Here is a 56064-nt window from a genome sequence, read left to right as displayed (position 1 = left end):
ATGAAACTGATGAGAATGAGTCGCATCATCATTATCTCTTCTAAAAACCTTCCCGGGTGAAACCATCTTTAAAGGGCCATCTTTTTCAAAGTCATGCTTTTCCATTGTCCGAGCTTGCACAGGCGAAGTGTGTGTTCTTAATAAAACTTCTTCAGAGATATAAAAGGTATCTTGCATATCCCGAGCAGGATGATTTTTAGGCAAATTCATTTTTTCAAAGTTATAAAAGTCTAACTCTACTTCTGGTCCTTCAATAATTTGATAACCCATCCCTAAGAAAAGATCTTCTAATTCTTCACGCGTTTGAGTTAATAAGTGGCGACTACCAAAGTTCTGCCGTCTTCCAGGCAAGCTAATATCGATTGTTTCACTAGCCAGTTGAGCAGCTAATTCTTTCTGCTTTACTTGCTCTTGTTTTTTCTCAATATGGTCATTAAACGATTGATGGAATTGATTAATTAGCTGACCTAAAATCGGCTTTTCATCTTTTTCTAAATCTTTCATTTGTTTTGAAATTTGCGTCAATTCACCTTTTTTACCGGTATATTTCACGCGAATATCCTGAATCATTTTACTTGATTCCGCTTGCTTGATTTCTTCAATTGCCTTTGCAACTAAACCATCGACTTGTTCTTTAATGACTTGTAATTTATCATTCATCATAATCCTCCTAGCAATTAGCACTTTAATATTCCATCCAACAAAAATAGCCCGTCCCTAAAAGGGACGCGCTACCGTGGTACCACCCTTATTCTTGAAAAATTTCAAGCACTCAAATCATTGTTAACCCCAATGAAGGTATCTTTTTCTAGTTTCAAACTATTTAAGGATCGACTCCTAGGATGAAAATAATTGAAAAGTGACATCATCTGCTCTCAGTCGGTGACAAATTTCCCTGTTTATGTACCTTTCAATTAGGTCCTAATCATAGTCTTTAGTTATCTTTATCAAGTATAGCCTGTAAATAGTTTTTCGTCAATCTTGCTCTTTAGTGAAAAGTCATTTCACCCTCACTATTCGCTAAATCCAATGGTCTGCTCTTTCTTATATAGAGAGGCTTTTAGCCACCTTTTTAAACCTTCTACTAATTCGCATACAGCTGATTGCTTATCCATTAAAGTCACAATTAATGACTCGCCATAGCGTGGGATATCTAAAGTAGCGCCACACATATGTTTTAAAATTATATCTTTTTCTTTGTCTGATAAATCAGTGATTTCTAATGCATTCTTTAAAGCGATACGTGGATGCTCATAATTATGGCCTTTTCCGCCTACGCAATCCTTTGAGCAAGAATCGTAGAAAAACAAATCGTGCAGAAGGGCTGCTCTGGCTGTAGCGATCGCATCGAGCTTAAAACGTTTAGCCCAAAGGTATGAACGATAAGACACTGAAATAGAATGTGCTAAACGATTGGTATATTTATGATGGACAAATTTTTCTAGAGATTGAACTTTTTCATTCTCCAGCAAATCTTTAACAATTGCCACATATTCTTGGTTATCTTGCCAAGCTATTGCCATTTATCCACGTCCCTTCTTTAATCTAACTCTAGTATACTCCGCAAATATGAAATTTATGTAAATTCTATGTAAAAGTTTAATAAAGCTAATATTTATTAACTAATTCGACCATTGTTTCCAGGCAAACATTAAAATACCTGCTGCTATAGATACATTAAGGGATTCTGCTTTTCCTGGCATAGGTATAAAGACTGATTTATCTGCTTTTTCCATCCAAAAAGGCCCAACACCTTGCCCTTCATTGCCCAAAACCAAGACACAGTGGTTAGCGATTAATTTACGATAATCTTCAGCTTCTTGATTGACGGCTGTACAATAAAGAGGAAGTTCACTCGCTTGAATGGCTTTAAATATTTGAGCGTTTGAAGCTTCATAGATAGGCAAGTGCCATAAAGATCCTTGACTCGCTCTTATGACTTTATCATTGTAGAGGTCTACACAACCTTCAGCTAAGAATACACCATCAAAACCTGCTGCATCAGCGGTTCGAATCATGGTTCCTAAATTGCCCGGGTCTTGTACCCCGTCACATAAAAGATAGTGGCTACCATTTATATTTTCTTTAGCTAAATTACTTTCTTTTTTCTTAATGACAGCCATCACTCCTTGGGTATGTTGAGTGAGTGCGACTGTCTTCATCACTTCTTCACTTAAAATCAATACTTCGATTTGAGCTTGTTTGATTTGTTCAATAGTCTGTATATGATTTTCATGATAACTTGGCGTCATTAAAACTACTTCAATGGCTGCTTGATAAGTGATGGCTTCTTCAATAAGATGTTCACCCTCGATTAAATAAGTTTCTGTCTTTTTGCGATTCTTAGCTAAATGCAATTTGCGGTAGTCTTTTATTCTTTGATTTTGCTTTGATTGAATAATTTCCATAATATTTCACCTTTTTTCTTCATGAATTGAAGGTTACTTGAATATATAAAAAAAAGCAAACTTTCTAGCAAATTGGCTAGAAAGTTTGCTTAAATGGTCAATTAGCGTGTTAAGCGATAGATAGATTCTGCATAAATAGCAGTTGCTCTTAATAAGTCATCCATCGCAAGGAACTCATTGGCTTGATGCATAGTATCAATTGAATCTGGGAATAAGACACCAAATGAAACTCCACGCTCCATTAAGCGGCCATAAGTTCCTCCACCAATTGTTTTTTCATAAACTTCATTGCCAGTTTGTTTAGCATATACATCCAGTAAAGTTTTAACCATTGGATCTTCTGGTGAAAGATAATGAGGGTCTTTATTACCATTCATTTCCACTTTCACTGCTAAGTTAGCAACATTTTTGATAATAGCTGATTGAATTTGATCTTTGTCGGTTCCTTTAGGGTATCTAAAGTTAGCATCTACTAATCCACCTTCAGCATCATCAAAATTGATAATACCAATATTCATAGACAAGGCTCCCATAATATCATCGACTATAGCGACACCGATTTTTTCACCTTCAAAATCAAGGTGTAACTTATCGCCTACTAGAGTTAAGAAGTCATTGGCTTCTTTTTTATCAAATGTATACTTACTTAAGAAAGCAGCTAAGTAAGTTCCCGCATTATGGCCTTTTTCTGGAGTAGATCCGTGAGCCGCCTTACCTGTTAGTTCAAAACGTAATTGACCAGACGCTTGGGAAACTTTACCTGATACAGGTTGATCTTCTAAAAAGGCTTGGAAATCAGCTTTTATTTGGTCTGCTTGATCAGTTTTTACACTCGCATAAGCTTCTTGAGGAACCATATTTGCACGAAGACCTGCATGGAAATCAAGCAATTTATGATTAGCTTCCACTGTTTGCTTAGCATCAAATTTAAATTGAGCAGAAACATTTCCTTTTTCACCGTTGATAATCGGGAATTGCGCATCTGGTGAAAAACCATAGTCTGGCATTTTTTCGACTTTAGCATAATGATCCATACACATCCAGCCAGATTCTTCATCTGTTCCAACAATCAGATGAATCTTTTGATTAAACTCTGCGCCTAATTCACGTAATAATTTAATGGCAAAGTAAGCACCAATTGTTGGTCCTTTATCATCAGAAGAACCACGCGCATAAATGCGTCCATCTTTGATTACTGGCTCATAAGGGTCAGTGTCCCAACCAGTTCCTTCAGGAACAACATCCAGGTGACCTAAAATACCTAAGGTTTGATCGCCTTCTCCAATTTCAACACGGCCCACCAAAGGCCCAAATTGCTTCGTTTCAAAACCATCTTCTTGGGCCATTTTTAAGAATTCTTCTAAAGCTTTTTTAGGTCCAGGTCCAACAGGAGCCTCTGCTGTTGCTAAATCATCTTCACGAACTGAACGAATGCGAATCATCCGAAAAAGATCTTCTAATAAGTCTTCTTGACGTTTAGTGACTTCATCTAACCAATTAATATTGTCTAAATTTTCCATCTTTCTACCTCCATAAAATATAGAATTTCAAAATCATTCTGACTTTAATAAACTATTGCCATCAAATGAATCCGTTCCCATTATATCATATAAATTTATCCAACCCTATATCTCTACTTTAAATTTAAGTCTTTTTTTAAATAAGACTTTTTCTCTGAGAATAGCCTTTTTACTATTCATAACCCAATGGCTTTAGAGCTTCTATTTCAGCTTGAGTTAATTGACGATAATCTCCAAGAGCTAAGTCATCTTCAAGCTGGAGAGGTCCCATTGATAAACGGTGAAGTTGAAGAACTTCCATCTGACAAGCTTGAAACATTCTTTTTACTTGGTGAAATTTACCCTCACTAATGGAAACGCGAATTTTAGATAGACTCTTTTCAAAATCTACTTCATCAATCCATAATTGAGCGGGTTTACTTATAAATTCTCCTAAATCCAAGCCTGCTTTAAACGCTGCTACCGTTTCTTTCGTAACATTTCCTTCAATTAAAGCTTGATAGGTTTTATAAACTTGTTTTTTTGGAGAAGTTAACTGATGAGCCATTTGACCATTATTGGTAATTAATAAGAGACCAGTGGTGTCAATATCTAGTCTCCCTACCGGAAAGAGATCAAAACGATAATCATCCGGATGTAGACAATCGATAACCGTATCATGGTGTCCGTCTTCAGTGGCAGAGATAACGCCTTGCGGTTTATTCAAGAGCCAATAGATGAACTTGTGGTAAATAATTTGTTGTCCATCTACTTCTATCAAGTCCTTGTTTTCGTCTACTTGAAAGTTTGCTTTTATAATTTGTTCACCATTGACTCGAACACTTCCTGTTGAAATTAAAGACTTGACTTCTTTTCTAGAGCCGAAATTCATATGACTTAATAATTTATCTAATCTCATCGGTGGATACTCAATTTCTTTTGTAAATCCGCACGGTAATCACCGATAATAATCGGCAACATACCGAATAGGGCCATAGTGCCACTATAGATAAGAATGGCAATCAAAACGACTATAATGATTTGAACTAAAGTTAAGCCTCGTCCTACTGGATCCATCATCAGATTGATTAAACGATTCCAACCGTAAGTACCAATTGCCATAATGGTTGTCGCAATCACAATGCGCACAATATCACCTACAAAATAACGATCACGAATTTTGATTACACGCCAAATCTTCATCCACATTAAAACAGCAGCCACAGCAAAGCCAAAGAAGGTCGCCAGTAAAGCACCGTGAGCTTGGAATAACGCTACCATTGGAAATTGTAGAACAAGCTTAATTGCTAAACCTACCAGTAAATAAGTGATTGCAAACCGACGATAATCCATTGATTGAAGAATGGTTGCAAAAACAGTATATGCTCCTAATACAATAGCTGTAAATGATCCTGTCGTTAATAAACCCGGTCCTGCAGAAATACCTGCTGGATAGAAGAAAGGATAGACATTGTCAGCTATAATCGCCATTCCGATTGAGGCTGGCAGCATGATAAAGGTGAATAAAAGAACAATATTTTTGATTAATTCACTGGTTTTATTAATATTTCCTTCAGCGTACTTACTTGAAACAGCTGGGATTGATGAAGCCGCAATAGCTACAGCAAATGAAACAATAATCATCACTAATTTATTAACATCTAAGCTCATCGCTCCAAATAATTCAGCAATTTCTGAATTTAATAACACACTGGTACGAACAAGGATTTGTTTAAAGGTATAGGTATCAATATTTTGTGCAAAAATTATACCTGAGCCAAGCAAGATGAAAGGAATCGAATCACGTAGCATAATTTTTAGGCTATCCATGAAATCGATATCCATCTTATTTAAGGATGTCTCTTTAATACTTTTCATTTTTCGATTATGAATAATATAAGCACCAACCAAGAAGAGCAAGGCAATTAAGGCTCCAACAAAGGCTGCAAAAGTTGAATGAGCAACCGCGTCTGTAATCGATCCCTCGTAAACCATCATAATCAGGTAAGTAGCACCTAAGATATAAAGAACTCGCATAATTTGTTCCAGAACCTCAGAAAGGGCTAGCGGTATCATTTGACTATAACCTTGGAAATATCCTTTAAATAGGCTTAAAGTAGGTAAAATCAAGAGAGCCGGTGCTAATGAACGAACGACAATGATTGCCGCTTCTTGGTTATCTGTTGGTGAATTAGCTACTAATACAGGTGCGATTAAATAAAAGATTGCAGCAATTAAGATACCTGAGAAGGCCATAATTCCCAGTGAATATTTAAAGAGCTTGTCGACCACTTTAAATTCTTTCTTAGTGCTGTAAAAGGCTATCTGCTTAGCAACCGCCGCAGGAAAACCAGCTACTGCAATTGATAAGAAAAATACGTATGGATTATATCCAACAGCATAAAGAGAGTTTGCTTGAGAATATTCTGCCCCTAGCCAAGCTGCCCATGGAATAATATATAAAGCCCCAATAATTCGGGATAGTATTTGTCCCATTGACAACCAAGCAGCACCAGCAACAAATTTAGATTTATCTTCAGAATGGCCTTGTTCACTCAGTTCTTGCTGAGCTTTTTCTGCTTCAAAAAGATTAGCATCTAAGGTGTCTTCAAGAAGGACATCCGTTAAAATTGGCGCTTCGTAATAAGAAGTTTTTTGCGAAATTTCTTCTGCAATGGACTCTTCTTCAGATAAATTATCCCTATCCTTGGGTTTTTCTTCTTCATTTATTGACTCTTGGTCATCATTATTAATGATTGCAGCTTGTTCATTTTCATCAGACGATTCCTGTTCAAGAATCGCATCTAAAGGCGCTTGTTTTTCAGTTGGTGTCTCTTTTTCTCCTTCAACTTCACTGTCTTTATCATCATGATTTTGAACCGTTTGTAGCATTTGACTGGTTGACTGCTTGGTTTTCTCTAACAGCTTTGTAGAATTAGCTGCAATTTTAGCCCAGGCATTGCGTGAATTGACTTTAACCTTATCTAATAAATTAGATCCTTTTTTAGGAGTTATTTGCTCTTGTTTATAATGATCTTCAGGCAAGATGTCCCATGCTAAAGCTTCTATTTCTTCATCATTATACATTTGAGTTTGCGATGACTTTTGCGATTCTAAATCTTTTTCATCAGAAGAACTTTCATTGGTCTTGGAATTGAAATTGACTTTAGAAAAAGTAGGTTCGACAGAGGAAGAATTCTGCTCTTCTTGAGATTGACGATTGTTACTATCTTGAGTCTTTTCTTGCGATAAAGATTGTGACTCAAACTCCTTATCTTCCCTCCCTTCGTCTATATTTTCAGCTTGTGAACTTTCTGCCGATTCCCCATCAGTCAATGCTTCCTCAAGAGAATTTGAACTACTCTTTAAACTTGAATTAGGAGTTTGAGAGAGACTTTCAGTTTCAGCTTGACTATTATCCTCAATATCTTCAGCTGGATGGCTATTATTAATTACGTCCAATTCGTTAAGAGACTCTTGTTCTAGACTAACTGCTTCCTCTCTCGCTAAAGAATTATCAATCAATGCTTCGTCTGAATCATAGGATTCAACTTCAAAAGTATTGATGTTGAGAGACTCATGCACAACTTCTTCATCTTCTCGTTCTTCAGAAGTAAGGGGTTCAAATTCATCACGCGTTGAAAAAACTATCTGGAAAACTCTTTGAAAGAATCCAGGTCTAACATTAGCAGCCCGCTTATTTCGATGCTCTTTTCTTAGGCTTTCCTCAATCGATCGATACTGGAAGGGGTTCTCATTTTCATTTCCATGACCATCTTGTTTTTCAAAATCATGACGAGTAAAAAGATCTGGTTCTATTTCTAATTCCAGTGTTTCCTTAAGATGATTAGCTGGATCTTTCATAATTTCAACTTTTTGAGTTGACTGTGAGAATTCCCTTTCTTTATCAGTATCCTCAATTGAACTTAGAGAACTAACTTCAATTTGATTGTCTGCGATTTCTTCCTCGGCTTCAATTACTTCCTCTGAATTATCTTCAAATTGCTCAAGTAATTCTCCTGCTTGTTCTTCAGTAGGTTGATTGTTAATGGCTGACTCTTTTTCATTTTCTGTCAATTGATGATCTACTAAATTTTCGATCGGTTGATTTGTATTAGGATCAGCTTTTATCTCTCGGTCAAAATAATCTGAATCCATTGGCCGAGGATTAGGATGTCTCAGTTTTTCGAGATCTTCTTCTGTAAATTCTAGTGTATCAAAACGGTCGTAATCATTTTTAAATCCCTGATTTTTATCATCAAATTGATTATCAGACACTTACTACACCCCTTTTATTGATATTTCGTCTCTAATATAACATGTATCTATATCAAGAACGATTTCTTAGCACTTTAACTAGTTAGCCACTATGTTAACCAAACGGTTAGGAATAGCAATGATTTTACGAACTGTTTTACCATCCAACTCTTTTTTTATGCTTGCTTCTGCAAGAGCTAACTCTTCCATAGCCTCTTTTTCTAAATCCAAAGCTATATCGAGTTTTGCTTTAACTTTACCGTTAATTTGGATGACAATTTCAACAACTTCATCTTTAATGAGTGACTCATCATATTCTGGCCAGCTTGCTTCTGATAATGATTCAGAGTGCCCTAATTTTTGCCACAACTCTTCCATTAAGTGCGGTGCAATTGGAGCTAACAACTGAACAAAGCCTTTGGCATATTTCTTAGGCAATACATCGACGCTTCTAGCTTCATTTAAGAAAATCATTAGTTGAGAAATAGCTGTATTAAAATGTAACTGCTCAAAATCTTCTGTCACTTTTTTGACTGTTTGATGGTAAATCTTAGTCAATTGATCATCTTCAGACTCTTGAATAGCTGAACTTATTTGACCCGTCGTTTCCTCAATAAATAAACGCCATACGCGATCCAAGAAACGTCTTGAACCTTCCAAGCCATTTTCTGACCAAGCGATCGATGCGTCTAAGGGGCCCATGAACATTTCATATACTCTCAATGTATCTGCGCCATATTCATTAACTACATCGTCTGGATTAACCACATTTCCCTTCGATTTAGACATTTTTTCATTGTTTTCACCCAAAATCATTCCTTGATTGTAGAGTTTTTGGAAAGGTTCTTTAGTAGGAACGACCCCCAAATCATAAAGAAACTTATGCCAAAAACGGGCATAAAGAAGATGTAAAACAGCATGTTCCGCTCCACCTATATAGAGATCGACATTTTGCCATTTGTTTAATGCCTTTTCAGAAGCAATCGCTTCAGTATTATTTGGATCCATGTAACGTAAAAAATACCAGGAAGAACCTGCCCATTGTGGCATAGTATTTGTTTCTCTTCGGCCCTTCATGCCTGTTTTGGGATCTTCAACTTCCAGCCAATCTTTAACATTGGCTAATGGAGATTCGCCTGTTCCAGAAGGTTTAATGCGGTCTGTCTTAGGTAAAAGTAAAGGTAGTTCTTCTTCAGCAATCGCTGTGCTTGTACCATCTTCCCAATGTATAACTGGAATAGGCTCTCCCCAATATCTTTGTCTAGAGAAGACCCAGTCTCTTAAGCGGAAGTTAACTTTTCTTTGTCCTTTAGCATTAGCTTCTAACCACTCAATCATTTTTTGATTGGCTGCTTCTATGTTCAAACCATCTAAAAATTCAGAATTAATATGCATTCCATCTTCTACATATGCCTCATTTTGAATTCCTTCTTCGGATTTAATCACTTCATATCTTGGTAAATCATATTTTTGTGAGAACTCATAGTCTCTTTGATCATGAGCTGGGACCGCCATGACCGCACCTGTTCCATAAGAAGCCAATACATAGTCTGCAATCCAAATAGGTATCTCTTTAGCTGTTACAGGATGGATGGCGTATGAGCCAGTGAATACACCCGTTTTATCTTTAGCAAGTTCAGTACGGTCTAAATCCGTTTTAATCGAAGCAGCAGCAATATAGCTTTCTATTTCTGTCTTTTGTTCTGGACTCGTTAAGTCTTTAACGAGCTCGTGCTCTGGTGCTAAAACGATATAAGACAAACCAAACAAAGTGTCTGGACGGGTAGTATAAGTTGTAATGATTGAAGGACTATCTTTTACTTCAAAATCAATTAAAGCTCCCTCAGAGCGGCCTATCCAATTGCGTTGCATCTCTTTAACTGAATCCGGCCAATCCAAATCTTCTAAATCATCAAGTAAACGCTGGGCATAGGCTGTAATTTTTAATACCCATTGCTTCATTGGACGACGGACTACAGGGTAACCGCCACGTTCTGACACACCATCTACAATTTCTTCGTTAGCTAATACTGTTCCTAAAGCTTCACACCAATTAACGGTAACATCCGCTTGATAAGCCAATCCTTTTTCATAAAGTTTGGTAAAAATCCATTGAGTCCATTTGTAATAGGATGGATCGGTAGTAGCAAATTCTCGCTCCCAGTCATAAGAGAAGCCTAGAGATTTGATTTGACGTTTAAAGTTGGCGATGTTTTTTGCTGTAAAATCTGCTGGATCGTTACCAGTATCTAAGGCATATTGTTCAGCTGGTAAACCAAAAGCATCCCACCCCATTGGATGAAGAACATCATAACCTTGTGCTCTTTTCATTCTGGCCATAATATCAGTAGCAGTGTAACCTTCTGGATGACCTACGTGTAGTCCTTGACCTGAAGGGTATGGAAACATGTCTAATACATAATATTTTTCTCGGTCTGCTCTATCCTTAGTTTTAAAAGTTTCATTTTTATCCCAATAATCTTGCCACTTTTTCTCAATTACTCGATGCTGATATGTCATATTCTTTTCCTCCAATTATCTAATCTTTTATACAAAAAAGCCCTATGAAATCATCTCAAAGACAACTTCATAGGGCGCAATCGCGCGGTACCACCTATTATTTCATTAGCTGAGAGCTAATGCTCTATGCTTTAACGCAGCAAACGTCTCAAGTTAACACTTTACGCTTAGCTCGAGCATTAAAAGGAAGAGTTCAAAAGCTTTTCAACACTTACTTTCACCAAATGTAAGTTCTCTTTAGATGATCCACAATTTACTAGGTCCTACATTTTTAAATTTTTAAAAATTAATAATTTGTCCGATATAAATGGTTGTTCCACCATTTTTTTCAATCAGATCATTAACATCTAAGCCATTACGACGTGCAATCGCATATAAAGTATCATTAGCCTTTACAACATAAGAACCCGTTGAAACTACTTCATTAGTGCTTTCATTTGATTCTTCATTAATTGTTTGACTTAAGTTAACCGTTTCAGACTTTAATGGAGTAGAAACAGTTACTGAAGATTCGATTGAAACGTCATCTTGCTTAATAACTTCTACTTTAGTTTCTAACTTCGTTGCTTGACGAGCTAGGGCTTGACTTGATGAAGTTTTAGTGGAAATATTTAATTTTTGGCCTGGAATAATTAGACTGTTAACTTGTAGATTATTTGCTTCTAATAAGTTAGCTAATGTTATTCCATGGCGATTTGCAATGGCCCATAAAGAGTCACCTGCTTTTACTATATAATCCCCACTTGTATTTTGTTTAATTTCTTGAGTTTTATCTGTAACTACTAGATTTTCTTTTGGCGTAGATACTGGCTTTTTATTAACAAGATGAGAAGACGCTTCACCCATATTGCTTCCAGGAATTATCAATTTTTGATTGGGATGGATAACAGTATTTAAGTGAATGCCGTTAGCTAATAATAAGTCGTTAATACGCACACCATGCTTTTTCGCAATAGCATATAAAGAATCGCCCGCTTTAATAGTGTAAAGCCCTTTAGTTGTTGAGCTTACAGTGTTCTTATCAACAGGTTCATTCGTATTTTCAACCGGCTTGCTTGCAGAAGGCTTGCTGATAGATAATTTATTTACTTGACTAGTAACTTGAGTTTGACCAGGTATCCTTAAAACTTGATTGGGATGGATAACTGATTGAATCGTCATTCCATTAACTTTTATTAAGTCATCAACATTTACGCCTAATTTCTTGGCTATTTTATAAAATCCGTCACCCGGCTGGACTTTATAGCTTCCATTGGTTGAAACGATTTCACTTGAAACAGTTTCGTCTACAATGCTTGTTTCTGGTGATGTAGTAGGTTTAATTGTAGTGGACTGATTGGGGCCATCAAATTGATCCAATTGATATTGGCTAATTATTTGGTTTAATTTTCCGCCATAGCGTGTATCTGTTGCATAACGTCCAGTTAAATGTTCTGTTGCCTCTTGATACGAAGTTGTATTGGATTTTAAAGCTCCTTGATAATAGCTTTTTCTCCAAGCAGATCCTTCACCAGTTAATACTCTAGCATAATCCAATAATGAATCAGCATAAGAATCATACTTTCTAAAGTTATCTTTAATTTGATAATAAGATCCTGTCCCATCATCTTCTAGAGTATCCATTTCCACTTTTTTATCCTTTTTTCCTGCCTTGACTCCAAACAGATTATAGTTAGGTGCTTGAGCAAGTGTTGAACTTCCCCAGCCGGACTCTAACGCTGCTTGGGCTATCATAACAGAAGCATATAAATCATTTTTAGCAGCAATTTCTTTCGCAGATTGCCCGATACTATTGATAAATTCTTGTGGAGAGAATTTCTTTTGAGATTTCTGAGCATGAACAATGGCATTTTCAGATTGAACTTGTGTTAACACACTTGTTGACAGTAACATTACACCAACATTAATATTGGTGAAAATTTTCTTAAATAGTTTGCGTCTTTGGATTTTTTCTTGCTGACGCATTCTCCGATTTCGCTGTTGAATCATCCTTCAGCCTCCAAATTAAATAAATTTCCATACGGATACATACTGTATTATATGCCATCTCTAATAAAAAATGTTCCTTTATCGTTACTTTTATTGGATTTTTAACATAAGTAACATAAATGAAATATATCAATATTGGTTTGACTACTTTTAATTGAATACATTAGCGAGTATAGTATGAATAAATGGCCACAATATAGAGGAGCGATTTTTTTGAAGTCCTATTTAAAACATATACTCATCCTTTCATTTGTTCTTCTGTCAGGATGTTCTTTCTTAAATGAAAAAAAACTTGAAAATCACTGTTGGCAAGTTACTTTAAATGATTCACTTATTTATCAAGTAGATTTTCAAGATGAGCTTGTTCACTTTCAACTGAATGAAGATAATTTCCTAGAACAAGCCGAACAAGAGTTGGATTTATCTCTACAAGAAACAAGGGATTTGCTGATTGATAAAAAAGAGGAGTTAAATTTTACAGCGCGTTATTATTTAGAAGGAAACTATTTAAATCTTATTCAATCAGCGCACCAAGCAAAGCAATATGAAATAAAGTTTAAGGGTACGACTACCATACTCACTTCCTCAGATGGCAGTCAACTTTTATTAGAAAGAGTGGAATAATGAAGAATGCCTTACAGTCTAGTCATGATGCTTTAGGAAAATTAATTGAAAGATTCCCTGCTGGAAATTATATTGACGCTACTCTCGGAAAAGGAAATGACAGTTTTTTTATATTAAGCCACCCGGCTTTTTCTGGAAAACTTTTTGCTTTCGATATTCAAGTTCAAGCACTGGAAATAGCTCAACAAAAGCTAAAAATCTTTTCATCCGATTCTTTCCAACTTTTTAACAATGGACACCAGCATTTTGATCAAGTTCTCAGTTTTTCAACCTTAGCTAAAGTTCATGGAGCTATTTTTAATTTAGGCTATTTACCTGGAGCCAGCCATCAAATCACTACTAAAGCTTCCACAACCTTACAAGCACTCAATCAAATTGCTCAGCGCTTAGTTTCAAAAGGGAAAATATTTATTGTTGTTTATTCAGGACATAAAGAGGGAGCGATTGAAAAAGAAGAATTAATAAAACAATTAACGCTATGGTCGCAAGATCAGTTTACAATCTCTATTCTTGATTTTTTAAATCAAAGGAATCACCCTCCTCTTTTAATTACTATCGAAAAGAAATAAAGAAGCAATCATGAATGACTGCTTCTTTGTTTTATCTTTATTAGTTTAATTTCAATTTAAGCTTATAATCTATCTGCTCTTAATGGCTTCAATAAACCGTTCGATACTCTCTTTGACTATTTCCTTAGGTAGGGCTAAATGAATACGAATAAAACCTTCACCACAAGAGCCAAACATCACACCATTATTGATATAAACATGATGTGCTTCTAACAGCTTAATAATTTCCTCACATTCCATATTTAATGGAGTTAAATCCAACCATAATAAATAGGAAGCCTCCATTGGTGTTACTACAATTTCAGGCAGCTGATCTTCAATCATCGCTTTTGCCATTTGATAATTTTCTTCGATTAATTCTACTAATGCTTCTTTCCAATCTAAACAATCATTATAGGCATGTTTACAGGCATAAAGACCTAAGACTGGAACAGAAAGCAAATTCATTTTTTCAGCTGTTTCGATATATCGTTGACGCCATTCAGGATTCACGATGAAGATATTTGATGTCTGTAAACCCGCTAAGTTAAACGTTTTAGAAGGCGCAGTGGCCACGACTACACGCTGTGCAATATCGTCAGATAAATTAGCAAAGACATTATGTTTGAAATTTTTATGGGCTAGATCAAAATGAATTTCGTCTGAAAATAGATATAGGTCATTTTCCTTACAAATTTTAGCAACTTTTTCCAGTTCTTCTTTCTTCCATACACGCCCGACTGGATTGTGAGGGCTACAGAAAATCATTGCTTTAGCCTCTTTTGCTGCTGCTTCTAATGCTTCAAAATCTATGGTATAGTATCCTTCATTATTAATTAACTCAACATTAATCTTCTTACGCTCATTATTTTCAATAGCTGCCGTAAAAGGTCCATAAACAGGCTCTAAAATAATGATACCATCGCCTTTTTGTGTAAAAGCATTAACGAAAACATTAATTGCTGGAACAACTCCAGGTGCGGTAACCATCCACTCTTCTTTAACATCCCATTGGTGCTGGTCTTTCATCCATTTCTTAACGGCTTCATAATAGGCTTGATTCGGTACGGTGTAGCCTAAGACAAGTTCGTCCAAATCTTTTTTTAAGCCTTCAATGATACCGGGTGCCATTGGGAAGTCTAAATCTGCTACTGAAAGCGGAGCGATCCCCTCAGGAATATTCTTATTAGACTCTCTCATTAATAACCATTTTTTAGAACCTTGCTGTGTGCGATCGACACACGTTTTAAAATCATAAGCCATATGATTGCCTCCTAGATATACTAAATTTCAATCTCTGTACTCCTATCTTACACAAATTAAACGCTTTCTTCAACGGCTTCTTAAATTATAAGAGAAATATTAAAGAAATTTAATTTAAAATAAAAACTAGCCCATTTTAGCATGGACTAGTTTTTTTAATGATTATTAGAACAGTAATTTATCTGCTCCCCCAACAGTATTACCTAAGGCTTCAATCGCTAAGACATTTAAATAATGCCATGGACGGTCATAGTTAGGTTGGAAGAAGAAGTCTAACAACGCTAGTTGCTCAAGCGTATATTTGGCATTAATGACTGTTGAAAGCACATTAATTGAATCGGCTACATCAAATTTAGAAACTAGCTGTCCACCTAAAATGATATGGCTATCTTCATCATAGAAAATCATCATATGAACAGTGCCTGGTTTACGCATGAAATCAGGATAAACTTTTTCTTCTACATATTTCCAAGCTACTTTACCTTCATATAAATCTTTATTGACCATTGATAAGCCAGTTGAAGCAATCGTATAGTCAAAATATCTCAAGGCAGAAGTTCCAGATACACTAGGCATCTTGAATTGAGTTCCTGAGGCGTTAAGAGCGGCTACGATTCCTTGTCTTCTCGCTAAGGTAGCAAGACCAATATTTGTCTTATCAGCCGTTGGTGCAAAAGGAATATAAGTTGCATCTCCACCAGCGTATACGTCTTTTGCGGATGTTTCTAGGTATTCGTTTGTTTGAATAAAGCCATGATCATCCATTTCAAGAGTGCCTTTCAACCAGTCAGTTGCTGGCTTAACACCTACAGCTACTACAACTGTATCAGCAGGATATTCACCCTTATCGGTCACAACAGCTTTGACTTTATTGCCTTCTCCTAATAGTTTTTTAACAGCTTCTCCACCCTTAAAGTGTAAGCCTTTATCAGCACCGTGCGCTTCTAGTAATTTTGAAATGTTCTCATCTAAATAAGCAGGCAAAATACGATCTTCCATATCAATAACTGTAACATCTATACCCGCTTCTGCATATGCCGTTGCCACTTCCACTCCGATATAACCAGAACCAATCACTACTAAGTGGTTAGTTTCTTTCATACGATCGTATACTACTTGCGTATCTTCTGGTCCTCTAAAAGTGTGAACATTTTCTAAATCATATCCTTCAAACTGAGGAAGTGGTGCAAACCCACCTGGACTCAATAGTAACTTATCATAAGACTCTTGATGCTCTCCTTCTTCTGTCTTAACCGTTACTGTTTTTTCTTCTGGGTTGACTCCTATTACTTGGCTGGCAGGATGCATGATAATACCTTGTTCACTATAGGAGGCGTTATTGGCAAAATGTAACTCTGACAACTCTTTAGATATACCTTCCAGGTATGATTGAGAACCTCACCCCATAAAGGATGACTCTTCTCCCGCCTCAAATAAATGAATTTCAGCGTCTGGGTCACGCTTTAATAAAGTCTGAACCGACTCATAACCAAAGTGTGATGTTCCAACTACAACATACTTCATTCTAATCCCTCCGAATTGTTATTTATAATTATTCTAACTAAGCATATATTACTAAAAATAATAGATAAGTACAACCTAATAGCTTACATTAGTAAAGACTTTAGTTCTTCAACCTTATCTGTACGTTCCCAAGTGAATCCAACTTCTTCTCTGCCAAAATGGCCATAGGCTGCTGTTTTGGCGAAAACTGGCTTCCTCAAATCCAACATATCAATAATTCCCTTAGGTGTAAGTTTAAAAACCTGACGAATGGCCCGAACAATTTCAGCATCTGAATGATCGGAGCTTTCAAAGGTATTCACACTAACAGATACTGGTTGAGCCACTCCAATCGCATAAGCAATTTGAATTTCTATTTTTTTTGCAATTCCTGCAGCCACTATATTCTTAGCAATATAGCGTGCAGCATAGGAGGCTGATCGGTCCACTTTGGTTGCGTCCTTTCCTGAAAATGCGCCTCCTCCATGACGAGCATACCCTCCATATGTATCCACTATAATTTTGCGTCCGGTGAGGCCTGCATCTCCTTTTGGACCGCCTATAATGAAACGTCCTGTGGGGTTAATATAAATCTTAGTTTCTTCATCCAATAATTCGTTTGGAATAGTTGGTTTAATAACAAGGTCTAAAATAGCTCCTCTAAGCTCTTCTAATGACACTTCCTCGCTATGCTGAGTTGAAACGACTATTGCCTCTAATCTAACGGGTTGATCTTGTTCGTCGTATTCTACAGTTACCTGAGCCTTACCGTCCGGTCTTAAATAGTCCAACTGTCCAGATTTTCTTACTTCAGTCAGTCTACGTGTTAATTTGTGCGCCAAAGAAATCGGTAAAGGCATCAATTCTGGCGTCTCATCACAAGCATAACCAAACATCAATCCCTGGTCACCCGCTCCTATTTCTTGTACATTTTCTTGGTTTTCTCTTGTTTCAATAGCTGAATCAACCCCCATAGCTATATCAGCTGATTGTTCATCTAAAGAAACAATAATGGCTAAGTTTTCGGCGTCGAAACCAAATTTGCCACGATTATAACCAATTTCATCAACCTTCTGTCTAACAATTTTTTGAATATCCACATAGGCACTCGTAGTAACTTCTCCTAACACCATAACTAAGCCAGTGTTAACAGCTGTTTCACAGGCTACTCTGGCCATCGGATCCTGTTTCAAGATGGCATCCAAAATTGAATCAGAAATTTGATCTGCAATCTTGTCTGGATGTCCCTCTGTAACTGACTCTGATGTAAATAATCTTTTCTCTAAAGCTTTCATTTATCTTCCCCCATTTTTTATATTGGTTACAAGGCAAATTCACAATCGATGAATCGTGAACCCTATCGGGAACTTTTGGTTGTAACGTTGTAAATTATATCATTCAAAACATACACAAGTAAACATGCGTTTATATCAAGCTTTATTTAAGTTCTCTTTCGCTTAAAAACATACAAAAATATACACTACTATATACTTTTTGCCCCTTTTTTGCCCCTTTTTATCTCATAAAATTTTTAAAATAATTACAACTTTTATTGTAAAAAGTATTGACTTTATACAATTTAAACTGTATAATAAATTCAGAAAGAGAGGTGAAAAATGTTGGATAATGAATTGTTAAAAGCCATAGGGGTTTTAACAGGTGGCTTAGGTGCTTTAATCGGAAGTATTGCAAAGCTGATTGAAGTACTAAAACAAAAAGAAAAGCAACCTTCTAAACGCCGACCAAGACGATATAGATAAGTTGCTAAGGATATAGGGGGAGCTAGCCCTCCCCTACCTATCCTTATTATATCCAACATTGAATTTAATGACAATAGAAGTAATATTTGTAGCTCTATGTTGCATCTTTGTTTTCTCTTTATTTAACAGAAGGGGTAATAATGATGATCATTGATACGAATAAAATTAAAAAACTGTTAGAAAGTGATATCACTAGCTACCAAATTAGTAAATCCACAGGTATCTCTACTCAAGCATTAGACAATTATCGGCTTTATGATAGTAAGATAGACAATATGAGAATAAGTATTGCAGCGAAGCTATGTAGATTTTGGGATGAATTTCAGGAGGGAAAAAATGAAAAATAATAATAACTTTAATTTAATCGATTTGTTTTGGAAAGCTTTGTTTATATATAATGTTTATAAGACAATTAAAAGCTGGATGAAGTAACTGTTTATATTAAACAACAAAAATAACCCCACCACCGATTAAGGTAGTGGGGAGTTTTTCTTTTGATAATCTTTTGAATTTAATTTATTAGAGTCTTGAAAGCTACATAAAGTCCTATAACCGTTATGATGAAACCTATCAACCCTTTAAGCTTTTTTGATTTCATACAATACACCGTCTAGATAGAATTGACCGTCCTTCACTTCATAGAACTCCTTATCAACATTCTTATCGATTTCAGGTTCGATACGGTCATCTTTATTGACTTCAGTATCTTCCACTTTGACCCAATCAGATTTAGCTTCTTTAATATGCTCTTCAAGAATCCAAGAATTAAAATTCTCAAGTAGATAAGCTACTTTTGAATGAGAAACGTCTTTAATGTCCTTGACTTGCTTAATCTTGGCTTGCTTCCCAGTAATACTTATAGACGGTTTCATCTCAACCTCTTTTTGTGGATCGTACCATTTGCCGCCATTTTCAATGGTTACCATGTCACCTACTTTTAACTCTTTAAATGGCAATTTAGGGCTTGTATAGCCTTTGACTTCAAAGGTATCTAATCCTTTAGGGTTGTATTTAGATGTACCACGTAAGGTATTAATGTGGTTAACAATCATCGATAAGTAAACAGACCAATTAATACCTTCTTTACCTGCTCTAATTTGTGCTGGGCAGTTCTTTTTATTAGGGGCATAATCATAATGTTGTTTAATCATCAATAAGGGATCCCAATTCTTTAAATAGCAGTAGATAGCTGATAACTTAGCCATGTTGTCCATCGCTTTTTTATAATTTCCTCCACGATTGATACAGCCCTCAAAAGCAATAGTTCTCATGTTTCCAGGACCCTTGCCGTCTGAGGCGTGCCAACATGAAACATCGTCTTCAAACGATTGGATAGCTTCTTTGTCGTCCACTTGCCAATGCCACGAAGCACCGTATACTCTTGATTGTAAGTTAGCGTGCATTTGAGCAGTAGCCCGAGGGTCAACATTGCCAGTGTTGTGAGTTGTTATACCATATTTATTATCATTCATTCGTCCAAAACAGTTTACTCTAGGTTTAACTGGGGCTAGTTGTTTCTTGATTTTAAGCCCTAGGATATCGGCACATTGTTGAAAAGTTAGCATCTTTTTATCCTCCTTATCATACTGCTTCAAATCATATTCATTGATTAAATTAATTAGTTTTGCTCCATAAGTTGAATCTGTCGCATACGTACCCGTTAAAGCTCTTGCCTGCTGTTCGGGTGTCTTGGCACTTAAAACATCTTTGTATGCGACGTTTTTGCGATAGTCTGTAGATGTAAAGAAGCTTGCATGATCTTTAACAGACAACTCCCACGAAGCATACTTCCTGAAATCCCCCGGAACTTTAATTAGTTTTCCAGTAACTTCTTCTTTGGTAATCTTTGTGTATAATTCTCCCACCCAAGGATAACTTGCCTTAATTCCAAATAAATTTTTGCCATTTTTAGCTAAGTCAGATTGACCGTAATTAGACTCTAAACACGCTTGCGCAATTCTAACGGAATTAAAAATAGGACTGGAATATTTATCCACCAGTCCTGCGATTTTCTCTATAAATTGTTCTCTATTCATCATTTTTACCTTTTACTTTCGGATTTCTATAAGCGTCATCAAGTGTCATAGTTACCTTACTCATATCAATCTCTGTATTCTCACGGTTTAATTTATCAAAATATTGTGAAACAAAATTAGGCAAAGGGACCCCTGCTTGTCCTAAATTTTCGATTACAGAAATACCATAAGTTGCTATATAAAAGACGACAAAACTAGTGGCAATTGATTTAAAACCGAGTACAGATAAGACTGGATAGACTGATAAAACAAGTGACACAACTAGCAAGTGTTTAATTAGCCCTTGCAGCCCTTTTGTAGAGTTGGCCACTTCACCTAAAAAGCTTTTTGCGTATCCCGTTACAAAATCTGCCACTACAAACCAAGCAAAAATAATAATATAAACATTGTGACTAATTACTTGATATTGTTCAATTAATTTCTCTAATTCGAATTGTAATTCCATCTTACTCCTTCTTTCTGATTATTTTTACTATGCAAAAAGAGCCAGTTATCAAAAAACTAGCTCTTTTATCAATTAATATTTCTTTTGTTCTATCCCACTTGTTCGGACGTTTGATCTTTCGTCTTGTCCTCTCCTCCTTCATCAGAAATCGGTTCTGACTCATCGTCTGCTTCAATTATTCCTAACTCAATACATTTCTGACGAACGGGATCTCTCCATAGTCCTGGCACTCTTTCGATAGTCCAACCGGTTCTATCGCTATGTCTTATTAAATTCACGAACATATTGACCATTACTGCATACCTCCTATTAAACTTTCGGTTAATTCTCCGATAATCATCTGCATTTCAAGTTTTTCATCTTCAACCTGTTTTGTCATTTCAGCTTTTGCCTTTTTAGTTTCTTCGTCAATTTGATGTTTCGCTTCGATTAATTCTTCTTGAAGTCTCTTAATTGCATTCTCAGGATTTAAGCGATCTCGTAATATCTGTTTACACATTTCAATTACTTCTCGCTCATCTTGATTAGTGTAATCTCCAGTCAACTCCATAGTATGGAAAGAAGAATCACTTCCTTCTTTATACTCTAAGTGAACGATAGTCTTACCGTTCGGTACTAATATTGACTCTACAATTTTATACATAAATATCTCCTCCTAATTATATTGATACTCCTAAACCTCGGATCGCTTGCTTTATTTTTTCGATTTCCTCGAACACATCTTCGGGGGACGGGCTCCAATCTGAACTTATTCGACCTATCTCTACTTTAATATTTTTAATAGTGGCATTTCCTTCTGGTTTTACTTTTCGAATAGTTAAAGTGTCATATAAAGCTACATCATCGACTTTAGGAATGGTAAAATGAAACCTTTGCCATTTATCGGTAAATCTTTTTCCGTTCTTTTCATAAACGAACGGGATGCGTGCCCCAGAATTCGTACGGTAATAAATGTGAGGGACGTAATCACCTTCTAAAAATTCATCCATTTTTGCATCAAAAGATACGCTTACTATTTCGCCAGATAGTTTATCTTTGAATTCCTGACTCATTGGTAAACTTATAGTAAAACTTGAAAGCGTTACTTCTCTGTTAGAATTTCTAAAAAGATTTGTTCCCCCTATTGTTTCTTTTGTAATAATTGATAAATCAGACAATTCGTCAAATTTACGTATTTTATCCCAAATGGTAACATCGTAATCAATCTTAACTTCATCATTTAACCAGTCTATAACCCCGTTTTCGATATAAGTGTCCATTTCTTCTTTTGTGGGTTCGTTTCCTGCTCCGAATTCTTTGGTTAAATCAACAATTATAATATTATCGAATTCTGTAAAATTACTACTTGAGGATACGTTAAAATTAGAAGTTATCGTAAACCTTGCCTTTCCCGTTGTCGAAGGAAAGTCTAAAATAACAGAGTTATCTAATAAATCTTTTTCTGATTTTCCTGTAGAATCATAGAATTCAATATTTATTGACCTAGTATTCGTTCTATTTGAATTAAGATAGATATAAATCTTATTATTTAACACAGATTGAGTATTGTTTTGTATCAATCTTGTAATTACATATTGACCATTACTTTGTAATTTTATTTTACCGTCAACAATAGAAATGTTTCCTAATTCACTCCCCCAGTGCGAAGTCCCTTGGTCAAAGTTTCCATTCCTAGCCAAATTATGAATAACCCGAGCTTGCTTAAAATCTTTCCCACTCTTGCTAACCATATCTTCTGGCGCAGGGGTCCAGTCGGTTGCAATTGAGCCTCTCTGCATTTTTGGCAACCCAAAAGACAATGCATAATTCCCTGAATTTCCTTCAGTTAAAATCTTTATAACGTGGTTTCTAACTGTAGCTTTTCTTGTAAAAGTATATTTCATAACTTTTGTTTCGTTTGGAAGAATTATCATAAACTTGTTACTATTTTCATCGTTGTTTACAGTGACCCCTGCAAAGCGAGCATTTAATGCAACTTGATTTGAATTGTGAACGGGAACCGATAATGTATAAGTTTCTCCTTTTATGGCCTCAACAGGGAATGAGAAATGCCAATTATATCCGTAATCATAGTATTTTTGATCATTTACAATTCTTTCAACTCCTATTCTAGTTATTTTTTCAGAGTCTATTAGTAAATTTCGGTCACTTATAAATGTTTCATTCGTTAAATACTCCCCAAGTGGTTGATAGTGACTATCGGTTTCTGCTTTAGTTAAATACTCACCTTTCGGTTGGTATCCAAACTGAGCCTGTTGTTTTGTGAGATAGTCTCTTTGAATATCTTGTTTTAATTGAGTGTCGTCATAAACCGGTCCTTGTGGTCCCTGTGGTCCTCTCGGTCCAATCGGGCCTCTTGCCTCAACACCTGTACTTTTTCCATCAACTACCCACGTTCCATTTGAACCGACAGTCGGTATAACGCTTGGTTTAACAATATTTGCAACTTCTTCTGCAGATGCTTTTTCTACTTTGGGGACAACTTCTGCTATTAATTGGTCTTTACCATAAGCAATAATCACATTGACATCACCAACTGTTGCTGATCTTGTCACCGTCAATTGAGCATCTATGTCTTTATCGCATGACGGGAATTTAAATTTACCATCAACAATAATTTCGATAACATACTTTCCGGCTGGAAACGCACCTATCGTAAAATTAACGATATTATTCGCTAATACTGTGGTTGATGTTTTATATACTTGGTCAATCATATTAGGACGCATGATATAAATATTGGCCGATTTTCCAGTTAAATTTAGATCATCATCCGGATCGTAAAGCTGGTATTTAAGAGTGGTTTTATCGTCTTGTCGGATGATATCACCACGGTTTAAATCTCTTATCTTTAATATCGAAGCCATTTAGCACGCTCCTTTCTAATTTTCTTCTTCGATTGGGGTTTTTAATTCTTCAATTTCTTCTTTCAAAATTTTTATTTCTTTTTCTAAGATTTTGCATTTAATTTCCAGCTGGACAAGTTCGTTGCTTTTGTCTAAGTATAATTCTTTAAAAACCTGTTCCATCTTGGTCACCTGTCTCCATATAATCTTCTATTTCAACAACTTCTTCTACAATTGGCTTAGATACTTCGATTGATTCATCAATTTTATCAATTAATATATCAATTTTTTGAAGCAATTGATTGATTAATTCTTCGTTCATTTATTTGCCCTCCTATAATTTTGTGGCTTGTGTTCCTATGATTTTCCACAACCCGCTACTACCAAGACCAATACTGACATTTGTCTGCTCATTGGTCCATGCGATAACTTGCTCTCCACCGCCTAAAATTATATTGCTAATCCTAAAGCCAAGATTATTTTTGCCGCCTTTGATCGATCCTAAAAGTACCGGCGATTGAATTAGTACGGCATCTTGTTCTACCTTTAATTTCATAGCACTTGGCGAAATTCTATCACCGTTAGAGTATCCAATGCCCCAAGCGTATCCTGAATTAATCGGCATGTCGTTAACAACACCGTAATTTGATCCGTTATGGTACCATGAACTTGTTCCACCTGTTCTAACACCACTTGAGTTAAAATACTCTATTTTACCATCGTGGATATTCACCTGTTCGTTAGATCCACGTGTATAAATACCTCCGGCATCAATGTAGACACTACTACTAATTCTATTCCATGTCGATTTAATAAAATTAGTTTTATTAGCAGAAATATTATCAGCATCTATATTAATTACCCGAATCCTGCTAGCGTCAATGGTCCCTGATACAATTTTATCCGCATTAATATCGTATGCTAATAACCGGTTGGTAATTATCCCACTGTCAAAAGTAGCTTCTCCCGTAACATGTAACTTTTTACCATCAATTAAAACACCTTCAGTGGATAAATTAATTTGAGTAATTATTTCCCCCTTAGACACTTTAAGATTGATATTGTCCGACATTTGAGCCACCGCAGAACTGGCATGAGCTATGTCATGAGCATTAGACCCCCACTCTGACATATATGCGCCATTTTGTGTGACTGTCACAAAATTGATTAAAACACCAGGTGTTTTTTTGATTGTGATACTTTTTAAATTCCTACCTTTAGGAGTGATAGTAACTTTATATATTGCCTTGCCATCCGCTGATCTCTCTTTGTTTAACGTGTTTCTGCTTAACGTAGAGTCAATCCAATTGTAATTAATTTCTAATCGATCGGGCGCTGTTTCAGGTTCAGCTGATATGTATATGTATACTTTAGTGTCTTTATCAAAATCGTTCACATGTATTGTCAGATTTTCTTTGCTCATATTATAAGGTGGGTAAAAATTGCTTGCCACCGCAAGATTAGGGCTATTTTTTGAGACTATTTCTTTAATTTCCTGCAAAATTAAATCGCTTGTTTGGATAGTATTGCTAATATATTGATCATCAATTACGGAATCTTTTATATACTTAGCAGTCTGTTCATTAATTGATAAAGAACCGTCTGGATTATAGACCAGCGATCTAAAACTACTCTCTAATTCTTCTTTGGTTGCCAGGCTTACATCGCCAATAGCATCCTTAAGGCTCGCATATCCGCCCTTTATGATGATTGTTTCAAATTCGTTAGCTAGCGTTGCGCCTGCTCCAGATTGATCGATGGCTAATTGGGCTTTTACTTCAGCATCAGAAACTTGTTTAAGTAATTTTTGTTTTTCTTGTTCTATTCTTTCGAATTTAGCCTTTATTTCTTCACTGGTTATATCTCTTCTAACCCACGTTGGTGATCCATCTACCATGCTATAAATCATCATATGTGTCTCTGAGCCAACTTCTTTAAACCACAAATCGTTTATGTCTGGATTAGTAGGTTCGTCAGGACCTCTATATATAGTGTTTTTTCCATCAGCTGATGCAAGAGCCAAATTAATTGTGCCGTCAAGTTCATTGAAACGCGATGCAATCGCTGTAGCGTTGCTAAGTTGGTTGCTTGTATACCTTTCTTGATGATTGCCTAAAGTTATACTGATGTATTTTTTATTAAGCAAATCATACTCTACACCCACTACTTTTGCTGTGATGTTAAATCCGTAATCTGATTCAAATATTTGCAAGGTATCGCCTAAAGAAACAGTTTCTAATGCTTTATAGTCTTTGTATTCGACCGTTTTTCTTAAGTCGACAAAAGTCACTTTATAAGTCGCTTTAGGCTTGTCAGCGCCATCTTCGAATTCTTTCTTTGCCATCTGTCGCATCTGCTCATAGATGGCATTCTTTTCTTCTTCTGATAAATCTTCAAATTGACCTTCAATTTCGATTGTATATTGTCGCTCTTTGATGATTGGGTTCGGGTAGTTACCAATCAAAGGACTATCAACATATAATTCAGGCAATCTTATTCCGTTACCAATTGTCGGCTTAATACGTGTAACAACACTTGATACATCAACTTCACGATCAAATCCGGTTAGATTTTTACGCGATCTGATAGCGTTATCTAATACTTTACCAATTGTTTTATCCATTGAAATGTTATATCTTAAGCGTTTCATTTCTCCGCCTAACCGGTTCACAAATGTGTTATCTTCTGTACCGATTAATGCATTGATCGGATTTTTAGCAACCATTCTGATATTAGCTGTTCGATCTATGTTACTGAATCCTTTAAATAAGTGTTGAAATTGCGTATTTCCCAAAATTCTATTTATTGCGCTTTGCCCATCAGAATTAAAAATGAAAATATCTTCTATATGATTATCAATTAAATCATAGGAAATGTGTTCGCATTTCAAGGTTGTTGTGCGTAAGGTGTTATTGATCTTCCTAACTCTGAAATAATCTTCTTCACCATTCATATCGACAATCTTAATCAATTCAAATTCTGATGGAATTTTACTACGGTCAACCTCCTTAGCGCGGTGAGGAATGACTAGCTTAATATATTTCTCACCGTTTAATGATTCGTGGTAAGTAGCTGTACTAAGCCAGTTATCCATAACGGGATTGCCGACACCTTCAAATTTGGTCTCATATTTCCCAAAAACTGAAATCATAAGTATCTCTCCTTAAATTCCACGCTTAATTTAGTGACCGCCCCACTAGCAGTTATCTTATTTACTCCAGTTTTCATAACAGGAAATTCTTGAGTAAATATTTTAAACGATCGTTTATTTGGCGTTAATTCGTCATAAAACTCTAACTTTTCACAATCGATTACTGCTTGACCGTTTAAATCTTTGATCGTCATTATTTGACCATTAATATTAAGAATTATTTGACCTGTACCAGTTAATTTAATAATTGGTAAAGCGAAGTATGTTCCATGGTTTCTAATCTCAATGGAATTAGTACCTGTAGCTGTTGATGGGAATTTATAGTATTCAAACGGATCTAAAACAACAGGTATGTTGAATTCACCCTTTAATAAATGTTCGTTCTTGATATTACTTAAATCGAATCCCTTGACGATATAATAAAAATTAGGATCATCAGAAAAAGAGAGCGTGAAGGACTGCTTCATCAACAACATTCCTCTAAACTCTCTCAACTTCGGCTTTAAACCTTCTTCTAAAATATTAATTAATAAATCAATTTGTCTGTTTTTCCAAGCTCCATACTCAGTTAATGCACCGTCATATTGATCGATATTAGCGTGATAAATAATTTCACGTTCGGCACCAGGGATGTCGGGGCGTTCTGCCAAGCATAAATTGTAATGACTAAGTTGTTCGAATTTATCAATAGTTATATCTAACATTAAGCATCCCCTTTCCCTCTACCAAAATCATTCGCCTTATCTGATAATCCTTTATCGATCTTGTCAATCATTCGATCAACGTCGTAATCACTAGCTATTTCTGCATAAACGTTAATCGTATTGCTACCATAATTATTGCTTGTTTGAAAACTTTTACTTGCTCTAAATATCTGGTCTCCGATGGTACCTAAAACTTTAGAAGTCAATGGAAGGATAGCTTCTGGCCCTGCTTCTCCACCAACATGGAAATTCTTCCCATCAAATCCGAACGGGAATGCACCGGTCATCAAACCACCGTCTTTATACCAACTGATACCAAACGATGGGACACTTGGAGGATTTAAACTGAATCTACCATTAATTGTAAAGTGCGGCAATTTCAATTGAGGTAAGGACCAACTGAAGTTAAAGAAGCTTTTGATGCGATCAATACCATTTCTAACTGCATCTCTTGCTCCATTGATTTTATCTGTTATTGCTTGTTTGATATTGTTAAATATTTCCACAGTTTTATTCTTTGCGCTATTAAATCCGTTTATCATAAAGTTTTTTACAGAATCGACAGATTGTTTGGTATTGGATATGATTCTGCTAAACGTATTAAAAACTGTTTGTTTCATTGTTTCCCAAAAGCCAGACCAATCACCATTGATAGCTTGCATGACAGCTTTGATGATTCCTAATATAAAGTCCATTGCTATTCTAATTGTTTCTTGAATGATAGGCCAAACCGTTTGAGTTACTCCTTGAATCAAGCCCCAAACTAATGTTACTTTAGCGAGTACTTGTTCTAATATGATTACTATGAAAGATTGAATCCAACTCCAAACAGTATTAATTGTCTGTTTGATTAATTCGTTGTTCTCATTCCACCAACTTGTCAATGCACTCCATATTTCCATTACAAAATCGCTGATAGATTGGATGATTGGTTGCAAAAACTCTTTTATAGCATTCCAAGTGTTTATAACAGCTTCTCTGAATTGGTCATTGGTTTCCCATAAGTGTTTTATTGCTAAACCTAAGCCTACTATTGCAGCTACCACTAATGCAATTGGAGCGATAACAGTTGTAATCGTTGTCCCCAAAAATGTAAATGCAGCTATGATTCCAGCTATAATTGGAGCCAATATACCTAATGCCGTTACTATTATTCCCATTACAACTATAAATTCTTTTATCGGATTTGGCAGATTAGAAAACCATTCAAATACTTTTTTTAACAAATTTACTAATGTTTTTAATATTGGAGCCAAAACTTTTGAGATTTCTTCTCCAATATCACTCATCACTAATTTTAATGCATTCTGTGTCTTCTCAAATTCCTTTATAGGATCAAGAGTATCTTCATAAGTAGATTTAACCTTACCTGCTGCTTCTTCCGACGCTTTGGATAATTCTTCCATGCTAAAGGTTCCACGTTTTATCGCGTCAACCATACGCACAGCGCCTTTAGTGCCGAATACTTCTTGAGCTATGTTCAACGCTTCTGTTTCATCTTTAGCGTTCATAATTGCATCTATTGTGCCTTCAAGGCCTTCTTTTAGTGATTTCCCATCTTTCGCATAAACAACAGCTGCTTTACTCAAACTACTTAATGCTTGACTGGAGTCTACCCCTGCTTGTTCGAATTGCCCCATCAGAGCCACACCTTCACCAAATTCAAGTCCTAGAGCTTTAATTTGTGGCGCACCTTCAATCGTCTTTTGCATTAAATCGTCTACTGATTGGCCAGTTCCTTGTGCCACCATTGTGGTTGAATCTAATACGTCGCCTAACCAATCGGCAGATAACCCATAAGCTTCTAACGCTTGTTTGGCCATAATGGAAGTATCAGTAACATCTGCCCCATTTATTTCTGAATAGCGAATAATATCTTTAGAAGTTTCCTTCAAGGCATCGCCAGTTAAACCAAATTGCGTGTTTACTTCTCCAACTGCATTACCAATCGTCTCAAAGTCAGCGGGTATTTCAGTAGCAATTTCTTTAGCTTGTTGCTTCATTTCCTCTAAAGGTTTGCCAGTTGCACCTGTTTTAGTAGTGATGATATCCATACCAGCATCTACTTCTCTAAACGCTTCTATCGCTGACCTGCCGAGCTCGATAAGTTTATCACTAACATTTTGTAAACGATCGCCAAACTCCATGAGTAAATCGGCTTTCATGGTATTATTTAACTTATCCATTCCGTCTTGGGCATCACCAGATGCATTTTTTAAATCGCGCATCTCGTTCTCAACTTGGTTGAATGCTGTCTTAGATTCATTCAATGCCGTTTCCAATTGCATGACTTCGCGTGAGTTCTCGCCATATTCTTTCTTGGCTAATTCAAGTTGTTTTTCTAAGTTTTGCACTTGTCTTCCGACTAGTTCAGATTGTTGAGCTAAACCTTTTTCGGCCATCTCTAATTTTTCTGCATCGGTTGCTGTTTCAGACATGGACGATTGTTGAAGTTTTAATTCGCTGTTTAACTTCTTACTTTCATCAGCTAATTTTGCTTGTTCATCTTGTAAATCTGCAATAGCTTGTTTATTCCGTTCGCTTTCTTGAGCAGACTCGCTCATTGAACTTTTAGACTTGTCGAGCGCTTGGGTCGTTTCGGTAATAGAGTTCTTTAATCGTTCTTCGTTACGCTGCGCATCTAATAGTTTGTTGCCCCATAGTTGCGCTTCTTTTGAATTCTCACCCATCATCTGCTTAGCCTGTTCGAATGCTTGAGCAGTCAGCTCTGTCTTTTGTTTAGCAAGATCATACTCTTTTGATAATTTATTTAAGCTCGCTTCGAGTTTGTCTGTTTCAGAACCGGTCAATTTCATCTCTTCTTTTTGAAGTCTGAATTCTTTATTCAATGTAGTTAAACTTGAATTGATGTCTTTGATACCACTGTTAAATTCTGAATTTAGAACTTTATAACGAACTTTTACTTCTTTTTCAGCCATTTATTTCCTCCTTTCCGTATTTATTCACTGTGTTTATACGCTTCTAAAATTGCTTTATTATATGCCAATTCTTCCAATTCGACAAAAGGGATTGTTAAAACGGTTTCCAAATTTATATCAAATAAAAAAGCGTAATAACTGATCAATTCCATGATTGTTATTACGCTATAATCAATACGTGGCGTTTTTTTATTGGAACCGCCTTTTACTTTTTTGTTGCTTTTGTTATTGTATCTTTAAACTGTGATTTTTGTCCTGCTTTTCCTCCCATAATCATGTTTACAAAGATCATAGCCAACATATCCATATCAAGTGGACATTCGTCTTCAAATTCTTTGAATGACATTTTTCCACCAGCATTTTTATAGGACATAAATGCCACGCCTAACAAATCTTCAATTTTTAGATTCTGGGCATCTACATTGTTTGTTAGCATCTTGTTGATAAAATCTTTGGGAATGATTTCATCTTCTTGATATTTTTTAATCATTCCTAAAGAAACTTTTGTTTTAACTGGAACAATTTCGCCGTTGCTTAACTCAATTTCTTTAATCTCTCTGATGTTCACGATGTCATTCCTCCTTTATTTTAAACTGATTGTGCTTTGACTAAATCTTCATCGAATTGTTCGTTCCATTTTTTAACCGTCTCTTGGTCAGATGAATCATCCACAATCATTTCATAATAACAATAGCCGTTTTTATCCATTAATGCGGAAAATCCGATTTCTACTTCTGCGATTTCATCCTCGCCATTCGTGAAGACGCGATTCAATCCGCCTGTCCACAACATATTAGGTAGTGCAATTAATTTGCGGTTTTCTCGTGCGATGTCGTAAACGTCCCACGTTGCTGACCCTGAGCCACCGTATGAATTACGTCCGTATCCTTTTACTCCTTCTTTTAACCCTTCGCCAGATAAGCCAAAAACAACTTCTGCCATACCAAGTGTTAAGTGTCCTATAAAAGTCCCTGTAAGCTTTTCGATAATTGTTACTTCTTTAACAACTTTTCCTTCGCATCGTTTAGTGATTGTTCTGGTTTCTGGTTCGATTGAAACCGAACCTGTACAGCCAATAGGCATAGCTTTTAATAAAAGACCTTCTGAAGCTTTACGAAACATTCCATTTGTAATTTCAAAATGATCAAATTGTTCTGTTACTAACATATTTTATATTCCTCCTGTTTTATAATTCTGCCGCTTTAAGCAGCGCATCTGTTAATTGTTTAATTAATGGTCCTTCTACTTGTTTTAAACCTAATTGAAAAAACATTTGCTCTTTTAGGTTTTTGTTCCCAATGCCATCATTGGGGAAAACTAAATAATTGAATTTTTTCTTTGGTAATATTTCAAATCCCAGATTTTCCATTTTCTTTTGTAATGATGAACTTTCCTTTGCGTGTTGTTTATTTACACGACTGATTGGCATTAAACCAATAATTGCCCTCATTGTTTCAGGAGCGCCTTTTGATTCTAGAAAATCGTTCGTTACTTTTTCTGCTTTATTTGGGATTTGCTTAAACGCCTCTAACAATTCTTTATTATCTTCGAACTCGATATTAAATTTAACCATTATCGACACAACCTAAAAATCTGAGTGAAATTCAATGTGATGACCAATGCCGTCTGATCTGTTCCTTTGAATTTTGCTTCATCTCTAGTTGAATCTACAAAGATAAGACCGTATCTTATTAATTTATCAATAAGTGTAATTTCATCAATATCATCGTGTACTTTCGAAATATACATAACGGTAAATTCCATTTTGTATTGGTTGGCACCTTCAACGCGTGAAATATTTCCTTTGTCGTTATAAACGAAGAAAGAGTCACGGTTATTAATCTCATCTTTGTTTAAATCAATAGCAAAAACGGGATGACCTAATTCTTCCATTGCTTTTATAATGTGGTCTAATTTAATTCGACTCGATGTGGTCATTTGCATCTAATTCACCCACCTTCTTTAAAAATAAATAAATATATTTCCGGTCTATGTCGGGATCCATTGTTAAAATTTCATACATCACATTTTCAATTTCTACTTTGTGTGACTTATGGATATCTTTCGTAAAGTAAACTTTTACTTTCAGTGATACTTCTGATAAATGGCCGACGTGGTATTCATCAAAACGTTGATTGATAGAAACGTAATTAAAAAAAAGGTTGCCTGTTCGGACAAACCTCTTTCCAGTTACTTTTCGATGTGCATCACGTTCTGTTTTAATTTCTCCAAAGAATAGTCTACCGTCTAGAAGTAAATCTTCCATTTTATTTGCCATTTCGTCTCACTCCGTTTTCTATTTGAAGTTTTAATAGATCGTGACGATAGTCGTATTCAAAAGTGCTAGGCAAAGCGCTATTTGCATACCTAACATGAGCTTTAAGCAACTTCATAGCTAATGAACCATACTTATATTCAGAAGGCCCACAGATTGAATTTATGACAGTTTTAGCTTCTTCTATTAATTCAAGGAGTTCATCGTCCATGTACGAAAACGTGATCTTTAAGTGTCGCTTTACGATGGGTAAGATTTCTTCATTCGGCATAATTAAAAGACCCCCTTATACAAGAAGGTCTATTAATTCAGCTTTTGTCATTTTCGCATCATGCGAGATATCCTTATCCTCAAGTAAAGCAATCAGTTCCTTTTTTGTCTTGGTCTCCAATTCTTTAACAATTGACCCTTCGATAAACCCTAATTTAACTAGTTTTTCAATGCGTTCTTCTGTTGGCTTTAATCCATTACGAGGGTATTGATCACTTTTATTATATAAGTATTCATTGTCCTCTGCGTCGTGAAAATTCTTGATTACTTTATACATGTAATTCACTCCTATACTGAAGGGGTTTCTTCTTTAGGACTAATAGAATCTTGCTTTACAATTTCAGCTTTTGGATCAGCTTCGACTGGAGTGATACCTGTCACACCCGCTAAATCTAACACTACAAAGGCATTGGCGTTTTTAGCGACACCGTTTGTGAACATCTTGCCGATATAAAGGTCCATATCTTCAATAGCAAGTGTTTCTTCATACTTACGAATATCTAACTGTCCCGCAACTGCTAATAAATAGTTTTTAGGCACACCATATATCGCTTTATCAACCGGAACAGCATAAGAAGGAATAATTGTTTCGCCATAAGGCAATCCAACTTGTTTCCATGATCCATCGTTTTTGTTTTGGAAGAACAATTTAGGGTCAATCTTAGTAGCAATAGTTTCTGGATTCGCAATTAAAGCAACTTGACCATTTAAAGTCTTTTCTTTGGATAGCAACGCACGCGCCCCACCTAATGAATCTGGTGTGAATTCTGTGATAGACACCGCGGTTTTTTCTGGATAAACACCATCTGTTGAACCAGATAATTTACGCATCATACCGATTGGTTTTAATTTACCATCACCAGTAACTACACCAGTTTCTAAAGTAGCAGTCATAACTTCACGTAAACTTGTAGTCACAAAGTTAGCTAACCAAGATGGACCTAATTGGAAATAACCTTTAGGTAAAGCAATGAAGCCATGTAATTTTACTACGGTCATTTCTAAACTCTTGAAAGTTCGTAATAAAATTTGCTTTATATCAGCTGGAATTTCAGACCAGTACGCTGTTACTTCGGTTGGGTCAGAATAGATATACTTGATAACCGCTTCGGTATAACGTGTATCGATTGCCGATAACAGAGGGTGCTCCTTAGTAATATCTTTAAGCACATCTTCGATAACTGTTGTTGGAAAAGCAGCTTCTAATCCATCTAATTTTTGCTTTTTAACTGCTTCATTAAAGTATTTCATTTCTTTTGAAGTGATTGGTTTGCGTACTCCACGAGCAACTAAAATTTGTTCATCCTGAATTGCTGAATATAATTCGCTGGATTTATTTTCAGCTCTTGCTTTCGCTTGTTCAGCCATACTATCAAACAAAGCACTAAATGCTTCTTTCGTTTCTTCTTCGTTACCTTGCGCCATTGCTTCATAAGCATTTTTCTTTAATGCTTCAAAATCGATTGTTTTTTCTTCAAAATTTTTCATTAATTAATTCCTCCTAAAAAGTTTTTAAGTAAGTTGTTTTGTGGTTTTGGTTCTTGTTGTTCTTCTTTTAACTGCTCTTTTACTTTTGCAGTTATCTGTTTAACCATGCCATCTAAATTTATTGAATTGCTAATAATTTTGATTCCATTATCATTGATTTCTATCGAATCACCAGAATCCTTACCCGTTTCTTTTTCACTTTCAAAGTTTCCTATTTCATCTGCAAAGCCCTTTTCCACAGCTTCTTGAGCAGTAAACCAAGTTTCAGCAATTAAAAAATCATTGATTGTCTGTTCATCGAGACCTGTTTTAGTCTGATAAATAGAAATCAATGATTTATCGATAGTTTCTAACGCGTTCAACGTCTTTTGAATGTCTTGTTTATTGCCCCATGCGATTGTAGAAGCTTCATGCACCATCATGCTAGACCCTTTGTCCATAATCACTTTGTCTGCACCCATAGCTATAATTGATGCAGCGCTAGCAGCCAGTGCAGTAACTTCAATTGTAACGTGATTATCCAAAGATTTTAAAAAGTTACAAATTGAAATGCCTTCAAAAACATCTCCACCTTGAGAGTTCAATCGAATGTGGATATCGCCATCAACTCCAGATAACGCATTTTCGATTAATTTCTCATTGATAGTATCTGTTTCATCCTCCCACGGATACGGTTTGCCGACCACTCCCGATAAAGTCAACACAGTTTTATCGTTTACTACCTCATTTTTGAACTGAAAAGGTATATTTTTTAACTTAGGCATTCGCGTCCTCCTTTCTTAGTTGATGGAAAAGTTTAATGTCATATTCAGGACAAAATAAAAAGACCGCCATTGGACCGTCAAAATAATTTTTATTTGGTTAAGCTCTTTGCTAGTCAAGATACATTAGGATCGCTACTCCTTATCTTCGCTAGACTCCAGTTGTTCATAGTTTTTAGTTACTTTTATTTCGTCCATCTTATCCTGTTCCATTCGCTCCCATTCTAATGCCTCACGCATTTCATTTGGAGTTGCGATACTCGCTGCGATTAATTTATCTGCAGCAGCAGCAAACGATACTACGTTGTAAGTTTGGATAGTTCCTGTAACTAATTTGATTTTAGAACCGTTAGTCAGACCTTCTTTCTTATAAAGTTTGCGGTTTAATTCAGTCTCTATTTCTTTTGCAAGTGGTCGAATAGTAAAGGTTACAAAGTTATCTGTCATAGCTTCTACATCTGCTACGTCTCCTTTGAGAAGACCTCTCGGAATTCCAAAAGCATCAGCAGTAAAATTGATGATCGAATCAAACAAGTTATGTATTTCTGATTGTTGTTTTTCGTTTCCTTTTCCTTCAAACAACTTCTCAATACTTAAACCTTCTTCTAAAGGAGTTAGCGTGTCACCGCCCTTAAAAAAATTTTTAAAACGGTTTTTCATTAATTCATCCACTGGGTCAATTTCCTCAATTTCTCCATCTTCGTTTTCAACTTCGATCGGTTGTTGATTAAACATTGACCCGATATTAAGAATCAACTTCAACGAACGATCCCTTATATAAGCTTCTGACGCAACTGATAAGAAACGACCATACTCACGATATAAATGATCTACAATCGCCTTAACTTTTTTATTCGGCAATTGAAATCTAAGAACATCAGACTCTTTATAAAATTCTTTCAATTCTAATCCACCGTACAAATGGATATTCTTATAAATATTTCCAACAAAACTACCTTCTATAACTTCATAACTCTCTGCCACTACAAAATCGCCTTCCGAATTTTGAATGACTAAAGCGCCACGTTCGTCGTATACCATTTCATGCACTAATTGATACAAAAAATCATGCATATTCATGTTCTTATTCGGTTCAAAGTTAAACTTCCACCAATAATGCTCCTCAATCTTTTCATATTCTTGATAGGTTTCAAATTTACAAAGACTTAACGCGCTAGCTAACTTATTGACGCACAATTGAATAGCATATTTTTGAAAATGAATGTTATTCGAAGTTGTTTGAATAAGTGTTTCTAATTGTTTTCTGGATAAGCTAGTTCTAACTTGCGGATTGCTATGTGAACCGCTCCGCCCAAAAATGTCAAATATTCCCATGTTCCACCCCTCTTTCTAGTAAGTATATGTTTTGAGACTCTTTCTAATTTTCACAACTGGGACATTAAGTTTATCTCTATGCTGCAAAGCGTGAAGCAAAGCCATGAATCCATCTGTTTTTCTTAACTTAGGTTCAATCTTTTCATAAGTCATATTTCCTTTGCCGTCTCGATGTTTATAAGTGTTCCACGTGTACCAATTCATCATGAAATCTTTTCCCCACTTAATACGGTTAAAAGCGAATATCTCATTCACAAATGGCTCCAATTCTGTGTGAGTTCTCGACCCGCTTCGAGATAACGTTAGCTTATTAAACCCATTCTTTTCGAATTCGTCAGACAAATAACTAATGCGATACATATCCGTGCAAATATCTTTGATACGATACTTCTTAGACTGCTTTATAAACCAACCCGATACATGGCTAGGCGATATAATATCATCGTGAATAATTGTTATTCTTCCTTCTTTAACACCTACATCAATCGGCACCTTATAATTACGTCCTTGTAAAGCTCGATGGCAGATAAATGTGTGTGACTTCCAATAATAGATGTCTTCAACCTTAAACAGCAAGCCCACAACAACAAAGTCTGTTGTATCTGCATAATCAATACCTCCAATACAATTCATTCCATTTAAATTAATAAGTTCTTCGTTGGCTTCTAAGATATTCTCCCACGTTGTTACTGATTCGTGACTATCGTTCATTGGTATATTCATTCGTTTTGTCATAAACTCAACCATTGATGATCCTCTATCTTCTAGTTTTTCGTATTCGTCCATCATTTCCTGTCTTAATGCTGGAAAATAATTTAGAGATGGATTAGCTTTCTCCCACTTAGAATGATCATGAACTTCTTCGGCATCATCTAATTTGCAAATAAATGGAAAAGTCTTTCGATTTGGTCGGTCTCCATTTAGAATTAAAACCGATTCATCTTTTAGCATATCTAGGAAACCGCCACGATTATAACCATCAGTTGTGAAATAAAAACGCCTAGGGTTATCCTTCTTCCCTAGACCTGATATAAACACTTTGATTGATTCTTCATCATCGTAGGCATGTATTTCATCAAAAATAACAGCTCCTTGACGACCACCGTCTTTTGTCTTGGCATTATTCGTCCGATACCTTACACGACTACGCGTTTTCTTAAATATGTACTGTTCTTTCGTGAAATAGAAGTACTTTCTAAATTTCTTTCCTTGATTGTTTTGTTTATCATCGTCGAGTATTTCCCAGAATTCGTCAAAAGATTCTCGCGATTGATCTTCTGACGTAGCTACAATATCAACATGATACTTTTTTACTGGTTCAGTGGTCACTAAAGCCATTTCTATACGTGACATGAAACCAGTCTTTCCACCACCCCTGCCCATCATGATTAAGAACTCATTAAACATAATCGTATCGTCTTGATCGTACACGCCAAAAACGAATGCTGTTATGAATTCTTGCCAAGGCATTAATTCACCATCAAAATACTGGTTCATTCTACGGATAGCTTTATCAATCAAATCACTTTTTATAACTGCATCTTTCAGTTTTGTTTGAAGGTATTTCATTAAGAGTTTTTGCTCTTTACACGATTCGATTTCACCGGACTCGACCATACTCATGTATTTATCTATTGATGGATGATATCTAGAATTCGTCGTCATCTTCATCACCGCCTAGCATTCGCAACGTTTCCGATGTGATGCCAAGTTGCTTGAGGATGTTCATCATTTGACTATTTACTTTGTTGTATTCTCCAACCGACTCATTTTTCTTAACACCTTTTGAGGTTTCAGAGTTCTGCCATTCAACTGCAACCCCTCGCTCTTGAATATCCTTCCACAACATTTCCTTAATCTCATACAACCTACAGTAGTCATCTACAAGATTAAAAAAGTGCTCGCCATATATCCCCGCATCTTCAAGGTATTGAATTAAATCTTCTCTGATTTTAGTCACTGTTTTCTTTTTTGCCATTTTAGCCCCCCTCTCACGCGCGCGCGTATATTTTTTCGGAGTCTTCCCCCCTCCCCGTTGTCTGGTTCCCCGAATAGACTTCATTTGAAATCGACCCGGGGGTTATTTTGAAGGTGGTTGATTCATCGCAATACTATTTATACGTTCAATCAATCTATTAGATAGATATTCATTCATTCCTTTCCATTTATTTGTTGCAATTACATATGTAATAGCTTCTGCATAACTGTTAGAAGCGTTTATATATGAATCAGCTAGCTCAGATACAATTATTTCTGTTTGCTTATTAAGGTGTTTAGCTGCATTACCAAACTCGTTCTCTAGTTGTTTACATTTATCTACATTCAAATCTTTATACATAATTACCACCTCTCCTCATTTGTAAACTTCTTTTTATTCAACAATAATTTTTCTGGGTGCTCTTTATTGTGACATGCATTTCATAAACTCAATAAATTTTCTAAAGATAATGCAAGCATCGGATTGTCTCTCACATGCACTACGTGATGGACCATCTCTGCTGGCGTGTGTTTACCTTCTGCTTTACATACTTGACACTCATTGTTATCTATCTTCATACGCATGGCTCTGACCTTACGCCACTGTGATGAATGATAGAATCTTATTAGATTATCCTCTGCAATCCATCTGTTTAGTTTAGCTAGGAATTTTTTGTTCATGTGCTTCCACCCTTAACTTATAAATATAATAAAACCACCCCAATAAACGAGGTGGAAAAGAAAGAAATGATTTGGTTGTTCGAGTCTGCGGACCAATCACAATCCGCGATGCAATCGGCAAGGAATCGAACCTTGCTCGTGCCAATCGATTGCTGAAAGTCCTTTTTGTCTATATTTTTAGAACACAATACATAGACTTTGTTTATATACTCACCTTTCGGCGACCAGTCTGTTAATTTTCCAAACGCTCGAAGCGAACTGCATCAACTGGGATTGTTTTTGAGCTATTGCTCATTATAACAATATCATCTATTCCAAGTGACATTCCATGACATCTTGAAAATCTTTTAATGCTTGACCGTGCAATCTATAAATATGCCTTACTTCATAGTCCATTAGCTTTGCTACATTCTCCCAATCGTAACCTATGGTGTAGCGGTATCTTAATAATGTTTGACTTGTCTTATTTTCGACTTTATCAATGAGTTCTGATATTTTAATTTTTAAAGCCGTTAGTTCGTCTGATTTATCAGCTATTTTGATAGCATAATCGGACAGTTGTGCAAACACATCATCTGGTCTACCTCCTCGTGAGGATTGGACTTTCATATCAGTTATGCTTGCCCTTCTAAGAGTTAAATTAAATATTGTCTCTCTTTCCATGGACAAAGCTTTTATCTCGTCATCAATCCAAAACAACTGCGACAAATAATCTTTTGCCCTCATTCGTCACCTCCGAATATTTTCTGTAGTCGTTCTTTGCTAATGATAAAATTGTTTTTATCTAGAACTAAAAAAATAATGTCGAGAGCTTCTTCTACTGTATATACTGCCTTTTTGAAGATATAAGATACTATTTCATAGACAGACAAAGAGTTAAAATATTCTTTTTCTTTGCGCTTTAGTGATACTTCCATTTTATGTTTTGCTCTCGCTACCGCTCTGTGTCTGTTGTTAGTCATTATTTCTCGCCTCATACATATCCTTAGGTTTCCACACAAACGTCTCACCACCCACTTCAATAACGGTAGCTTTACCCTTTTTTATTTTCTTAATAGTGACAATGGGTCGGTAGCGATCTCCTACTTTTCGTTCTTTCAATCAAACTCGTCCTTTCTGTATATTGATGACATGATAAGTACGGTTAAAAGTATTGTTATTAGTAGTGGCATTTAGTCACCTCTTTATTTTGTTTTCTCCTTTTGATTTCTTGGTCAGTGATATATTTTGCATAATTTACCGATTTGGATAACATGTTTAATTCTCTCTCTGATAAATTCTCAGTCGATAAATCAAATAAATCAGCACATAAGTTTTTAAACTTTAATTGATTCATATTCATCTACTCTACCTCCAACAAATCTCTAATCTTAGTCGGATCTTCGTCTTCCCATTTGATAAAGGAGAATAAATTTTTATTTAATTTTATATAGTCATCGATATTATTATTTACTTTCCAGCCGTAAGAGTCTTTAGTCGGCTTGTCTTTGTAAGCGTATAGATTATTATCCCTATCTCTAGCAATGTAATTAATACCTTCAACATTTTCTAAAATAGCTCTTTCGATATCCGACAACCTATCTTCTCGTTTTTCAATCGGCGTTGACGCGTATTCAACGCATAATTTAAAAAGTTTTTCTTTATCTGTTTCGCTCATTTCATAAAAATTTCCATATCTTGTATCAATGGCATAGGTTTCATCAGTTCTTACACTACAATAATATGTACAACCCATTTTAATGTATATACCCTTATCTATTACTTTGATTTCCCAATCTTCATTAATCTCTTTAATTTTTTTAATAAATTCTTTTGTTAACATTTAATCAGCCTCCTTCACAAACACACCATCAACAACCTTACCTTTACGATCCTTAATTTCTTCATACGCACTGGCCAAACATTCTTCAAAATCTAACCCAGTCTGCATGCAGAAGCCAATTAAAACAACAGTTATATCTCCAACTGCGTCTATCATTTCTTCACGGTCATTCTTTTCGTACGCATCTTTCAATTCTTCAACTTCTTCTTGTAGCTTCACTAGTTGACCAGTTCCATCGAAGGTATGCAAGTTGCGGTCTATGAACCACTGTTCTACTTTAGTGATTAGTTCTTGCATTTATTCGTCCTCCTCTTTCGTCACCCACATATAAGTCATAATGCAATAATTCGCTAAATCTAATAACGTATCTTTTACCTTTTCGTCTTCAACTTTAAATTCTTTACCCATCGCTGCGACGCCAATCCGTTCCATTTTTTCGTTTGCTCGCATATCAAAAGCCATTAAACCGTATTTGTTTAGATTACGTTCCCACGAATTGTTGTAATCGTGATTTTTGGCAACATAAGTTTCGTTTAGTTGTTTGCATATATCCGCATGAATATCGCCTAATGTTTTTGGCGCATTCACTTTTACTGGCGGTTTTATTTCAGCACCCATCTTCTTTTTCTTCCTTTCGATATTTGTCTCGCACCTGCCTGATAAGTGTTTCTTGTTATAAGATGAATAAATCTCTTTACTTTCAGCATACTTTTGTAAAGTAGGATATCGAATTCCAAACCGATCACATACTGCTTGTTTAGAAGTAAATAATTCTGTATTCCCTTGTTCGTCTGTTACTAATACCTCTAATCCTTCGCGCATTTTAAACCTCCTACATTTTAATTTAGCCCCCACTTTGTCCCCTACTTTAATTTAAAGTCGGGGCCGCTATAAAACTTGATACAATAACATTTAGAATAAAGTCCCCGACTTCCCCTACTTTTTTTGCCATTCTTTTTTGTTTTTGTAATAATAATCCCTTATTAATTATTATTATTAATTATTATTAATATTTTTTTCTTAAAAGTAGGGGAAAATAAATATAGATATAGATAAACCCAATAATATCAAGCAATTACCCGGCCCCTACTTTTTTGAAAAAGTCGGGGAAAAGTAGGGGAAAAGTAGGGGCTAAAGTCGGGGCTATTATTCTTTAATGTACAATTTAACCCGTTTCCCAATTTGTTTTGTGTCTTTTACTACGTATCCAATATCTTTTAATTTTTGAGTGAAAGAAGTTACTTTTTGAGGTTTCATTCCATACATCATACAAAAATCTTGATAGGATTTATAAATCAGCTTTTTGTCCATGTTGGGATCAATGCCTTCTTCGTCTTCAAACATCAATACCGAATCCACATCTTCTAAATAAGTCTTGACCATACTATCAACAATAGAATTTTTAGTTATTTTGCCACCGTTATGGCGAATGCTTTTCACGCCTTTAAGGGCAACATTTAATAAATAAGACTTTGCTTCTTTGGTGGTCAGTTTATCTATTAAACCAAAATCCGCCTTTTCAACAACGTTGTCACATGGAATTATCACCAGCCGTCTTTCAATCCCTCCTGTTTTATCTTTAAAGGTCGGCATATCATTGGCTGTAAAGATCAATGTCGCTGTATTTTGGAGTCTTCTAGGCGTTTGATAAATTGGACGTATCATAATAGTATTACCGGATGCTAACGCTTTAAAATTAGCTGACTTTTCTAAATAGGTCGCGTCAATATCATCCCCGATATTAACTATCTTGTCCTCTAGTTCTCCGACGCTGGTAGCGTCATTGAAATTATCTAGAGCGATATTACTTCCCATATCTCCAACCCACTCGTTCAACATCTCTAAGAAAGTTGATTTACCGTTAGCACCTTGTCTCCCAATAAGAAAGAAAACAGAATGAGGAAAGCCTTTGATTAGGATAATATGTCCCAACATTTCTTCGACCGTTTTTCTTAAATCTGGCCGATCCATAACTAAGAAATTTAAAAAATCATCCACTTCTTTGCTATAAGCTTTCGGGTTATACTCCACATCTAATAAATAAGGCGTAAAATTATCAGATGCTCCTTGAACAATATGCCCGCCTTTAATCTGATAGCCATTAGCTAATTGAATGGAATCGATATCCCCCTCATATTCATCTGCATTCTTTGACAGCTGGTGCAGCACTTCGTTGTCTTGGCTTTTTTTAAGCTTTTTAGACTCATTGATGGCCCTTAAAATATCGTTTTCATTACAACGCCATATAATGCCGTTTTTAACGTATATTTTATTTCTGTAGTAAACGACCTGATAATCACGAATAAATTCTTCGGTAAATTCAAACACATCAAATTCATCAGATTTTGATTTGGCCGAAAACTTAGATTTGAAGGTGTAGTTTGTATAAATATCATCTACTTTTTTGCCTAAGAACTCGTTTAACTTAACCTGGTTTTCCTCAGCCCATTTTTGATTATCTAAAGCTAGCAGTTCAACATACTCTCTAGCCCAGTCTTCTTGTATTTCGCCAGTCAATACAGATTTACCAATGACCGAGATTGCTGAAAGGGCGTTTCCGTATTCTTCCAAGTTCTCACGCTCTCTGCCTATATAACCTCTAATCATTTGACTGGCTTGACGTTTGTTTAAGGGTGTTACATTTCTAAAATTTTCTGTATTAACTGAATTTTTAGTTTTTTCAATTAGTTCTTCTGATGCCCAGGTGTTATGAAAATTAACTTCAATGACTTCCGTCCCACCATAAAAGATACGACTACAATCTTTCGGCGCAGGGTCTGCTTGTGGAAATTTTTTCATTAACCATTTATAAGTATTGGTTACCTGATTTGGGTCTCTTAGTATTTTGTCAATAAAAATAACCACTCTGAACTTTTGCCAATCGTCTTTATAGCTAAAGGACTTATAGATAAAAGCTGCATTGTGTTGGATCCAAGAACTTTGTAGAACGTCTTCGATTGTTACATAATCGTCTTCCGGAACTTTGGTCTTAACTCCGTTTTTAGCAACAGTGTTATCAAAATCTAGCATAAGTATTTGTTGGCCGATTAAGTTGTTCTTATTCCTCTTTCCGTTCATTACTCCTAAACAGACAGTGTGGCCAGCGGCCACTTTGTCTGCTAATTGTTTCGGAGTAACTACTTCTACTTCATCAACGATGGTCTGGCTGATTCTAGCAGCTTCACTCTCAACAGGCTTACGTTCGTATGGTATCGGATGAATATGTAGCTGATAATACTCAGCCATTTATTTCACCTCTTTCTAATTTAAAATGGCAATTCATCTTCTGCGTATTTTAAAAATTGATAATTTCTGTATGGGTTGGATGGATCCTTTTTATTCTTAGATTCAGTAATTTCTAATACAAACTGTTTGCCCACCGCCTCTTTAGCAAAAGCATCTCCTAAGGATAGTTGATCTTCCCAATCATCATCCGAAAGATTGATATCGCATGCGAAAGCTAGTTGACTAATCATTTTAATATTCTTTGATAACAAGAAAGGGTACTTTTTATATGACTCTGTTTCAGGGTCTACATTAATATTAATTAATTCATTGCGGTTATCGTACTCTCCGCCGACCACCTTGCAAGTGATAGCTACACAGTCATAACCACTTTCATAAACGACGTGTCCTGCTTTTTCAACGATTACATCGTACTCTCCGACAGGAATATTACCTTGACCGTTGGGATTGTCTTTCGCTGGGTCAAAGTTACCTAGAGTTTCCATTGCGATTTCTTTTAATGACATAATTATTTCCTCCTATTATTTAACTTTCGGTTTGCGGCGGGTTGAAACTGGGCCTTGGACAGATTTGTTTTCTGCGGCCTTAGATTGTTTAAACTCTTTTTGTGGTATTGCTTCTTCAATAGCTTCCTCAGCTTCTTCCGATGTTTGGACTTCCTCAGAGTTTGATTGAGGAGTTTCTTCTAAAATTTGCTTTTCCTCTTCCTCTTCCATCTTTTTAACTAATTTCTCTTGAACAATCCGGTCTGTTTTTCTTGTTTTCTCAAAAGCGCCAGAAACACTATCTAAAATAGTGATGATACGCTCGTCATCAATATTCTCCCTCTTGTAGTTTTTACGCTTGTCTTTAACTACTCGGATATAGTTTTTACCTATCTTCTTAGCTTGAATCATGTAATCACAATTTCCATTAACAATGTTCACGTGCTTTTCTTTAAGTGATGGTTTTTCATAAGTCACGTTATTTTCTTCAAAAGTCATGATTCGACTAACATAAATAATATTTAGTGGCAATGCTTTTAGTTCGATAACAAGCTGCTGAAAAATATTGTTAAAGGCTGCATAACCTTTTCCATAACCAATGTCCCCGATTGTTTCAACACCTTCTCGGTCACACACGTATTGTTCGATCATTACTACAATGTCATCGATAACATCGAGCACAATCGTTTCAAAACTATGCTTAGTTGTTTGTAATTCCGTGATAATTTGGTCAAGCTGGTCTACTACTGATTGTTTAATTTTTCCGTCTTTACCTCGAATATTTCTTAATTGAATGGATGGATAAGGGTTAGCGCTGGCGTTTCCGTCTGTATCTAAAAATAACGGGTTAGGAAACTCTCCGGCTAAGTACGATTTTCCGTTCATAGTAGCTCCATAGATAAAAAAGTTCTTAGGAGTATCCACCACTTTTTGTGGTTTGTTTGCTGGTAGGATTGGCATTATTTATCATTCCTTTCTGTTAGTTTGATGTAACCTTTTCGATTAGAAGTTGTTTGATACTTTTCGTAAATATCCGGATGATCTTCCTTAAACTTTTTGCTATCAAATCGCTTAGATTGACTTGGTAAAACGCGGGTTACGATAAAGAACGGTGTTTCTATTTTCTTAACGTCGTTCTCTTCCATGTTTTGATAAAGCATTTCTTTTAACTGCTTCTCCTGATCTTCGAGATGTTTAACAAACTCTTTATAACGTATTAAATTGGGGGCCAGTTTATTTAATTTCATCAAAGCAACGTCCATAGTTGTTCCAATTGTCATAAATTCAGTTTCAGTCATTTCTGGCTTTTCTCTTAAGTATTCAACCCTCACCCAGAAAGTTTCAATACTATCTAATATCTTTTCTTGGTAGTCTTTATCCGCAGGCACTTCAACTATTTCTAATTGTTCATTATTGAAGTCTGTATCAAAGTTTTCAGGTCGCTCATACAAAGCTAGCCATCCCATCTCGCAACCTGTTTGAGCCATGTATAGCTGCATTTGAGCCTTGTAGACTTCTAGCTTAGGTTGTTTACCATGCGTTTTTATTTCAAGTAGCGTCATTGTTTCTAAATCAATACCGTCAACGTTAGAACGGATGGATTTTTCTTCATCGTGGTATGTATTCACGATAAAAGACATCTCATTAACCGAATTAATATAGTCTCTAATTTGAGGCTCCAATTGATTGCCGTATGCTGTATAAGCATTTCCTTGGAACTCGTTTTCTATGATGCCTAATTTTTCTTGAGCTAGCTGATACTGCGTTTTGTATTTATTGATCCCAAGAATAGTCGGAACGTCTGAGCCGCCAACATAAATATTTCGATCTTTAGTGACGTTGTCGTCTTGCTTTTGCAATCCAAAGCCATTAAATGTTTCTAACATTTAATCAACCTCCTCGATCTCAACATTTTCTATACCGTATTTAATAAATTTCTCCGCAATTCTTTGGATAGATATTCCTGTTTCTTGCTTTAACTCTTTTATTCCATCCAACAATTCAACATCAATAAAAATAGGTTTGGTTGCTTTTGCTTCCTTTTCTTTTGTTAAAATTAATTTTGGTTCCGCCATTTAAATCACTCCTAATTTTGTTTTTAAATATATTTTCTTATCAAAGTCTTTCTTACCAGCTAGAGCCTTCCAAACAGACTCCTCGATAGTCTTGTTAGTTGAGAATTGAAAGACTGTAACTTTCCTTTTTTGACCATTTCGATGCGTTCTTCCTAGAGACTGCGCATAATCTTGATAACTGTATGTAGGCGTGTGGTAGACGACAATATTTGCATACTGCAACTCGACCCCTGCACTCCCTGCTTGATACTGAACAAGCGTTACGCTGTTTTTGAGTTTCTCCCAATCCGATTTGTGAGGTATGTTTTGCTTACTTCCGTTCACTTCAAATACCTTTTTATCTTTTATGATCGATTTGATATTTTTGAGTTCGGAAATGTAGTTATAAAAGATAACGATGTTATTGTCTGTGGCTTCAAACAGCATTTCTAAGTAAGCCAGTTTGTCTTTAATGTTTGCGTGTTCTCTCAAACCGTGTAATAAAGCGGATGGATTATCATAAGCTTTATCTTCTAATACGCGGTCTTTTTCAATAACTTTGTACTCTTTGCTAGCCTTGAAATTTATTTGTTTAAACAGTATTGGTGGCAAATCTAATACATCATCTTTCTTGACGCTTGTAGTGAAAGATTTGTACCAGCCGAGCAGTTTATTCTTTTCTTTATAATCAGCTACGGCATTGATTGTTTTATTACCAAAAAACTTTTGTTCCCATATTCCATACTCGCGATTAAACTGAGTTTTATTCTTCGTAAAACCAAACATAATAAAATAATTGATCATATCGGCTATACTGTTTGAAGCAGGTGTTCCGCTTAGCAATAAAAAATGAGTGGAATACTTAGTAAGTTGATAGGCTGCTTTACCTCTTTGGCTGGTTGGGTTTTTAACGTAATGGCATTCATCAAATACGACAAAATGTCTATGGTATTGTTTCCACTTTTTAGCTAAGACTCCATAAGACAACATTTGATAGTTAATTTCTATAGAGTATCGTTCTTGAACCAATTTAATATCTTCATCCCATCCACCTTCTTTTATCTTTGCAGGCGGAGCGACAATCAATAATGGTTCTCCTTTGTTATGTTTAAGATAATGATGGATTGCCATTAATGTTTTTCCGGTACCAACATCACTAGCTATTAGATAATTAGGATTAGATGAATTCACTATTTCTTTTTGGAAGTTATATAAGATCGTGTCTTGATAACTCATTTTTAACAACCTCCAAACTGTTCGCCACAAAAGCTATCCCGCCCGCTTGATTAATTTGTTTAATTTTTAGTTTTTGTAAGGCACTAACCACTCCGCCTTTGGCCTTTTTTACTTCTATCGCTACAAACCTACCTTTCACACAAGCTAAAATATCGGGTGTTCCAGCAGGCATGTATGCTGAGCCATGTATTTTTAAATGATAAGCTCCTAAACTATCTAAATACCGTTTGATGCTGTTTTCCACCTTCTTTTCCTCTTTCAACTATTCGACCTCCATTTTTATGTTATAATTAACTCAGATATATTTTTCTAAGCGCCTAACCCCGCACGGTAGGTGCTTTTTCTTTTTGAAATTCAAATTCCATTTCCAATTGTTTAAACATCAATTCGCGTGAAATGACTCTTTTCTTGCCGCGGAATATGGTTAAATAAATTTGGTTGCTAATAAAACCACCATTATTAAAATGCTCACGTAAAAAATCACACAGTTCTTCGTCTAGTAAAATTGCTTGAAATAAAATTCTATCCACCATACCACCCCAACTCTTCAAAAAGTAATGAAACAAATGGCCATGCGATAATGGAGAAAAACAGAAAAGTAAGAACGAAGTAAAGAATATTATCTTGTCTTTTCTTCATTTTTTGCAGTTTTTCTCTTTTAAGTCTTTCACAGTTTTCTTCTAGTTTGATGTTCATTTAACTCTCCTTTTCCCTAAATTCATTTACATCCACTCCTAATGCATCTGCTAATTTAAAAGCAGTTTCTAATCGTATAGTTTTCTTTGTCTTTCCATTCACTATGTTGTGGACTAGTGAGTAGGTTAATCCTGATTTTTTTGCTATTTCATAGATACTTCTTCCATCATCAATGATTATTTTTTTTAATTTTTCTAACATATTTACCCCCATATCTTGTGTATTGTTTTTATCTAAGCACTACATCTTGTTGATCGTGTATCTTGCTTGTGATATATTTAAATTGTGTTGCCCCACCATTCAGACTGGAGTGAATGATTTATTGAAGAACTCGACAGAACTTGCTAAAACATTCGCTAAATCTAACTTGGGAACAGAAGCTCTTTCTCATATAACGCCAGATGTAATCAACGCTACCAAGTCGTTTGCTAATGGTATAAGTAGTATTTCTGATTTAGGTAATACAAAAAAATAGAAAGCGAGGTGAGAAAATGGATTTGAAAATTAATGGTGATGGACAAATGCCTCAATTTCAGGTTATCGAAATGCGTCCAGGCTATATCAAAACTAGAATTAAATATTCTAATGGTTTGATATTAATCACAGAACAATCTCCCGAAGGAACAAATGTTTTTTCAAGTCATAATTTTATAAAAGAAATTGATGGTACTTTAACGCCCGACTTGTCTAGTCCTAACAAAAATTTTGTTGATATTAAAGAATCTTAATTTTTTTGTCCTTTATTTTAATTCCGTTTTTATTCACTACAATGTTGCTGAATTGGTTTCCCACTCGCCCTACCACTACACCGACTATCAATCCTGTAGTGACTAGGGCGACGTTTTTAATTATGTTTTTCATTTGCGTTCCTCCTTACTTAAATTTTTCTGCATCCATTTTTCTAAGGAATTCAATAAATCTAGAGATAATTACTATCGTTGTTTTTTGCGTCGGTTTAATCACCCCGTCTGAAAATTCTGGATCTGCGTACATTTCTGAAACGTATCTAGCAGCTTGTTGTTTTCCTAATCCAATAATTACCTCGGGGAGTTTTTGTGTTGTTGTTGCAAACGCAACATCTGTCGGTATTGGTGTCAGCTCCATGATTATCCTCCCTCCTTTTAGACCTCACTTTGTCGCATATTGAACAGTAAAACGTCTTTGTCTTTTCTGTTTGATTCGTGATTACCATTTCTTTATGACATGCTGGGCACTTCATTAATTGACACCCTCTACTTCCATAATTTTTAAAATGCCAGGTGTCGGGTTCAGCTCGCTACCACTAAACGATTGATAAGATAAACTGTCTAAGTAGATCATCAAATCTTCAAAACTTTCTCTTTTAACAGCTGTGTATCGAACAACATTCATCACATTTTTAATACGAGAATGAATTCTTCGTATGAATAAACCTTTCCACCCTTTGAATAAGTTGTCGCTATAATTTAGTCTTGTCTTTGCTAAGTGTTCTTTAGCAAATTGGTTCGCTAACGTGTGAACTTTTGATTGAATTTGTTTTTGTTCTTCATAATTAATCGTGATTTCTTTAGTGACGCGTTCAACTAAATTGGTCATTCGTTTTTCAGAATCTTCAACGTCTTTCTTCATTTGTTTCATTTCACGAACTAGTTTTAGTTGTGTTTGAATTGTATGCTCTAATTGTTCTAAACCTTGTGGATCTAACGTTGCTAAATCAGTCATTTATAATCTCTCCTTCTAAAATAATTTTTTGAGACAATAGGTCATTTATATCTCGAGTAAAACGATTTAAATTATTCAACAATTGGTTTAATTCTTGTTGAACGAGTGGGTCACTCTGTGCCAGCGAACTCAAATCGCTGTAAACAAGAGCACTTGCTTTGCTTAAAAAGCTATTGCTTTCTTTCAGTAACTTGTGCAAGTCGTTATACTCACTAATCTTCTTTTGTGTTTGATTCAATTGACCTTGTGAAGCTTGAATCGCTTCGTTGAGTTCGTCATACTTAATTGACTTTTCGTTGACTTCTTCTTTTTCTCTCAACAACTTCTGGTGTTCTTCTATCAATCGTTGGTTCGTCGTTTGTAGTTGATGAACCTTTGTTTTGATTTCGTGGTAGTCGTTGGGGAAAACTTCCTTTTCAACCACCTTGGTTACCGTTTGTGGTTCTTGATTTGAAAGTTCGTTGATGATCTCATCTTTTTGTTTGAGTTGTTTTTTTAATGACTGCAATTCTCGAACGGTCGGCTGTTCGCCTTGCTCAATTTTTTGCATTTGTTCTTGTTTTTGTTCTTCTGGAAGTGTGGCGATTAGATACATGTTTTCTAAACCTAAATTGGGAGTTGACTTCCAATTTGGAAATTTTTCATAAACAGCAATATATTTATTAACCTGTTTACTTGATATTGAAAGTTTAGTTTCACACCAGTTCATGAAGTTGCCGTGAGTTAAGTCATTCTCTTTAATGTGCTTTAATCTTTTACCAATTTCCCAAAAAGATTTTTTCCCTAATTCAAAGAATGAAAAAATTTCTTCTTCTACAACTTTTAAATCATTTGATAATGATAGTTCGTTCATTTACATGCTCCTTTCGTGATATACTCTCCTTAGAGGGAGGTGAAAATTAGTGACCGAATTCGCAAAATATTAGAGAAATTACGCTACCGAACGCGCATATGAACTTACTAAGTTAGCAATTGAAAATAACATGATTACTCCTAGCAGCGACCCTAAGGAAACCGCCTTAAAAGTCTACGAATTCTTTGATAATTTAACCGAAAAGTTAATTATTGATTCTGATAAATAACTTAACTAATTATTTGATCTTTAAACTTGAGATTGAATATTGAACTTGTTCTCTATATAAAGTTCAACTTCAACTTCATAATTTTCTAGAGCTTCTAATTCTTTTAGAAGCTCTTTTACTTCTTCAAAATCATTTGCCGTTACTTTAACTTTCAACGATCTATACATTTAAATCCTCCTTTCTAGGATGGTTGTTTGGTTTTCCGAACTTTGACATTAAAAAAATATTGGTCTCTTTCTTCGTCAGGAATTGATAAAGCTTCAGATAGGTCAATAATTTCTTGGCTATCAAAATAACCTTTTCCATTTAACTTTCTACTCAAGGTAGACTCTGACATATCAATTAAAGGTGTAAGATTTTTGTAAGTATTAAACTTTTCTTTAATCCGACCTTTTAATTTTGAATAATCAAAAAGCATAAATTTCCTCCTTTCTGTTCGTTTAACCGAACTTTATAATCTTATTATACGTATTTCCGAACTGATTGCAAGCATATTTTCCAAAATATTTTTATTTTTTGAAAAATACCTATCACTATTGACTTTTTAGTTCGGTTATGCGAAAATTATTTTACATTATAAGGAGGTGAGAAAGTGAAATTTTCTACTAGATTAAAAAATGTTTTAAAAGAAAAAAACATGACCCAATCTGAATTATCTAAAAGAACTGGTATTTCGAAATCAGTTATTAGTGAATGGCTTTCTGATAAATATGAACCCAAACAAGATAAAGTATATATTGTTGCAGACGCTCTTTCATTAAGTCCTTCATGGCTGTTTGGTGTTTCTGATAGCAAATCTATTGATCAAAGTATTCTTAATATATACAACCAACTAAACGAAACCAGGCAAAATAAAGTTTATTCTTTTGCTGAACAACAATTGCAAGAACAAAAATCAGAATTAGAATATTATGGTCAAACGGCAGCCGGTGATCCACTAATAGGAGAACAGGTTGCTCCAATCATAAGCGACAGTCTAACAGTAAGATTGTTGGTAAACGGAGACTCAATGGAAGATCTTTATCATGACGGAGATATTGTTACTTACAAAAAGCAACCTTCTTTAGAAAACGGAGAAATAGGTATCTTTGTTTTAAACGGTGGTGTCACTATGAAGAAATTTAAGAAAAATGGAGATATCAGATTACAATCACTCAACGACAAATACGAAGATATTGTTCTTACTGATAAAGATGATTTTACAATTTTAGGGAAAGTTATTAAATAAAAAATGCCACTCCCAAGCTAGTGACTTGTTGAGTGGCTACCCTGAGGGTTTATATTACAATAATAAAATATCATACTAAAGGAGGAAATGGAATGTTTGGTAAGAAAAAAAGTGACAACGGACGCAAAAGAAAAGAAATTATCGGTGAAGATGGTAAGATTTATGTAGAAAAGAAAAAGTCTAATTGGTGGAAGTGGGTTCTTGGGTTATTTGCAATAGCTGTAATTGGATCATTGCTCGATGGAAGTGGAAATGAAAATAACAACGCTAGTGAACCAAATCCAGTAAAAGCAGAATTGCCTAAAACAACAACTACCGTTGAAGTCACTACAACAAAAGAAACAACAACCACAGAGGAGCCTACCACTACTACAATTAGTGAAGCTGAAAGAAAAGCTTCTGAAGAAGAGATGATAGCTAATACTGACTGGAAATCAATTAGCTGGGAAGAACTCATGAGAAATTCAGAAGATTATCCATTCTCGGCGGTAGAGGTGCAAGGAGAAGTTCAGGTCGTTCAAAAAGATGGAAAAGACATATTCATTCAGCTAAAAGGTGACGGAGATGTCGATCAACCATTCATGATTTCAACATCTAAAGATGATCTAGAAAGCAATGTGTTAGAAGGAGATTGGTTAACTGTTAAAGGTTATTTCCTTCAGCTACTTCAATACGAAACTGTTTTAGGGGCTCAAAAAGAAGCTCCGTTAGTAGTCGCTGAAAAAATAACAATAAATTAAAAAACAGCCACAACTCCCCCGCTAAGAGTAAATTGTGACTATTTGATAAATACGAAAAGCCCTTTTAAAGGGTGTCTTTTCTGTACCCTATTATACCAAATGAAAGGAGAATTGACCATGTGGGTTGAAGAATTACCCAACGGAAAGTATAAATTTGTTGAGTGGTATTCCAACGAAAAAAATGGTAAAAGAAAACGGGTAAGCGTTACTCTAAATTCCAAATCTGCTCAAGCTAAAAATAAAGCTCAACAATTATTGAATAACAAAATAGCTAAAAAGAAAACTTCAATAGAGACAAAAAATCTAAAATTCAAGGATTGTTTTACTGAATTCTTTGAATTCAAAACGAAACGTTGGGCCCCTTCCACAACTGAAAACATGCGGTCAACTTACAATGTCTATATAAAAACTGCTGATCTTTACGATTACTACCTTGATAAAATAACTATTCTTGATATTCAAAAATTACTAGACGATATACAGTACGAACAAAACAAGTGTGCTCAAATCACAAATCGAGTGAAGCTATTAATTAGTGGTTGTTTTAAGTATATGTCTGTCTATCACGATTATACTTATAATTTAGAATTTTCTACTTTAAAAGTTAAACCAATAAAAAAAAGAAAGTCAATACAGTTCATAGATAGCAAAGACTTGCCAGGGGAATTAGCTAAAATACGCCAAGAATTAAACGAAATACAAGGGGATCTTATCGAGGTGATGATTTTAACAGGGATGCGCTTTGGAGAGGTCACAGCGCTCACAATTGACGATTTTAACGGTTCTGAAATAACAATAAATAAATCCATCGATTCCCGTTCGAAAAGAAAAGCAGGAACTACAAAAACTCCACATTCAAATAGAGTAATTCAGACCAACGATCGAATCAATGAGTTAATTAATAAGAATATAAGCTTAAATCGATTGCGCTTTGGCAATGAAGCTCGTTTAATATTTGCTAACAGAAATAATAATCCAATGCTTTTGACACCAATAAATGATAAAATAAAGAAAGTCAACAAAGACTATACTTCACATACTATGAGACATACCCACATATCATTATTAGTTGAAAATAATTTCGATATTAAGTACATCATGGATCGTGTAGGACACGCTGATGTGAAAACGACTTTGGAAATATATACTCATATTACTAAAAAACAAAAAGAGGAAGCGAAAGCTAAACTGAATAAGTTGGTCACTTTTTAGCCCCTTTTATATAAACCATAATCTCTAAATCCTATTGTATCAAAGGTATAGGAGGTGTGGTTGTAACGTTGTAAATTATACCTTAGAATACTAATAGAAACAATTTCAATTATAAAATCCTCTTGAAAGGAAACTCAATGAACACAATTAATAACATACTTAAACATCCTTTGATGCAGTTAGTAGGCTATCCTTTGTCGTGGATTGGTTTTGGACTAACTACCGCTATTTATTCAGTGAAGCAAGTCGACTGGTTAGATCTTGGGCTTTTAGCACTAGTTGTTATCTTAAGCAATATGACTAACCATTACAATTATTATCATCATATTTTAAAAGATCCCAAGGCTAAATCACCTATTATATACTATCTTTTATTAATAGGCTTGCTGACAGCCGCTTTGTTCTTTATGATAAACCAGCACTACATTATAAATATTTTGTTAATTATATACATTATCATAATAGTGGTTCAGTACCAATTTGTCCCTTTAGTTAAGACCATTTATCATATACTATTAAATAGTTATTTTACTGGCTTTTTACTAAATATTATCGCCTACTATTCACAGGCGAATACTTTAAACAATAAAGCAATGATATCTTTTATACCCCTTATTATATTGATGACAGCTTTAGAAATAAATCAGCAGTTTCTTAAAGGAATATATAATTTTAAGATACTTGAAAGAAAAATACCCGTAAAGATTACATACATAGTCTTTTCAATGCTAGTACTAGCGAGTATTACAGGAGTTTACACCTCACTACCCACTCAGTCTTTCTACCTCGTTCAAATTCTATTCTTTGTAGTTACACTTGCTATTTACTTACCAAGCTTAATCCCTGTCAAGAAACATCACCGTATTCAAAACAAGCTGAATTATCAGGGTGCTATAAGTATAATTTTCATTGTTTTTTATAGTCTTAGTTATTTATTTTAGAGTAAAAAAAAAGAAAACCCCCTTCTATTTTTAAAATGTACTGAACCCATAAATACGTCACTTTAATCAAATAATCTTTAAGCGGCTTGTAACCTGTATCGGATAGGAGACAAGCCGTTTAATTTTAGTTTAATTCTTAATGCTTGTAACATTCAATATATCCTTAAATCGTTTCAGCTCATTCTTCAATACTTTCAACCTTTCTCTATAATAGATTGCTTGTTTTAGAAGTCCTTAAAGACGTCTATCGTGTGGTCCAAGACCTTCGTTTCTCTCTCGATCACTCAAGACCCTCTTATGTTTATGACTACCCTTTATCAGCCTTCAAATCAATCGCTTGCA

The 56064-nt window shown here is 35.3% G+C and carries 69 protein-coding genes, 1 pseudogene, 1 riboswitch and 1 other annotated feature (1 of these 72 only partly in view); of the genes and pseudogenes, 10 read left to right on the top strand and 60 right to left on the bottom strand.

The window, feature by feature from the left end; genetic code table 11:
* The 8 genes from pheS to ACQV2X_RS05670 all read right to left on the bottom strand — a co-directional run.
* A protein-coding gene (gene pheS / locus ACQV2X_RS05705; protein ID WP_428893501.1) for a phenylalanine--tRNA ligase subunit alpha crosses the window boundary here: on the bottom strand, positions 1-660 show its 5' portion. It extends 408 nt beyond the left edge of the window; 660 of the gene's 1068 nt are visible here — the first part of the coding sequence; its start codon is at positions 658-660; its stop codon lies off the left edge, out of view.
* Between the two features lie 353 nt (positions 661-1013).
* Positions 1014-1523, bottom strand: a complete 510-nt coding sequence (locus ACQV2X_RS05700) for a phosphohydrolase (protein WP_428892885.1) — start codon at positions 1521-1523, stop codon at positions 1014-1016.
* A gap of 99 nt (positions 1524-1622) precedes the next feature.
* The gene (locus ACQV2X_RS05695) at positions 1623-2408 is read right to left on the bottom strand and encodes a TrmH family RNA methyltransferase (RefSeq protein WP_428874343.1); all 786 of its coding nucleotides are present in this window, start codon (positions 2406-2408) and stop codon (positions 1623-1625) included.
* Positions 2409-2509: 101 nt separating this feature from the next.
* On the bottom strand, positions 2510-3928 hold the full coding sequence (gene pepV / locus ACQV2X_RS05690; protein ID WP_428875413.1) for a dipeptidase PepV: 1419 nt from the start codon (positions 3926-3928) through the stop codon (positions 2510-2512).
* Between the two features lie 172 nt (positions 3929-4100).
* Positions 4101-4826: a pseudouridine synthase gene (locus tag ACQV2X_RS05685; protein WP_428874341.1), complete on the bottom strand. Its 726-nt coding sequence runs from the start codon at positions 4824-4826 to the stop codon at positions 4101-4103.
* Positions 4823-8185, bottom strand: coding sequence for a polysaccharide biosynthesis C-terminal domain-containing protein (locus ACQV2X_RS05680; RefSeq protein WP_428894329.1), 3363 nt, complete (start codon positions 8183-8185; stop codon positions 4823-4825). The genes ACQV2X_RS05685 and ACQV2X_RS05680 overlap by 4 nt, the downstream gene beginning before the upstream one ends.
* A 78-nt stretch (positions 8186-8263) precedes the next feature.
* Positions 8264-10684: a leucine--tRNA ligase gene (leuS, locus tag ACQV2X_RS05675; protein ID WP_428874339.1), complete on the bottom strand. Its 2421-nt coding sequence runs from the start codon at positions 10682-10684 to the stop codon at positions 8264-8266.
* 67 nt (positions 10685-10751) lie between these two features.
* Positions 10752-10965 (bottom strand) — a binding site (T-box leader).
* Positions 10964-12673, bottom strand: coding sequence for a LysM peptidoglycan-binding domain-containing protein (locus ACQV2X_RS05670; RefSeq protein ID WP_428885328.1), 1710 nt, complete (start codon positions 12671-12673; stop codon positions 10964-10966). Its footprint overlaps the feature before it by 2 nt.
* Positions 12674-12886: 213 nt before the next feature.
* Between ACQV2X_RS05670 and ACQV2X_RS05665 the strand changes: the two genes are divergently transcribed.
* Together ACQV2X_RS05665 and ACQV2X_RS05660 are read left to right on the top strand one after the other, a co-directional pair.
* Complete coding sequence (locus tag ACQV2X_RS05665; RefSeq protein WP_428874336.1) at positions 12887-13297, top strand: hypothetical protein; 411 nt, start codon at positions 12887-12889, stop codon at positions 13295-13297.
* Entirely contained in the window at positions 13297-13866 is a 570-nt protein-coding gene (locus tag ACQV2X_RS05660) for a tRNA (mnm(5)s(2)U34)-methyltransferase (RefSeq protein WP_428885326.1), read from the top strand. Before ACQV2X_RS05665 ends, ACQV2X_RS05660 begins: the two co-directional genes overlap by 1 nt.
* A 69-nt stretch (positions 13867-13935) precedes the next feature.
* Here the strand turns inward: ACQV2X_RS05660 and ACQV2X_RS05655 are convergent, their stop codons facing one another.
* From ACQV2X_RS05655 to metK, 4 genes are all read right to left on the bottom strand, one after another.
* Positions 13936-15108, bottom strand: a complete 1173-nt coding sequence (locus tag ACQV2X_RS05655) for a MalY/PatB family protein (protein WP_428875401.1) — start codon at positions 15106-15108, stop codon at positions 13936-13938.
* Between the two features lie 165 nt (positions 15109-15273).
* Positions 15274-16470: an FAD-dependent oxidoreductase gene (locus ACQV2X_RS05650; RefSeq protein WP_428874333.1), complete on the bottom strand. Its 1197-nt coding sequence runs from the start codon at positions 16468-16470 to the stop codon at positions 15274-15276.
* A 36-nt stretch (positions 16471-16506) separates the two neighbouring features.
* Positions 16507-16632, bottom strand: coding sequence for an NADH peroxidase (locus ACQV2X_RS05645; RefSeq protein WP_428874331.1), 126 nt, complete (start codon positions 16630-16632; stop codon positions 16507-16509).
* A gap of 83 nt (positions 16633-16715) precedes the next feature.
* Positions 16716-17906 (bottom strand): methionine adenosyltransferase, encoded by a 1191-nt coding sequence (gene metK / locus ACQV2X_RS05640; protein WP_428874329.1) that lies wholly within the window; start codon positions 17904-17906, stop codon positions 16716-16718.
* A riboswitch (SMK box riboswitch) is annotated at positions 17904-17996 on the bottom strand. (Overlaps the previous gene by 3 nt.)
* 231 nt (positions 17997-18227) lie before the next feature.
* Here metK and ACQV2X_RS05635 point away from each other — a divergent pair.
* Both ACQV2X_RS05635 and ACQV2X_RS05630 read left to right on the top strand, forming a co-directional pair.
* Entirely contained in the window at positions 18228-18371 is a 144-nt protein-coding gene (locus tag ACQV2X_RS05635; protein ID WP_428893507.1) for a hypothetical protein, read from the top strand.
* Positions 18372-18511: 140 nt separating this feature from the next.
* A complete protein-coding gene (locus ACQV2X_RS05630) occupies positions 18512-18718 on the top strand; it encodes a hypothetical protein (protein ID WP_428894328.1) in 207 nt (68 codons plus the stop codon).
* A 231-nt stretch (positions 18719-18949) separates the two neighbouring features.
* Here ACQV2X_RS05630 and ACQV2X_RS05625 read toward each other — a convergent pair whose 3' ends face one another.
* From ACQV2X_RS05625 to ACQV2X_RS05425, 41 genes are all read right to left on the bottom strand, one after another.
* Entirely contained in the window at positions 18950-20410 is a 1461-nt protein-coding gene (locus ACQV2X_RS05625; RefSeq protein ID WP_428894327.1) for a glucosaminidase domain-containing protein, read from the bottom strand.
* Entirely contained in the window at positions 20400-20852 is a 453-nt protein-coding gene (locus ACQV2X_RS05620; RefSeq protein WP_428894326.1) for a phage holin family protein, read from the bottom strand. Before ACQV2X_RS05620 ends, ACQV2X_RS05625 begins: the two co-directional genes overlap by 11 nt.
* A gap of 89 nt (positions 20853-20941) precedes the next feature.
* A complete protein-coding gene (locus ACQV2X_RS05615) occupies positions 20942-21145 on the bottom strand; it encodes a hypothetical protein (RefSeq protein WP_428894325.1) in 204 nt (67 codons plus the stop codon).
* Positions 21145-21495 carry a hypothetical protein gene (locus ACQV2X_RS05610; RefSeq protein ID WP_428894324.1) on the bottom strand — a complete coding sequence of 117 codons (351 nt, stop codon included), beginning with the start codon at positions 21493-21495 and terminating at the stop codon, positions 21145-21147. The genes ACQV2X_RS05615 and ACQV2X_RS05610 overlap by 1 nt, the downstream gene beginning before the upstream one ends.
* 16 nt (positions 21496-21511) lie before the next feature.
* Entirely contained in the window at positions 21512-23719 is a 2208-nt protein-coding gene (locus ACQV2X_RS05605) for a hypothetical protein (protein WP_428894323.1), read from the bottom strand.
* 15 nt (positions 23720-23734) lie between these two features.
* A complete protein-coding gene (locus ACQV2X_RS05600) occupies positions 23735-23881 on the bottom strand; it encodes a hypothetical protein (protein ID WP_428894322.1) in 147 nt (48 codons plus the stop codon).
* A complete protein-coding gene (locus ACQV2X_RS05595) occupies positions 23865-24020 on the bottom strand; it encodes a hypothetical protein (RefSeq protein WP_428894321.1) in 156 nt (51 codons plus the stop codon). Before ACQV2X_RS05595 ends, ACQV2X_RS05600 begins: the two co-directional genes overlap by 17 nt.
* A 12-nt stretch (positions 24021-24032) precedes the next feature.
* Entirely contained in the window at positions 24033-26849 is a 2817-nt protein-coding gene (locus tag ACQV2X_RS05590) for a phage tail spike protein (RefSeq protein WP_428894320.1), read from the bottom strand.
* Entirely contained in the window at positions 26846-27553 is a 708-nt protein-coding gene (locus ACQV2X_RS05585) for a phage tail protein (protein ID WP_428894319.1), read from the bottom strand. Before ACQV2X_RS05585 ends, ACQV2X_RS05590 begins: the two co-directional genes overlap by 4 nt.
* Entirely contained in the window at positions 27553-30492 is a 2940-nt protein-coding gene (locus ACQV2X_RS05580) for a phage tail tape measure protein (RefSeq protein ID WP_428894318.1), read from the bottom strand. The genes ACQV2X_RS05585 and ACQV2X_RS05580 overlap by 1 nt, the downstream gene beginning before the upstream one ends.
* A gap of 205 nt (positions 30493-30697) precedes the next feature.
* Positions 30698-31060, bottom strand: a complete 363-nt coding sequence (locus ACQV2X_RS05575; protein WP_428894317.1) for a hypothetical protein — start codon at positions 31058-31060, stop codon at positions 30698-30700.
* A 20-nt stretch (positions 31061-31080) separates the two neighbouring features.
* Entirely contained in the window at positions 31081-31659 is a 579-nt protein-coding gene (locus tag ACQV2X_RS05570) for a phage tail protein (protein ID WP_428892754.1), read from the bottom strand.
* A 19-nt stretch (positions 31660-31678) separates the two neighbouring features.
* Positions 31679-32065, bottom strand: coding sequence for a hypothetical protein (locus tag ACQV2X_RS05565; RefSeq protein WP_428894316.1), 387 nt, complete (start codon positions 32063-32065; stop codon positions 31679-31681).
* The gene (locus ACQV2X_RS05560) at positions 32065-32436 is read right to left on the bottom strand and encodes a hypothetical protein (RefSeq protein ID WP_428894315.1); all 372 of its coding nucleotides are present in this window, start codon (positions 32434-32436) and stop codon (positions 32065-32067) included. The genes ACQV2X_RS05565 and ACQV2X_RS05560 overlap by 1 nt, the downstream gene beginning before the upstream one ends.
* Positions 32408-32770, bottom strand: a complete 363-nt coding sequence (locus tag ACQV2X_RS05555) for a phage head closure protein (protein ID WP_428894314.1) — start codon at positions 32768-32770, stop codon at positions 32408-32410. Before ACQV2X_RS05555 ends, ACQV2X_RS05560 begins: the two co-directional genes overlap by 29 nt.
* Positions 32760-33038, bottom strand: a complete 279-nt coding sequence (locus ACQV2X_RS05550; protein WP_428892758.1) for a phage gp6-like head-tail connector protein — start codon at positions 33036-33038, stop codon at positions 32760-32762. Before ACQV2X_RS05550 ends, ACQV2X_RS05555 begins: the two co-directional genes overlap by 11 nt.
* A gap of 15 nt (positions 33039-33053) precedes the next feature.
* Positions 33054-33314 carry a hypothetical protein gene (locus ACQV2X_RS05545; RefSeq protein WP_428892759.1) on the bottom strand — a complete coding sequence of 87 codons (261 nt, stop codon included), beginning with the start codon at positions 33312-33314 and terminating at the stop codon, positions 33054-33056.
* 11 nt (positions 33315-33325) lie between these two features.
* Complete coding sequence (locus ACQV2X_RS05540) at positions 33326-34525, bottom strand: phage major capsid protein (protein WP_428894313.1); 1200 nt, start codon at positions 34523-34525, stop codon at positions 33326-33328.
* Positions 34525-35289 (bottom strand): head maturation protease, ClpP-related, encoded by a 765-nt coding sequence (locus ACQV2X_RS05535; RefSeq protein WP_428894312.1) that lies wholly within the window; start codon positions 35287-35289, stop codon positions 34525-34527. Before ACQV2X_RS05535 ends, ACQV2X_RS05540 begins: the two co-directional genes overlap by 1 nt.
* Before the next feature lie 132 nt (positions 35290-35421).
* Entirely contained in the window at positions 35422-36621 is a 1200-nt protein-coding gene (locus tag ACQV2X_RS05530) for a phage portal protein (protein WP_428894311.1), read from the bottom strand.
* A 15-nt stretch (positions 36622-36636) separates the two neighbouring features.
* Positions 36637-38286 (bottom strand): terminase TerL endonuclease subunit, encoded by a 1650-nt coding sequence (locus tag ACQV2X_RS05525; RefSeq protein ID WP_428894310.1) that lies wholly within the window; start codon positions 38284-38286, stop codon positions 36637-36639.
* Positions 38270-38599 (bottom strand): P27 family phage terminase small subunit, encoded by a 330-nt coding sequence (locus ACQV2X_RS05520; RefSeq protein WP_428894309.1) that lies wholly within the window; start codon positions 38597-38599, stop codon positions 38270-38272. Before ACQV2X_RS05520 ends, ACQV2X_RS05525 begins: the two co-directional genes overlap by 17 nt.
* Before the next feature lie 102 nt (positions 38600-38701).
* A complete protein-coding gene (locus tag ACQV2X_RS05515) occupies positions 38702-38959 on the bottom strand; it encodes a hypothetical protein (protein WP_428892765.1) in 258 nt (85 codons plus the stop codon).
* Between the two features lie 80 nt (positions 38960-39039).
* Positions 39040-39177 carry an HNH endonuclease gene (locus ACQV2X_RS05510; RefSeq protein ID WP_428894331.1) on the bottom strand — a complete coding sequence of 46 codons (138 nt, stop codon included), beginning with the start codon at positions 39175-39177 and terminating at the stop codon, positions 39040-39042.
* 411 nt (positions 39178-39588) lie between these two features.
* Positions 39589-40005, bottom strand: a complete 417-nt coding sequence (locus ACQV2X_RS05505) for a DUF1492 domain-containing protein (protein ID WP_428872873.1) — start codon at positions 40003-40005, stop codon at positions 39589-39591.
* Entirely contained in the window at positions 40002-40241 is a 240-nt protein-coding gene (locus tag ACQV2X_RS05500; protein WP_428894308.1) for a hypothetical protein, read from the bottom strand. The genes ACQV2X_RS05505 and ACQV2X_RS05500 overlap by 4 nt, the downstream gene beginning before the upstream one ends.
* Positions 40234-40380, bottom strand: coding sequence for a hypothetical protein (locus ACQV2X_RS05495; RefSeq protein WP_428894307.1), 147 nt, complete (start codon positions 40378-40380; stop codon positions 40234-40236). The genes ACQV2X_RS05500 and ACQV2X_RS05495 overlap by 8 nt, the downstream gene beginning before the upstream one ends.
* Positions 40381-40438: 58 nt before the next feature.
* Positions 40439-40621, bottom strand: a complete 183-nt coding sequence (locus ACQV2X_RS05490; RefSeq protein ID WP_428894306.1) for a hypothetical protein — start codon at positions 40619-40621, stop codon at positions 40439-40441.
* Positions 40622-41101 (bottom strand): hypothetical protein, encoded by a 480-nt coding sequence (locus ACQV2X_RS05485; RefSeq protein ID WP_428894305.1) that lies wholly within the window; start codon positions 41099-41101, stop codon positions 40622-40624.
* Positions 41102-41398 (bottom strand): MazG-like family protein, encoded by a 297-nt coding sequence (locus ACQV2X_RS05480; RefSeq protein ID WP_428892770.1) that lies wholly within the window; start codon positions 41396-41398, stop codon positions 41102-41104. It abuts the gene before it with no gap.
* Positions 41399-41923 (bottom strand): nucleotide modification associated domain-containing protein, encoded by a 525-nt coding sequence (locus ACQV2X_RS05475; protein ID WP_428894304.1) that lies wholly within the window; start codon positions 41921-41923, stop codon positions 41399-41401.
* 324 nt (positions 41924-42247) lie between these two features.
* On the bottom strand, positions 42248-44347 hold the full coding sequence (locus ACQV2X_RS05470) for a DNA primase family protein (protein WP_428894303.1): 2100 nt from the start codon (positions 44345-44347) through the stop codon (positions 42248-42250).
* A gap of 20 nt (positions 44348-44367) precedes the next feature.
* Positions 44368-44853, bottom strand: coding sequence for a DUF669 domain-containing protein (locus ACQV2X_RS05465; protein ID WP_428882029.1), 486 nt, complete (start codon positions 44851-44853; stop codon positions 44368-44370).
* 15 nt (positions 44854-44868) lie between these two features.
* Entirely contained in the window at positions 44869-45792 is a 924-nt protein-coding gene (locus tag ACQV2X_RS05460) for an AAA family ATPase (RefSeq protein WP_428894302.1), read from the bottom strand.
* Positions 45792-46718, bottom strand: a complete 927-nt coding sequence (locus tag ACQV2X_RS05455; RefSeq protein WP_428894301.1) for a lambda-exonuclease family protein — start codon at positions 46716-46718, stop codon at positions 45792-45794. The genes ACQV2X_RS05460 and ACQV2X_RS05455 overlap by 1 nt, the downstream gene beginning before the upstream one ends.
* Complete coding sequence (locus tag ACQV2X_RS05450; protein WP_428882026.1) at positions 46719-46907, bottom strand: hypothetical protein; 189 nt, start codon at positions 46905-46907, stop codon at positions 46719-46721.
* A complete protein-coding gene (locus ACQV2X_RS05445) occupies positions 46908-48122 on the bottom strand; it encodes an SNF2-related protein (protein WP_428894300.1) in 1215 nt (404 codons plus the stop codon).
* Complete coding sequence (locus tag ACQV2X_RS05440) at positions 48094-48384, bottom strand: VRR-NUC domain-containing protein (RefSeq protein ID WP_428882022.1); 291 nt, start codon at positions 48382-48384, stop codon at positions 48094-48096. The genes ACQV2X_RS05445 and ACQV2X_RS05440 overlap by 29 nt, the downstream gene beginning before the upstream one ends.
* Before the next feature lie 55 nt (positions 48385-48439).
* Complete coding sequence (locus ACQV2X_RS05435; RefSeq protein WP_428882021.1) at positions 48440-48655, bottom strand: hypothetical protein; 216 nt, start codon at positions 48653-48655, stop codon at positions 48440-48442.
* The gene (locus tag ACQV2X_RS05430) at positions 48645-48818 is read right to left on the bottom strand and encodes a hypothetical protein (protein WP_428894299.1); all 174 of its coding nucleotides are present in this window, start codon (positions 48816-48818) and stop codon (positions 48645-48647) included. The genes ACQV2X_RS05435 and ACQV2X_RS05430 overlap by 11 nt, the downstream gene beginning before the upstream one ends.
* Positions 48819-49019, bottom strand: coding sequence for a helix-turn-helix domain-containing protein (locus ACQV2X_RS05425; RefSeq protein WP_428872854.1), 201 nt, complete (start codon positions 49017-49019; stop codon positions 48819-48821). It abuts the gene before it with no gap.
* A 121-nt stretch (positions 49020-49140) separates the two neighbouring features.
* On the opposite strand from ACQV2X_RS05425, the gene ACQV2X_RS05420 reads away from it, so the two are divergent.
* Positions 49141-49293 (top strand): hypothetical protein, encoded by a 153-nt coding sequence (locus ACQV2X_RS05420; protein WP_428872853.1) that lies wholly within the window; start codon positions 49141-49143, stop codon positions 49291-49293.
* A 16-nt stretch (positions 49294-49309) separates the two neighbouring features.
* Positions 49310-49546, top strand: a complete 237-nt coding sequence (locus tag ACQV2X_RS05415; RefSeq protein WP_428872851.1) for a hypothetical protein — start codon at positions 49310-49312, stop codon at positions 49544-49546.
* On the opposite strand, the gene ACQV2X_RS05410 is transcribed toward ACQV2X_RS05415, so the two are convergent.
* The 6 genes from ACQV2X_RS05410 to ACQV2X_RS05385 all read right to left on the bottom strand — a co-directional run bounded on the left by ACQV2X_RS05410 (position 49533) and on the right by ACQV2X_RS05385 (position 52019).
* Positions 49533-49679, bottom strand: a complete 147-nt coding sequence (locus tag ACQV2X_RS05410) for a hypothetical protein (protein ID WP_428872850.1) — start codon at positions 49677-49679, stop codon at positions 49533-49535. The genes ACQV2X_RS05415 and ACQV2X_RS05410 overlap by 14 nt on opposite strands.
* Positions 49680-49691: 12 nt before the next feature.
* Positions 49692-49922 (bottom strand): hypothetical protein, encoded by a 231-nt coding sequence (locus ACQV2X_RS05405; protein WP_428893385.1) that lies wholly within the window; start codon positions 49920-49922, stop codon positions 49692-49694.
* Between the two features lie 114 nt (positions 49923-50036).
* Positions 50037-50519: an ORF6C domain-containing protein gene (locus ACQV2X_RS05400; protein WP_428875907.1), complete on the bottom strand. Its 483-nt coding sequence runs from the start codon at positions 50517-50519 to the stop codon at positions 50037-50039.
* Positions 50512-51372, bottom strand: coding sequence for a DUF3102 domain-containing protein (locus ACQV2X_RS05395; RefSeq protein ID WP_428894298.1), 861 nt, complete (start codon positions 51370-51372; stop codon positions 50512-50514). The genes ACQV2X_RS05400 and ACQV2X_RS05395 overlap by 8 nt, the downstream gene beginning before the upstream one ends.
* A 249-nt stretch (positions 51373-51621) precedes the next feature.
* A complete protein-coding gene (locus ACQV2X_RS05390; RefSeq protein ID WP_428872841.1) occupies positions 51622-51768 on the bottom strand; it encodes a hypothetical protein in 147 nt (48 codons plus the stop codon).
* Positions 51769-51782: 14 nt separating this feature from the next.
* Complete coding sequence (locus tag ACQV2X_RS05385) at positions 51783-52019, bottom strand: DUF739 family protein (RefSeq protein ID WP_428875904.1); 237 nt, start codon at positions 52017-52019, stop codon at positions 51783-51785.
* A 174-nt stretch (positions 52020-52193) separates the two neighbouring features.
* Here ACQV2X_RS05385 and ACQV2X_RS05380 point away from each other — a divergent pair, with 174 nt between their 5' ends.
* The 4 genes from ACQV2X_RS05380 to ACQV2X_RS05365 all read left to right on the top strand — a co-directional run bounded on the left by ACQV2X_RS05380 (position 52194) and on the right by ACQV2X_RS05365 (position 55722).
* Positions 52194-52829 carry a helix-turn-helix domain-containing protein gene (locus ACQV2X_RS05380; RefSeq protein WP_428892905.1) on the top strand — a complete coding sequence of 212 codons (636 nt, stop codon included), beginning with the start codon at positions 52194-52196 and terminating at the stop codon, positions 52827-52829.
* 92 nt (positions 52830-52921) lie between these two features.
* A complete protein-coding gene (locus ACQV2X_RS05375) occupies positions 52922-53569 on the top strand; it encodes a hypothetical protein (RefSeq protein WP_428894297.1) in 648 nt (215 codons plus the stop codon).
* Between the two features lie 117 nt (positions 53570-53686).
* Positions 53687-54781, top strand: coding sequence for a site-specific integrase (locus ACQV2X_RS05370; RefSeq protein ID WP_428894296.1), 1095 nt, complete (start codon positions 53687-53689; stop codon positions 54779-54781).
* A 137-nt stretch (positions 54782-54918) separates the two neighbouring features.
* Entirely contained in the window at positions 54919-55722 is an 804-nt protein-coding gene (locus ACQV2X_RS05365) for a hypothetical protein (RefSeq protein ID WP_428874328.1), read from the top strand.
* A 77-nt stretch (positions 55723-55799) separates the two neighbouring features.
* On the opposite strand, the pseudogene ACQV2X_RS05360 reads toward ACQV2X_RS05365, so the two are convergent.
* Positions 55800-55882, bottom strand: a pseudogene (locus ACQV2X_RS05360) (IS3 family transposase); the annotation flags it as partial.
* Positions 55883-56064 lie beyond the last annotated feature (182 nt).

Source organism: Facklamia sp. P12945 (assembly GCF_050409485.1).
GTDB lineage: Bacteria > Bacillota > Bacilli > Lactobacillales > Aerococcaceae > Facklamia.
Note: the sequence above shows the minus strand (reverse complement) of the source record. Positions and strands in the feature narration are given on the sequence as shown.

Bases quoted from the DNA above. Each gene is read 5' to 3' on its own strand.
- ACQV2X_RS05615 (WP_428894325.1), bottom strand. From the start codon at position 21,145: ATGGTCAATATGTTCGTGAATTTAATAAGACATAGCGATAGAACCGGT.
- ACQV2X_RS05655 (WP_428875401.1), bottom strand. From the start codon at position 15,108: ATGGCTTATGATTTTAAAACGTGTGTCGATCGCACACAGCAAGGTTCT.
- ACQV2X_RS05390 (WP_428872841.1), bottom strand. From the start codon at position 51,768: ATGTATAGATCGTTGAAAGTTAAAGTAACGGCAAATGATTTTGAAGAA.
- ACQV2X_RS05435 (WP_428882021.1), bottom strand. From the start codon at position 48,655: ATGGTGGATAGAATTTTATTTCAAGCAATTTTACTAGACGAAGAACTG.
- ACQV2X_RS05405 (WP_428893385.1), bottom strand. From the start codon at position 49,922: ATGGAGCTGACACCAATACCGACAGATGTTGCGTTTGCAACAACAACA.
- ACQV2X_RS05525 (WP_428894310.1), bottom strand. From the start codon at position 38,286: ATGACGACGAATTCTAGATATCATCCATCAATAGATAAATACATGAGT.
- ACQV2X_RS05695 (WP_428874343.1), bottom strand. From the start codon at position 2,408: ATGGAAATTATTCAATCAAAGCAAAATCAAAGAATAAAAGACTACCGC.
- ACQV2X_RS05685 (WP_428874341.1), bottom strand. From the start codon at position 4,826: ATGAGATTAGATAAATTATTAAGTCATATGAATTTCGGCTCTAGAAAA.
- ACQV2X_RS05470 (WP_428894303.1), bottom strand. From the start codon at position 44,347: ATGGCTGAGTATTATCAGCTACATATTCATCCGATACCATACGAACGT.
- ACQV2X_RS05505 (WP_428872873.1), bottom strand. From the start codon at position 40,005: ATGAGGGCAAAAGATTATTTGTCGCAGTTGTTTTGGATTGATGACGAG.
- ACQV2X_RS05590 (WP_428894320.1), bottom strand. From the start codon at position 26,849: ATGATTTCAGTTTTTGGGAAATATGAGACCAAATTTGAAGGTGTCGGC.
- ACQV2X_RS05610 (WP_428894324.1), bottom strand. From the start codon at position 21,495: ATGTATAAAATTGTAGAGTCAATATTAGTACCGAACGGTAAGACTATC.
- ACQV2X_RS05620 (WP_428894326.1), bottom strand. From the start codon at position 20,852: ATGGAATTACAATTCGAATTAGAGAAATTAATTGAACAATATCAAGTA.
- ACQV2X_RS05550 (WP_428892758.1), bottom strand. From the start codon at position 33,038: ATGCCGAATGAAGAAATCTTACCCATCGTAAAGCGACACTTAAAGATC.
- ACQV2X_RS05485 (WP_428894305.1), bottom strand. From the start codon at position 41,101: ATGTTAACAAAAGAATTTATTAAAAAAATTAAAGAGATTAATGAAGAT.
- ACQV2X_RS05480 (WP_428892770.1), bottom strand. From the start codon at position 41,398: ATGCAAGAACTAATCACTAAAGTAGAACAGTGGTTCATAGACCGCAAC.
- ACQV2X_RS05540 (WP_428894313.1), bottom strand. From the start codon at position 34,525: ATGAAAAATTTTGAAGAAAAAACAATCGATTTTGAAGCATTAAAGAAA.
- ACQV2X_RS05425 (WP_428872854.1), bottom strand. From the start codon at position 49,019: ATGTTAGAAAAATTAAAAAAAATAATCATTGATGATGGAAGAAGTATC.
- ACQV2X_RS05700 (WP_428892885.1), bottom strand. From the start codon at position 1,523: ATGGCAATAGCTTGGCAAGATAACCAAGAATATGTGGCAATTGTTAAA.
- ACQV2X_RS05585 (WP_428894319.1), bottom strand. From the start codon at position 27,553: ATGTTAGATATAACTATTGATAAATTCGAACAACTTAGTCATTACAAT.
- ACQV2X_RS05625 (WP_428894327.1), bottom strand. From the start codon at position 20,410: ATGATGAATAGAGAACAATTTATAGAGAAAATCGCAGGACTGGTGGAT.
- ACQV2X_RS05465 (WP_428882029.1), bottom strand. From the start codon at position 44,853: ATGTCATTAAAAGAAATCGCAATGGAAACTCTAGGTAACTTTGACCCA.
- ACQV2X_RS05545 (WP_428892759.1), bottom strand. From the start codon at position 33,314: ATGTATAAAGTAATCAAGAATTTTCACGACGCAGAGGACAATGAATAC.
- ACQV2X_RS05400 (WP_428875907.1), bottom strand. From the start codon at position 50,519: ATGACTGATTTAGCAACGTTAGATCCACAAGGTTTAGAACAATTAGAG.
- ACQV2X_RS05570 (WP_428892754.1), bottom strand. From the start codon at position 31,659: ATGTTAGTAACAGAACAATTTGATCATTTTGAAATTACAAATGGAATG.
- ACQV2X_RS05445 (WP_428894300.1), bottom strand. From the start codon at position 48,122: ATGAGTTATCAAGACACGATCTTATATAACTTCCAAAAAGAAATAGTG.
- ACQV2X_RS05645 (WP_428874331.1), bottom strand. From the start codon at position 16,632: ATGAAGTATGTTGTAGTTGGAACATCACACTTTGGTTATGAGTCGGTT.
- pepV (WP_428875413.1), bottom strand. From the start codon at position 3,928: ATGGAAAATTTAGACAATATTAATTGGTTAGATGAAGTCACTAAACGT.
- ACQV2X_RS05555 (WP_428894314.1), bottom strand. From the start codon at position 32,770: ATGGCAAATAAAATGGAAGATTTACTTCTAGACGGTAGACTATTCTTT.
- ACQV2X_RS05580 (WP_428894318.1), bottom strand. From the start codon at position 30,492: ATGGCTGAAAAAGAAGTAAAAGTTCGTTATAAAGTTCTAAATTCAGAA.
- ACQV2X_RS05500 (WP_428894308.1), bottom strand. From the start codon at position 40,241: ATGACTAACAACAGACACAGAGCGGTAGCGAGAGCAAAACATAAAATG.
- ACQV2X_RS05415 (WP_428872851.1), top strand. From the start codon at position 49,310: ATGGATTTGAAAATTAATGGTGATGGACAAATGCCTCAATTTCAGGTT.
- ACQV2X_RS05635 (WP_428893507.1), top strand. From the start codon at position 18,228: ATGTTGGATAATGAATTGTTAAAAGCCATAGGGGTTTTAACAGGTGGC.
- ACQV2X_RS05595 (WP_428894321.1), bottom strand. From the start codon at position 24,020: ATGAACGAAGAATTAATCAATCAATTGCTTCAAAAAATTGATATATTA.
- ACQV2X_RS05430 (WP_428894299.1), bottom strand. From the start codon at position 48,818: ATGAACATCAAACTAGAAGAAAACTGTGAAAGACTTAAAAGAGAAAAA.
- ACQV2X_RS05630 (WP_428894328.1), top strand. From the start codon at position 18,512: ATGATGATCATTGATACGAATAAAATTAAAAAACTGTTAGAAAGTGAT.
- ACQV2X_RS05460 (WP_428894302.1), bottom strand. From the start codon at position 45,792: ATGCCAATCCTACCAGCAAACAAACCACAAAAAGTGGTGGATACTCCT.
- ACQV2X_RS05605 (WP_428894323.1), bottom strand. From the start codon at position 23,719: ATGGCTTCGATATTAAAGATAAGAGATTTAAACCGTGGTGATATCATC.
- ACQV2X_RS05455 (WP_428894301.1), bottom strand. From the start codon at position 46,718: ATGTTAGAAACATTTAATGGCTTTGGATTGCAAAAGCAAGACGACAAC.
- ACQV2X_RS05395 (WP_428894298.1), bottom strand. From the start codon at position 51,372: ATGAACGAACTATCATTATCAAATGATTTAAAAGTTGTAGAAGAAGAA.
- ACQV2X_RS05600 (WP_428894322.1), bottom strand. From the start codon at position 23,881: ATGGAACAGGTTTTTAAAGAATTATACTTAGACAAAAGCAACGAACTT.
- ACQV2X_RS05475 (WP_428894304.1), bottom strand. From the start codon at position 41,923: ATGCGCGAAGGATTAGAGGTATTAGTAACAGACGAACAAGGGAATACA.
- ACQV2X_RS05385 (WP_428875904.1), bottom strand. From the start codon at position 52,019: ATGCTTTTTGATTATTCAAAATTAAAAGGTCGGATTAAAGAAAAGTTT.
- ACQV2X_RS05375 (WP_428894297.1), top strand. From the start codon at position 52,922: ATGTTTGGTAAGAAAAAAAGTGACAACGGACGCAAAAGAAAAGAAATT.
- ACQV2X_RS05565 (WP_428894316.1), bottom strand. From the start codon at position 32,065: ATGGTTAAATTTAATATCGAGTTCGAAGATAATAAAGAATTGTTAGAG.
- ACQV2X_RS05510 (WP_428894331.1), bottom strand. From the start codon at position 39,177: ATGAAGATAGATAACAATGAGTGTCAAGTATGTAAAGCAGAAGGTAAA.
- ACQV2X_RS05370 (WP_428894296.1), top strand. From the start codon at position 53,687: ATGTGGGTTGAAGAATTACCCAACGGAAAGTATAAATTTGTTGAGTGG.
- ACQV2X_RS05365 (WP_428874328.1), top strand. From the start codon at position 54,919: ATGAACACAATTAATAACATACTTAAACATCCTTTGATGCAGTTAGTA.
- ACQV2X_RS05410 (WP_428872850.1), bottom strand. From the start codon at position 49,679: ATGAAAAACATAATTAAAAACGTCGCCCTAGTCACTACAGGATTGATA.
- ACQV2X_RS05530 (WP_428894311.1), bottom strand. From the start codon at position 36,621: ATGGGAATATTTGACATTTTTGGGCGGAGCGGTTCACATAGCAATCCG.
- ACQV2X_RS05450 (WP_428882026.1), bottom strand. From the start codon at position 46,907: ATGGCGGAACCAAAATTAATTTTAACAAAAGAAAAGGAAGCAAAAGCA.
- ACQV2X_RS05660 (WP_428885326.1), top strand. From the start codon at position 13,297: ATGAAGAATGCCTTACAGTCTAGTCATGATGCTTTAGGAAAATTAATT.
- leuS (WP_428874339.1), bottom strand. From the start codon at position 10,684: ATGACATATCAGCATCGAGTAATTGAGAAAAAGTGGCAAGATTATTGG.
- ACQV2X_RS05670 (WP_428885328.1), bottom strand. From the start codon at position 12,673: ATGATTCAACAGCGAAATCGGAGAATGCGTCAGCAAGAAAAAATCCAA.
- ACQV2X_RS05535 (WP_428894312.1), bottom strand. From the start codon at position 35,289: ATGCCTAAGTTAAAAAATATACCTTTTCAGTTCAAAAATGAGGTAGTA.
- ACQV2X_RS05515 (WP_428892765.1), bottom strand. From the start codon at position 38,959: ATGTATAAAGATTTGAATGTAGATAAATGTAAACAACTAGAGAACGAG.
- ACQV2X_RS05520 (WP_428894309.1), bottom strand. From the start codon at position 38,599: ATGGCAAAAAAGAAAACAGTGACTAAAATCAGAGAAGATTTAATTCAA.
- ACQV2X_RS05560 (WP_428894315.1), bottom strand. From the start codon at position 32,436: ATGCAAATGACCACATCGAGTCGAATTAAATTAGACCACATTATAAAA.
- metK (WP_428874329.1), bottom strand. From the start codon at position 17,906: ATGAAAGCTTTAGAGAAAAGATTATTTACATCAGAGTCAGTTACAGAG.
- ACQV2X_RS05490 (WP_428894306.1), bottom strand. From the start codon at position 40,621: ATGAATATGAATCAATTAAAGTTTAAAAACTTATGTGCTGATTTATTT.